At 64.8% G+C, this 56,115-nt stretch carries 53 protein-coding genes (2 of these 53 running past the window's edge); 29 read left to right on the forward strand and 24 right to left on the reverse strand.

From position 1 onward, the window contains the following. From J1C49_RS02810 to murC, 3 genes are all read left to right on the forward strand, one after another. Positions 1-164: the final stretch of a putative peptidoglycan glycosyltransferase FtsW gene (locus J1C49_RS02810; RefSeq protein ID WP_227444280.1), read on the forward strand. 1,039 nt of this gene lie to the left of the window's left edge; the window shows 164 of its 1,203 coding nt (coding positions 1,040-1,203); its start codon lies off the left edge, out of view; the stop codon is at positions 162-164. 195 nt (positions 165-359) lie between these two features. Then, on the forward strand, positions 360-1,502 hold the full coding sequence (locus tag J1C49_RS02815) for a UDP-N-acetylglucosamine--N-acetylmuramyl-(pentapeptide) pyrophosphoryl-undecaprenol N-acetylglucosamine transferase (RefSeq protein ID WP_227444281.1): 1,143 nt from the start codon (positions 360-362) through the stop codon (positions 1,500-1,502). A gap of 13 nt (positions 1,503-1,515) precedes the next feature. After that, the gene (murC, locus tag J1C49_RS02820; RefSeq protein WP_227444404.1) at positions 1,516-2,925 is read left to right on the forward strand and encodes a UDP-N-acetylmuramate--L-alanine ligase; all 1,410 of its coding nucleotides are present in this window, start codon (positions 1,516-1,518) and stop codon (positions 2,923-2,925) included. A gap of 114 nt (positions 2,926-3,039) precedes the next feature. Here the strand turns inward: murC and J1C49_RS02825 are convergent, their stop codons facing one another. After that, a complete protein-coding gene (locus J1C49_RS02825) occupies positions 3,040-3,501 on the reverse strand; it encodes an Lrp/AsnC family transcriptional regulator (RefSeq protein ID WP_227444282.1) in 462 nt (153 codons plus the stop codon). 147 nt (positions 3,502-3,648) lie between these two features. Here J1C49_RS02825 and hppD point away from each other — a divergent pair, with 147 nt between their 5' ends. Beyond that, positions 3,649-4,743, forward strand: coding sequence for a 4-hydroxyphenylpyruvate dioxygenase (gene hppD, locus J1C49_RS02830; protein ID WP_227444283.1), 1,095 nt, complete (start codon positions 3,649-3,651; stop codon positions 4,741-4,743). A 138-nt stretch (positions 4,744-4,881) separates the two neighbouring features. Here the strand turns inward: hppD and lpdA are convergent, their stop codons facing one another. From lpdA to sucC, 11 genes are all read right to left on the reverse strand, one after another. Beyond that, positions 4,882-6,270 carry a dihydrolipoyl dehydrogenase gene (gene lpdA, locus J1C49_RS02835; RefSeq protein WP_227444284.1) on the reverse strand — a complete coding sequence of 463 codons (1,389 nt, stop codon included), beginning with the start codon at positions 6,268-6,270 and terminating at the stop codon, positions 4,882-4,884. A 163-nt stretch (positions 6,271-6,433) separates the two neighbouring features. Next, a complete protein-coding gene (locus J1C49_RS02840; protein ID WP_227444285.1) occupies positions 6,434-6,823 on the reverse strand; it encodes an MAPEG family protein in 390 nt (129 codons plus the stop codon). Further along, positions 6,820-7,650 carry a hypothetical protein gene (locus tag J1C49_RS02845; RefSeq protein ID WP_227444286.1) on the reverse strand — a complete coding sequence of 277 codons (831 nt, stop codon included), beginning with the start codon at positions 7,648-7,650 and terminating at the stop codon, positions 6,820-6,822. Before J1C49_RS02845 ends, J1C49_RS02840 begins: the two co-directional genes overlap by 4 nt. Before the next feature lie 31 nt (positions 7,651-7,681). Continuing rightward, entirely contained in the window at positions 7,682-8,101 is a 420-nt protein-coding gene (locus tag J1C49_RS02850; RefSeq protein WP_227444287.1) for a hypothetical protein, read from the reverse strand. Positions 8,102-8,433: 332 nt separating this feature from the next. Next, positions 8,434-9,951, reverse strand: a complete 1,518-nt coding sequence (gene odhB, locus J1C49_RS02855) for a 2-oxoglutarate dehydrogenase complex dihydrolipoyllysine-residue succinyltransferase (protein ID WP_227444288.1) — start codon at positions 9,949-9,951, stop codon at positions 8,434-8,436. A gap of 317 nt (positions 9,952-10,268) precedes the next feature. Next, positions 10,269-13,241, reverse strand: coding sequence for a 2-oxoglutarate dehydrogenase E1 component (locus J1C49_RS02860; RefSeq protein ID WP_227444289.1), 2,973 nt, complete (start codon positions 13,239-13,241; stop codon positions 10,269-10,271). Positions 13,242-13,317: 76 nt separating this feature from the next. Beyond that, positions 13,318-13,707, reverse strand: a complete 390-nt coding sequence (locus J1C49_RS02865) for a hypothetical protein (protein ID WP_227444290.1) — start codon at positions 13,705-13,707, stop codon at positions 13,318-13,320. Next, on the reverse strand, positions 13,704-14,156 hold the full coding sequence (locus J1C49_RS02870; RefSeq protein WP_227444291.1) for a DUF805 domain-containing protein: 453 nt from the start codon (positions 14,154-14,156) through the stop codon (positions 13,704-13,706). The genes J1C49_RS02865 and J1C49_RS02870 overlap by 4 nt, the downstream gene beginning before the upstream one ends. A gap of 9 nt (positions 14,157-14,165) precedes the next feature. Beyond that, positions 14,166-14,684 (reverse strand): DUF805 domain-containing protein, encoded by a 519-nt coding sequence (locus tag J1C49_RS02875; protein ID WP_227444292.1) that lies wholly within the window; start codon positions 14,682-14,684, stop codon positions 14,166-14,168. A 100-nt stretch (positions 14,685-14,784) separates the two neighbouring features. Continuing rightward, positions 14,785-15,666, reverse strand: a complete 882-nt coding sequence (gene sucD, locus J1C49_RS02880; protein ID WP_227444293.1) for a succinate--CoA ligase subunit alpha — start codon at positions 15,664-15,666, stop codon at positions 14,785-14,787. A gap of 126 nt (positions 15,667-15,792) precedes the next feature. Further along, complete coding sequence (sucC, locus tag J1C49_RS02885) at positions 15,793-16,986, reverse strand: ADP-forming succinate--CoA ligase subunit beta (RefSeq protein ID WP_227444294.1); 1,194 nt, start codon at positions 16,984-16,986, stop codon at positions 15,793-15,795. 685 nt (positions 16,987-17,671) lie between these two features. Here sucC and J1C49_RS02890 point away from each other — a divergent pair. Then, positions 17,672-18,715: a glycosyltransferase family 2 protein gene (locus tag J1C49_RS02890; RefSeq protein ID WP_227444295.1), complete on the forward strand. Its 1,044-nt coding sequence runs from the start codon at positions 17,672-17,674 to the stop codon at positions 18,713-18,715. Between the two features lie 42 nt (positions 18,716-18,757). Here J1C49_RS02890 and mdh read toward each other — a convergent pair whose 3' ends face one another. Continuing rightward, positions 18,758-19,720 (reverse strand): malate dehydrogenase, encoded by a 963-nt coding sequence (mdh, locus tag J1C49_RS02895; protein ID WP_227444296.1) that lies wholly within the window; start codon positions 19,718-19,720, stop codon positions 18,758-18,760. Positions 19,721-19,887: 167 nt separating this feature from the next. Between mdh and J1C49_RS02900 the strand changes: the two genes are divergently transcribed. After that, positions 19,888-20,643: a sulfite exporter TauE/SafE family protein gene (locus J1C49_RS02900; RefSeq protein WP_227444297.1), complete on the forward strand. Its 756-nt coding sequence runs from the start codon at positions 19,888-19,890 to the stop codon at positions 20,641-20,643. A gap of 360 nt (positions 20,644-21,003) precedes the next feature. Here the strand turns inward: J1C49_RS02900 and J1C49_RS02905 are convergent, their stop codons facing one another. Beyond that, on the reverse strand, positions 21,004-21,321 hold the full coding sequence (locus J1C49_RS02905; protein ID WP_370639363.1) for a hypothetical protein: 318 nt from the start codon (positions 21,319-21,321) through the stop codon (positions 21,004-21,006). A gap of 329 nt (positions 21,322-21,650) precedes the next feature. Between J1C49_RS02905 and J1C49_RS02910 the strand changes: the two genes are divergently transcribed. The 14 genes from J1C49_RS02910 (at position 21,651) to J1C49_RS02975 (ending at position 31,113) form a co-directional block, all read left to right on the forward strand. After that, positions 21,651-22,502 (forward strand): CoA ester lyase, encoded by an 852-nt coding sequence (locus tag J1C49_RS02910; RefSeq protein ID WP_227444298.1) that lies wholly within the window; start codon positions 21,651-21,653, stop codon positions 22,500-22,502. Positions 22,503-22,506: 4 nt separating this feature from the next. After that, complete coding sequence (locus tag J1C49_RS02915) at positions 22,507-23,055, forward strand: NnrU family protein (protein ID WP_227444299.1); 549 nt, start codon at positions 22,507-22,509, stop codon at positions 23,053-23,055. A 4-nt stretch (positions 23,056-23,059) separates the two neighbouring features. Next, positions 23,060-23,263 (forward strand): DUF1737 domain-containing protein, encoded by a 204-nt coding sequence (locus J1C49_RS02920; protein WP_227444300.1) that lies wholly within the window; start codon positions 23,060-23,062, stop codon positions 23,261-23,263. Continuing rightward, the gene (locus J1C49_RS02925) at positions 23,263-24,306 is read left to right on the forward strand and encodes a MaoC family dehydratase (protein ID WP_227444301.1); all 1,044 of its coding nucleotides are present in this window, start codon (positions 23,263-23,265) and stop codon (positions 24,304-24,306) included. Before J1C49_RS02920 ends, J1C49_RS02925 begins: the two co-directional genes overlap by 1 nt. Positions 24,307-24,332: 26 nt before the next feature. Further along, positions 24,333-24,875, forward strand: coding sequence for a hypothetical protein (locus J1C49_RS02930; RefSeq protein ID WP_227444302.1), 543 nt, complete (start codon positions 24,333-24,335; stop codon positions 24,873-24,875). A gap of 56 nt (positions 24,876-24,931) precedes the next feature. Next, positions 24,932-25,639: a DUF4344 domain-containing metallopeptidase gene (locus tag J1C49_RS02935; protein ID WP_227444303.1), complete on the forward strand. Its 708-nt coding sequence runs from the start codon at positions 24,932-24,934 to the stop codon at positions 25,637-25,639. 235 nt (positions 25,640-25,874) lie between these two features. After that, a complete protein-coding gene (gene sdhC / locus J1C49_RS02940) occupies positions 25,875-26,258 on the forward strand; it encodes a succinate dehydrogenase, cytochrome b556 subunit (RefSeq protein WP_227444304.1) in 384 nt (127 codons plus the stop codon). A 15-nt stretch (positions 26,259-26,273) separates the two neighbouring features. Then, positions 26,274-26,645: a succinate dehydrogenase, hydrophobic membrane anchor protein gene (sdhD, locus tag J1C49_RS02945; RefSeq protein ID WP_227444305.1), complete on the forward strand. Its 372-nt coding sequence runs from the start codon at positions 26,274-26,276 to the stop codon at positions 26,643-26,645. 19 nt (positions 26,646-26,664) lie between these two features. Then, complete coding sequence (locus J1C49_RS02950; RefSeq protein WP_227444306.1) at positions 26,665-26,994, forward strand: zinc ribbon domain-containing protein; 330 nt, start codon at positions 26,665-26,667, stop codon at positions 26,992-26,994. 10 nt (positions 26,995-27,004) lie between these two features. Further along, entirely contained in the window at positions 27,005-27,337 is a 333-nt protein-coding gene (locus J1C49_RS02955; protein ID WP_227444307.1) for a hypothetical protein, read from the forward strand. 18 nt (positions 27,338-27,355) lie between these two features. Then, positions 27,356-29,158 (forward strand): succinate dehydrogenase flavoprotein subunit, encoded by a 1,803-nt coding sequence (gene sdhA / locus J1C49_RS02960; RefSeq protein WP_227444308.1) that lies wholly within the window; start codon positions 27,356-27,358, stop codon positions 29,156-29,158. Then, a complete protein-coding gene (locus J1C49_RS02965) occupies positions 29,158-30,045 on the forward strand; it encodes a hypothetical protein (protein WP_227444309.1) in 888 nt (295 codons plus the stop codon). The genes sdhA and J1C49_RS02965 overlap by 1 nt, the downstream gene beginning before the upstream one ends. A gap of 22 nt (positions 30,046-30,067) precedes the next feature. Then, the gene (locus J1C49_RS02970; RefSeq protein WP_227444310.1) at positions 30,068-30,847 is read left to right on the forward strand and encodes a succinate dehydrogenase iron-sulfur subunit; all 780 of its coding nucleotides are present in this window, start codon (positions 30,068-30,070) and stop codon (positions 30,845-30,847) included. After that, positions 30,844-31,113, forward strand: a complete 270-nt coding sequence (locus tag J1C49_RS02975; RefSeq protein ID WP_227444311.1) for a hypothetical protein — start codon at positions 30,844-30,846, stop codon at positions 31,111-31,113. The genes J1C49_RS02970 and J1C49_RS02975 overlap by 4 nt, the downstream gene beginning before the upstream one ends. A 68-nt stretch (positions 31,114-31,181) precedes the next feature. Here J1C49_RS02975 and J1C49_RS02980 read toward each other — a convergent pair whose 3' ends face one another. Beyond that, the gene (locus tag J1C49_RS02980; protein ID WP_227444312.1) at positions 31,182-31,988 is read right to left on the reverse strand and encodes an SIMPL domain-containing protein; all 807 of its coding nucleotides are present in this window, start codon (positions 31,986-31,988) and stop codon (positions 31,182-31,184) included. 195 nt (positions 31,989-32,183) lie between these two features. Here J1C49_RS02980 and J1C49_RS02985 point away from each other — a divergent pair, with 195 nt between their 5' ends. Continuing rightward, a complete protein-coding gene (locus J1C49_RS02985) occupies positions 32,184-35,768 on the forward strand; it encodes a hypothetical protein (protein ID WP_227444313.1) in 3,585 nt (1,194 codons plus the stop codon). Positions 35,769-36,625: 857 nt separating this feature from the next. Here the strand turns inward: J1C49_RS02985 and J1C49_RS02990 are convergent. From J1C49_RS02990 to J1C49_RS03000, 3 genes are all read right to left on the reverse strand, one after another. Continuing rightward, positions 36,626-37,918 carry an O-acetylhomoserine aminocarboxypropyltransferase/cysteine synthase family protein gene (locus J1C49_RS02990; protein WP_227444314.1) on the reverse strand — a complete coding sequence of 431 codons (1,293 nt, stop codon included), beginning with the start codon at positions 37,916-37,918 and terminating at the stop codon, positions 36,626-36,628. Positions 37,919-38,442: 524 nt separating this feature from the next. Beyond that, on the reverse strand, positions 38,443-39,609 hold the full coding sequence (locus tag J1C49_RS02995) for a sialidase family protein (protein ID WP_227444315.1): 1,167 nt from the start codon (positions 39,607-39,609) through the stop codon (positions 38,443-38,445). A 534-nt stretch (positions 39,610-40,143) separates the two neighbouring features. Beyond that, a complete protein-coding gene (locus J1C49_RS03000) occupies positions 40,144-41,112 on the reverse strand; it encodes a hypothetical protein (RefSeq protein WP_227444406.1) in 969 nt (322 codons plus the stop codon). Positions 41,113-41,776: 664 nt separating this feature from the next. Between J1C49_RS03000 and J1C49_RS03005 the strand changes: the two genes are divergently transcribed. After that, positions 41,777-42,358, forward strand: a complete 582-nt coding sequence (locus J1C49_RS03005; RefSeq protein WP_227444316.1) for a hypothetical protein — start codon at positions 41,777-41,779, stop codon at positions 42,356-42,358. Positions 42,359-42,496: 138 nt separating this feature from the next. Here the strand turns inward: J1C49_RS03005 and J1C49_RS03010 are convergent, their stop codons facing one another. Then, positions 42,497-43,189, reverse strand: coding sequence for a metal-dependent hydrolase (locus tag J1C49_RS03010; RefSeq protein WP_227444317.1), 693 nt, complete (start codon positions 43,187-43,189; stop codon positions 42,497-42,499). A gap of 728 nt (positions 43,190-43,917) precedes the next feature. Between J1C49_RS03010 and J1C49_RS03015 the strand changes: the two genes are divergently transcribed. From J1C49_RS03015 to J1C49_RS03035, 5 genes are all read left to right on the forward strand, one after another. Then, on the forward strand, positions 43,918-44,568 hold the full coding sequence (locus J1C49_RS03015; protein WP_227444318.1) for a ceramidase domain-containing protein: 651 nt from the start codon (positions 43,918-43,920) through the stop codon (positions 44,566-44,568). Positions 44,569-44,638: 70 nt separating this feature from the next. Next, positions 44,639-44,926, forward strand: coding sequence for an Asp-tRNA(Asn)/Glu-tRNA(Gln) amidotransferase subunit GatC (gatC, locus tag J1C49_RS03020; RefSeq protein WP_227444319.1), 288 nt, complete (start codon positions 44,639-44,641; stop codon positions 44,924-44,926). A gap of 46 nt (positions 44,927-44,972) precedes the next feature. After that, positions 44,973-46,457: an Asp-tRNA(Asn)/Glu-tRNA(Gln) amidotransferase subunit GatA gene (gene gatA, locus J1C49_RS03025; RefSeq protein ID WP_227444320.1), complete on the forward strand. Its 1,485-nt coding sequence runs from the start codon at positions 44,973-44,975 to the stop codon at positions 46,455-46,457. 34 nt (positions 46,458-46,491) lie between these two features. Further along, positions 46,492-47,205: a hypothetical protein gene (locus J1C49_RS03030; RefSeq protein ID WP_227444321.1), complete on the forward strand. Its 714-nt coding sequence runs from the start codon at positions 46,492-46,494 to the stop codon at positions 47,203-47,205. A 17-nt stretch (positions 47,206-47,222) separates the two neighbouring features. Next, on the forward strand, positions 47,223-47,969 hold the full coding sequence (locus J1C49_RS03035) for an N-acetylmuramoyl-L-alanine amidase (RefSeq protein WP_227444407.1): 747 nt from the start codon (positions 47,223-47,225) through the stop codon (positions 47,967-47,969). Between the two features lie 452 nt (positions 47,970-48,421). Here J1C49_RS03035 and J1C49_RS03040 read toward each other — a convergent pair whose 3' ends face one another. Together J1C49_RS03040 and J1C49_RS03045 are read right to left on the reverse strand one after the other, a co-directional pair. Next, the gene (locus tag J1C49_RS03040) at positions 48,422-48,766 is read right to left on the reverse strand and encodes a DUF427 domain-containing protein (RefSeq protein WP_227444322.1); all 345 of its coding nucleotides are present in this window, start codon (positions 48,764-48,766) and stop codon (positions 48,422-48,424) included. Positions 48,767-48,816: 50 nt separating this feature from the next. Then, entirely contained in the window at positions 48,817-50,592 is a 1,776-nt protein-coding gene (locus tag J1C49_RS03045) for an aminopeptidase P family protein (RefSeq protein ID WP_227444323.1), read from the reverse strand. Positions 50,593-50,705: 113 nt separating this feature from the next. Here J1C49_RS03045 and J1C49_RS03050 point away from each other — a divergent pair, with 113 nt between their 5' ends. Then, on the forward strand, positions 50,706-51,416 hold the full coding sequence (locus tag J1C49_RS03050) for a cyclic nucleotide-binding domain-containing protein (protein ID WP_227444324.1): 711 nt from the start codon (positions 50,706-50,708) through the stop codon (positions 51,414-51,416). A gap of 468 nt (positions 51,417-51,884) precedes the next feature. On the opposite strand, the gene cobT is transcribed toward J1C49_RS03050, so the two are convergent. The 3 genes from cobT to cobS form a co-directional block, all read right to left on the reverse strand. After that, the gene (gene cobT, locus J1C49_RS03055) at positions 51,885-53,762 is read right to left on the reverse strand and encodes a cobaltochelatase subunit CobT (RefSeq protein WP_227444325.1); all 1,878 of its coding nucleotides are present in this window, start codon (positions 53,760-53,762) and stop codon (positions 51,885-51,887) included. A 201-nt stretch (positions 53,763-53,963) separates the two neighbouring features. Further along, positions 53,964-54,314 (reverse strand): hypothetical protein, encoded by a 351-nt coding sequence (locus J1C49_RS03060; protein ID WP_227444326.1) that lies wholly within the window; start codon positions 54,312-54,314, stop codon positions 53,964-53,966. A 360-nt stretch (positions 54,315-54,674) separates the two neighbouring features. Next, the gene (gene cobS, locus J1C49_RS03065) at positions 54,675-55,661 is read right to left on the reverse strand and encodes a cobaltochelatase subunit CobS (RefSeq protein WP_227444327.1); all 987 of its coding nucleotides are present in this window, start codon (positions 55,659-55,661) and stop codon (positions 54,675-54,677) included. A 283-nt stretch (positions 55,662-55,944) separates the two neighbouring features. Here cobS and msrB point away from each other — a divergent pair, with 283 nt between their 5' ends. Then, positions 55,945-56,115, forward strand: partial view of a peptide-methionine (R)-S-oxide reductase MsrB gene (gene msrB / locus J1C49_RS03070; protein ID WP_227444328.1) — the 5' end (the start) only. It continues 297 nt past the right edge of the window; 171 of the gene's 468 nt are visible here — the first part of the coding sequence; the start codon lies at positions 55,945-55,947; its stop codon lies beyond the right edge, outside the window.

The following is a 56,115-nucleotide window of genomic DNA, read 5'->3' on the forward strand; positions in this document are numbered from 1 at the left end:
TGCCCTTTGTCAGCTACGGGGGCTCTTCGCTGATTGCCGGTGGCATCGCGGTTGGCATGTTGCTGGCGTTCACGCGGACCCGGCCGCAGGGCGAGATCGGGGAGCTTCTGCGCGGGCGTGTGGCGCGTCCGACCGAGCCCTCCCGGCTTCGGCCGGTGGACTAGGCGCGGCCGCCTGTTCGTGGGTGCGGTGCGACCGAGGAGGCATGGCGCGCGCGGGGGCAGCATGACACGCCCGGAGGCGGGCGGAGGAAGAAGGAGACGACGCTCCGGCGGGATAAAGCCGATCGGCGCGCGGAATGATTGCCGGGGCGGTGCGGCTGGTATACAGCGCCGCCAGTTGGGTGATGAGGACAGGACATGACGCAAGGCAAGCCTTTGGTCGTGATGGCAGCGGGTGGCACCGGCGGGCACATGTTCCCCGCGCAGGCGTTGGCCGAGGTGTTGTTGCGCCGGGGCTGGCGGGTGCGGTTGTCGACCGACGCGCGGGGCGCGCGCTATGTCGGTGGGTTCCCGCATTCGGTGGAGATCGAGGAGGTTGCGTCGGCGACCTTTGCGCGTGGCGGGATCGCGGCAAAGGCGGCGGCTCCGTTCCGTATCGCCGCAGGGATTGCCTCCATGGCGGCGCGATTCCGGCGCGAACGGCCCCGCGCGGTGATCGGCTTTGGCGGCTACCCGTCGATTCCGGCCCTGTCGGCGGCGCATCTGCTCAAGATTCCCAAGATGATCCACGAACAGAACGGCGTTCTGGGTCGGGTGAACACGTTTTTTGCGCCGCGCGTCGACGTGATGGCCTGCGGCACCTGGCCCACCGATCTGCCTGAGGGCGTCGAGGGGGTGTATGTGGGCAACCCGGTGCGCGCGGCGGTGAAGGATCGCGCCGAGGCGCCCTATATCCCGCCGGGGCTTTACCCGATGGAGATCCTTGTCATTGGGGGCAGCCAGGGCGCGCGCATCCTGTCGGACGTGGTGCCGCCGGCGATTGCGAACCTGCCCATGGCGGCGCTGGAGCATCTGCGGATCGCCCACCAGGCCCGCGGCGAGGACCAGGCCCGTGTCGAGCAATACTATGCCGAGCATGGCATCGCGGCAGAGGTGCAGCCCTTCTTTCAGGACCTGCCACGGCGCATGGCCGACAGCCAGCTGGTGATCAGCCGCGCGGGGGCCTCCTCGGTCGCGGATCTGTCTGTGATCGGGCGGCCGTCGATCCTCGTGCCGTATCTGCACGCCATGGACGACCATCAGACCGCCAATGCGCGCGGGCTGACGGAGGCCGGTGCGGCGATCCGCATGCCGGAGAGCAAGCTGACGGTGGAGGCGATGAGCGAGGCGATCCTCGCCATTCTCGACAATCCGCAAGGGGCCGAACAGATGGCGCGGGCCGCGCTGTCGGTGGCACGGCCCGACGCGGCAGAACACCTCGCCGATCTGGTCGAGGGCTTGGGAACACAGGACAGAACCATAACAACAGAGGGCACGGGCGATGAAAGATCTGGCGAATGACAGGGCCATGGCGATGAACGGGGCAACGAAGCTTCCGATCGACGTGGGCGCGATCCACTTTGTGGGCATCGGCGGCATTGGCATGTCGGGCATTGCCGAAGTGCTGTTGAACCACGGCTACCGCGTGCAGGGCTCGGATCTCAAGGCATCGAAGATCACCCAGCGGCTTGAACAGCTGGGCGCGGTCGTCTTCGAGGGCCAGCGCGCGGAGAACCTCGAAGGTGCCGAGGTTGTCGTGATCTCCTCCGCGATCAAGCCGGGCAACCCGGAGCTGGACGAGGCGCGCGCGCGCGGTTTGCCGGTGGTGCGGCGTGCGGAGATGCTGGCCGAACTGATGCGGCTCAAGTCGAACATCGCCGTGGCCGGAACCCATGGCAAGACGACGACGACCACGATGGTGGCGACCCTGCTGACATCGGGCGGCTACGATCCGACGGTGGTGAATGGCGGCATCATCCACGCCTATGGCTCGAACGCGCGGATGGGGCAGGGCGAATGGATGGTGGTGGAGGCCGACGAGAGCGACGGCACGTTCAACCGTCTGCCCGCGACCATTGCCATCGTGACCAATATCGACCCTGAGCACATGGAGCATTGGGGCACGATCGAGAACCTGCGCGCAGGCTTTGACGATTTTGTCTCCAACATCCCGTTTTACGGCCTTGCGGTCTGCTGCACCGATCATCCGGAAGTGCAGGCGCTGGTCGGGCGGATCAGCGACCGGCGGGTGATCACCTATGGCTTCAACGCGCAGGCCGATGTGCGGGCGGTGAACCTGACCTATGAGGGCGGGCGCGCGCATTTCGACGTGCGCTTTGCCTCGGGCGAGGAACTGGTTGGGCTGGTGCTGCCGATGCCGGGGGATCACAACGTCTCGAACGCACTGTCGGCGGTGGCCGTGGCGCGGCATCTGGGCATGACCGGCGACGAGATCCGCACCGCGCTGGAAGGGTTCGAGGGGGTCAACCGCCGCTTCACCCGTGTTGGCGAGGTGAACGGGGTCACGATCATCGACGATTATGGCCATCACCCGGTGGAGATTGCCGCCGTGCTCAAGGCGGCACGGCAGGCCATCGGCGGGCCGGATGCCAAGGGGCGCGTGATCGCGGTGCACCAGCCGCATCGCTACACACGGTTGAGCCACCATTTCGAGGCGTTCTGCACCTGTTTCAACGAGGCGGACGTGGTGGCGATAGCCGAGGTTTTTGCCGCCGGTGAAGAGCCCATCGCCGGGGCGTCGCGCGATGACCTCGTGTCTGGCCTGGTGCAACACGGGCACCGCCATGCACGCGCGATCCATGACGAGGACGATCTGGAGCGGCTGGTTCGAGAGCAGGCGATGCCGGGCGACATGGTGGTCTGTCTCGGGGCCGGCACCATCTCGGCCTGGGCGAACCGTCTGCCGGAGCGCTTGCAAGGCTGATCGGGCAGGGGGGCGCTGCCCCCCGGCTGCGCCTCCCCCCGGAGTATTTCCGGACAGAAGAAACGAAGAGCGCGCGCTTGAACCGGCGGGCGCTTTTTGCCGTTGGGGGCGCGCTCAGCCGATGGGCAGGGGCGCGTCTGGTTTTGTCTGGTCCATCACGATCTGGCTTTGCACCCTTGCGACCGCGGGATGGGCGAGGAGCACTTCGTGGATCAAGCGATTGAGGGCGGTGAGGTCCTCGCAATAGACACGCAGCAGGTAATCCGCTTCGCCGGTCATGGTCCAGGCGGAGACGATTTCGGCGCGGGTGCGCAGCAGCCGGGCGATGGAGGCGCCGTGTTCGGCGGAGTGGCGGTCCAGCCCGACCTGAACGAAGGCCTGCACCGTGAGGCCAAGGCGCAGCGGGTCGAGCCGGGCCCCATAGCCGCGGATCACGCCGGTCTCCTCCAGCCGTTGGCGGCGGCGGCCGGCCTGGCTTGCTGAGAGGTTGAGCGCGGCGCCGAGTTCAGCGCTGGTGGCGGTGCCGTTGCGCTGCAGATGGGCGAGGAGCGCGATATCGGTCGGATCAAAGCTCATGCGGGGATTGTGTGTCTCTGTGTTGTTTTGCGCGTGAATCGTGCGGAATTGGGCTCTTGGCCGTGAACTATGCGCAAAAGCCGCAGGCGGGTAAAGATATATTCCATCCAGATCAACCCGAGACGGACACAACAGAGGAGAGCCGCGATGGGACCGTTTCCGCATGACGCGCCGCAGGCGCAGATCACTGACCACAACCCCGCCGGGACCGACGGGTTCGAATTTGTCGAGTTTGCCCATCCCGATCCGCAAGAACTTCGGGATCTCTTTGCCCGGATGGGCTATGCGCATGTGGCGACGCACAAGACAAAGGCCATCGAACTTTGGCAGCAGGGCGACATCACCTATGTGATCAATGCCGAACCCGGCTCCTTTGCCGCGCGCTTCGTCGAGGAGCACGGGCCGTGTGCGCCGTCCATGGCATGGCGCGTTGTCGATGCGCAGCACGCGTTTGAGCACGCGGTCGCGCAAGGGGCGGAGCCGTACGAAGGTGCCGACAAGACGGTGGATTGGCCGGCAATCAAGGGGATTGGCGGGTCGCTGATCTATTTCACCGACCAATATTACGACACATCACCCTACAATGCCGAGTTCGACTGGATTGCGGAATCAAAGCCGCGCGGTGTGGGATTCTATTACCTCGACCACCTGACGCATAACGTGTTCCGCGGCAACATGGACAAGTGGTTCCGGTTCTACGGCACGCTGTTCAATTTCCGCGAGATCCGGTTCTTTGACATCGAGGGCAAGTTCACCGGGCTTTTGTCGCGGGCGCTGACGTCGCCTTGCGGGCGCATCCGCATTCCGATCAACGAGGATCGCGGCGAGACCGGGCAAATTGTCTCTTATCTCAAGAAATACAAGGGCGAAGGCATCCAGCACATCGCCGTTGGCGCGCGCAACATCTATGACGCAACCGACGCGATTGCGGAGCGCGGCATCCGCTTCATGCCGGCGCCGCCGGAGACCTATTACGATCTGTCCTTCGACCGGGTGCAGGGGCATTCCGAGCCGGTGGAGCGGATGAAGCGGCACGGCATCCTGATCGACGGTGAGGGTGTTGTGGATGGCGGCGAGACGAAGATCCTGCTGCAGATCTTCTCCAAGACGGTGATCGGGCCGATTTTCTTCGAGTTCATCGAGCGCAAGGGCGATGACGGCTTTGGCGAGGGCAATTTCAAGGCGCTGTTCGAGTCGATCGAGGCCGAGCAGATTGCCAACGGGGAGCTCAAGGCGAGCTGAGCCAAGACAGCGGCCAACCGCCCGCATGGCGGTCGGCTCGGGAAGGACAAGGGAGGGGTCGTCGCTCGAAAGGGCGGAGGGCCAACGGGAAAGGGGCGCCAGCGGGCGCCCCTTTGTCGTCTGGCTTGGCCGGAGCGCTCAGGCGTGGATCGCGCCCGAGTTGCAAGCCAGCGCCGCCTCGCGCACCGCTTCCGAATAGGTCGGATGCGCATGGCAGGTCAGCGCGAGATCTTCGGCGGAGGCCCCGAATTCCATCGCCACGCAGATTTCGTGGATCAGGTCACCGGCCATCGGGCCGATGATATGGGCGCCGAGAATGGTGTCGGTTTCCTTGTCCGCGAGGATCTTCACAAACCCGTCCGCGGCAAAGTTTGCCTTGGCGCGGCCATTGCCCATGAAGGAGAACTTGCCGACCTTGTAGGCCCGGCCTTCCTGCTTGAGCGTTTCCTCCGTGGCGCCCACATTGGCCACCTCCGGGTGGGTGTAGATCACGCCGGGGATAACGCCGTAATTCACATGGCCATGTTTGCCCGCGATCACCTCGGCGGCGGCCATGCCTTCGTCTTCGGCCTTGTGCGCCAGCATCGGACCGTCGATGCAATCGCCGATGGCGTAGATGCCGGGCACATTGGTGCGCCATTGCGCATCGGTCTTGATCTGGCCACGCTCGGACATGGCGACCCCCAACGCGTCGAGACCAAGCCCGTCGGTGAAGGGGCGGCGGCCGGTGGCGACAAGCACCGTGTCGGCGTCGATCACGTGTTCGCTGTCATTCTTGCGCAGGGTGAAGGTCACCTTGGCCTTGCCGCGGCTCACATCGACCTTTTGCACGGCGGCGCCAAGGGTAAAGTTCAGCCCCTGTTTCTTGAGGATGCGCTGGAAGGTCTTTGACACTTCGGCATCCATGCCGGGGGTGATGTGGTCGAGGAATTCGATCACCTGCACCTCCGCGCCGAGACGGGCATAGACGGAGCCAAGCTCCAGCCCGATCACGCCTGCGCCGATCACCACCAGTTTCTTGGGGATCTTGCCAAGCTCCAGCGCGCCGGTGGAGGACACGACGGTCTTCTCGTCAATCTCGACGCCCGGCAGGGTCGATACCTCGGAGCCGGAGGCGATGATGATGTTCTTGGTCTCGTAGGTGTCGTCACCCACCTTGACCTTGCCGGCTTCGGGAATGCTGCCCCACCCCTTGAGCCAGTCGACCTTGTTCTTCTTGAACAGGAACTCGATGCCCTTGGTGTTCTGGCCGATCACCTCGTCCTTGTAGGACAGCATCTGGGGCCAGTCGACCGAGGGGCTTTTGCCCTTGAGGCCCATCTTGGCGAAGTTGTGCTCGGCCTCGTGCAGCTGATGCGTGGCGTGCAGCAGCGCCTTGGACGGGATGCAGCCCACGTTGAGGCAGGTGCCGCCAAGCGTCTCGCGGCCTTCGACACAGGCGGTCTTGAGACCAAGCTGCGCGCAACGGATCGCGGCAACATAGCCGCCGGGGCCGGAACCGATCACGATGACATCGTATTGGGACATGGGGGGGACTCCTTTGCGGGTCAGTCTTGAGTGCGAATGGTCAGCGTCATGCTGTGGGACGGGCCGGGGGCGGGGCGATGCCCCCGTCTTTGCAGGCAAAGACAGGCCCGGAGGTTTGGGGCAGGATGCAGCCTGCGCGGGTGCGGGATGACACAGGACATGATCAGAACAGCGCCATGACAAAGAGCAGGTTGGTGGCCAGAAAGCCCACCAACCAGATCACGGAGCGCCATGGCACCCAGTCGAAGAGATAGGCAGGCAGGTAGAGCCCGCGTGCGAGCAGATAGACAAGGCATGCGAGCGTTGTGCGCGCATTGCCCTTGTCGGCAAACGTGATGACAAGCGTGGCAATGGCAAACAGGATCAGACCTTCGAAGCTGTTCTGCATCGCGCGTTGTGCGCGGCCCGCGGTGCCGGTGAGCTGGCGCGGGGTGTCGCGCGAGGAGGCCGCGTATTTCGAACCGACCTGTTTTTGCGCCAGAACGGAGTAGAGCGCAAAATGCACGGTCTGCCAGAGCGCGGCCAGCACGAGGGCGGTGAGTTCGGGTGTCATGCGCCGGCCCCGTTTGTGCTCAGGGTTGCGCCGAACACCGTTGCCTTGAGCTGTCCCTGCGCGCGCAGGACCGCGGCCACGGCGTGCTGGTTGGTGTCGATCTCCATCAGCTGCACGCCATCAATGGCTGCGAGGCGGCGCGCGTGTTGGCGGTCGGTCTCGTGGCGACCGGCATAGACGATGACGGCATCCGCGATCTTCCGGGTGCCTTGCAGGTGGTCGTGCAGATCGTTTTCGGGATCATCGAAATCAAAACCCGTTTCATGCGCCAGCTTGGGACGGTTCCCCGCAAAGACCGCCTGATCCACATAGGTTTGCGGGCCAAAGGCCACCACACGGTCAGCCGTCATTGCATGGCCGAAGAACAGGGCCGCATGACCGCCCGCCGAGGACCCGACAAAAATCCATGGCCGCGGCAAGTCGCCGAAGCGGTCGGCCAGAAGCGCCAGCGTTTCCGCGCGGGACCGGGTCAGGCTCAAGAGGCCCTTCTGATACCAGCAGAGGTGAAAGTCCTTGAGGTAGACCACGTTGCACGCCGTCCCGCGCAACTGGCCATGAAACTCGCGGATTGGCATGGTGAGCCCATGGGACATGCCGCCGAAGGCGAAGACCGTGGCCTCCGCATCCGCGACATGGGTGTATTCGATCGGCGCGAAGCGTGCCTCGGGATGGGTGGTCTCCAGCACCGGCGGGATGTGGCGTAGCAGGATCTGGTGCATCGCCAGCGTGTGGTCGGCCTGCTTGATGATGCGCGCCTGAAGAATGCCGACAGCTGTGTCGGGCGGCGCCAAGTCGGGGCGCGGTTGGCGGCTGGCGGTGGCACTCATGCAAGCACCCCCGCCGGGGCGCGTGGCGCGGTCACCCGACCCTGTTCTTGCGCCGCAGCCGCCAGAGATAAGCGGCGATCACCAGAAGCATGATGACGCTGGCCACGCGATACGTGATGAAAATCACGATCATTGCACCGGGAAGGTCCGGCAAGGTGGGGGCGGCGACAACCGCCTGGCTCCAGCCGATGAGCTTGACCGGCACCAGAAGCAGGGCAATCCAGAGCGCGGCGCCCCGGCGCTTGTAGGCCAGCCACGCCAGCGCCAGAAACAGCAGCGCCGAGATAGCAGAATGCACGGTGACCAGCGTGGAGCGGACGGGACGTATGTCGCCCATCGTGGCGGCGGGATCCAGAAGCCAGATCCCGGAGGCCGCAAAGGCCTGCCACAGGCCGTTGAGCGTGGCGTAAAGAACGATCAGCCAGAGAAGCAGGGGTGTGCGTGTCGACATGAGCAAACTCGATATGGGAGGTTTGCCGGTTCAACGCAGCCCAGGCGGGGATGGTTTCAAGTGTCTGTGCGTGTCTCTGACGCGGGAGTGAGGCCCGATCACCGCACGCCATGCCCCAGCGATGCAGGATGCCCTGTGCGCACACAGCGTCGGAAAACGCTCTGCGGATCGGGGTCTGCGCTCTGCGGGTCGTCGGGGCGATCATGAGAATGGGGCCAGTGGGTGGTGAGAGACGGTGCGCATCACGGACGCGCCTCGCCCGGGAGTATCGGCACGCCCGTCACAGGACAGGCGCGCCACGAAAGGGTCGGGATCGATCCGCCGGGAAGCGATCACAGATCCATCAGCAGGCGGCGCGGATCTTCCAGCGCTTCCTTCACGCGCACAAGGAACGTCACGGCGCCTTTGCCGTCGACGATGCGGTGATCGTAGCTCAGCGCGAGATACATCATCGGGCGGATCTTGATCTCGCCATTGATGACCATCGGCCGATCCTGGATCTTGTGCATCCCGAGGATACCCGATTGCGGCGGGTTCAGGATCGGCGAGGACATCAGCGAACCATAGACACCGCCGTTGGAGATCGTGAACGTACCGCCCTGCATCTCCGCCATCGACAGCTTGCCGTCACGGGCGCGCTTGCCCTTTTCGGCAATCGCCTTCTCGATTTCGGCAAAGCTCATCTTGTCGGCGTCGCGGATGACCGGCACCACAAGACCCTGCGGGGTGCCGGCGGCGATGCCCATATGCACAAAGTTCTTGTAGACGATATCGGTGCCGTCGATCTCTGCGTTGACCTCCGGAACCTCCTTGAGCGCATGGCAGCACGCCTTGGTGAAGAAGGACATGAAGCCGAGCCGCGCGCCGTGCTTCTTCTCGAAGAGGTCCTTGTATTCCTTCCGCAGCGCCATGGTCTCCGTCATGTCCACCTCGTTATAGGTGGTCAGGATCGCGGCGGTGTTCTGGGCGTCCTTGAGGCGGCGCGCGATGGTCTGGCGCAGGCGCGTCATCTTCACCCGCTCTTCGCGGGCCGCATCATCCGCGGGCACGGGCGCGCGCGGTGCTGCTGCCGGTGCGGCCGGAGCCGGCGCCGCGGCGGCAGCCACCGCCTTGGCAACATCGGCCTTCGTGGCGCGGCCATCGCGGCCGGTGCCGGTGACCTGATCGCGATTGATGCCGGCTTCGGCCATGGCTTTCTCAGCGGCGGGGCCGTCCTTTGCGCCGGACGCGGAGGCCGGGGCCGCTGCGGGAGCGGGTGCGGCGGCAGGCGCCGCTGGCGCGGCGGCAGACGCACCGGCGCCCGAAGCGATGATTGCCAGTTTGGCATCCGCCTGCACCGTGTAGCCCTCATTTGCGATGATCTCGGTCAGGGTGCCTGCGGCAGGCGCGGGCACCTCGACAGAGACCTTGTCGGTTTCCAGTTCGCAGAGCATTTCGTCCTGGGCAACGGTGTCGCCGACTTTCTTGAACCATGTGGAGATGGTCGCTTCGGTGACGCTTTCGCCCAGGGTCGGCACCATGACGTCCACGGCGGCACCGCCCGTTTCGGCCTCCGCCTCTGGGGCGGATTGGGCCGCCGGCGCCGCGGCAGCGGCGGGGGCCGCAGCCGCTCCGGCGCCTTCGGAGATATTGGCCAGAAGCGCATCGACTCCGACGGTTTCGCCTTCACCGGCCACGATATCGGAGAGCGTGCCAGCAACGGGCGACGGCACTTCGACGGTCACCTTGTCGGTTTCCAGCTCGCACAGCATTTCGTCCACGGCGACGCTGTCACCGGGCTTCTTGAACCATGTGGCCACTGTCGCTTCGGTCACGGATTCCCCGAGCGTGGGGACGCGCACTTCGGTCATAGTCTCAGTCCTTTTCCGTTGCCCCGCCGCTTGTTTGCCTGGGGTCTTTTTTGTTTGCCCTCCCGCTTCGATGCGTCAGGGCCAGAGAATTGCCTCGCCGCATTCCTGCTTGAGGCTTTGTTGATCACCCCGCCACATCGCTGCGTGAGGGTTTTGTGTGTGCCCGTTTGCATTGCTGCATGCGGGGGTGTTCTGTGCCCGGCTGCGTTGCCGCCTGCTTGTGGTGTCTGTCTGCCTCGACACCGTGCCGCGTGAGGCGGCGTTTGCGGCCCGGGCCGCGCGGCGCAAGGGTGCGGATGCCCCAACGCCGCACGGGCTCAGTCCTTTGTGATCGTCAGGGCCTCGTCGACGAGCGCCATCTGCTGGGCCTTGTGCTGGCTTGCCAGACCGGTGGCGGGGGACGCAGAGGTGGCGCGGCCCACATAGACCGGGCGCTTGTGCGCGGCCCCGATGCGGCCCAGGACCCATTCGAGATTGGGTTCGATGAAGCTCCACGCCCCCTGGTTCTTGGGTTCTTCCTGACACCAGATCATCTCTGCCTGCGGGAAGCGTTCGAGTTCCTTGACCGCCGAGATCGCGGGGAAGGGATAGAATTGTTCGAACCGCAGCAGGTAGATGTCGTCGATCCCACGGGCATCGCGTTCCTCCAGCAAGTCGTAATACACCTTGCCCGAGCACATCACGACGCGCTTGATCTTGTCATCCGCGACCAATGTCGTGTCCGAATTGCCCTTCTGGGCATCGTCCCAGAGCACCCGGTGGAAGCTCGACCCGTCGGTGAAATCCTCCGCGTTGGAGATGCACAGCTTGTGCCGCAGCAGCGACTTGGGCGTCATCAGCATGAGCGGTTTGCGGTAGCTGCGATGCAATTGGCGGCGCAGGATGTGGAAGTAGTTTGCCGGTGTCGAGCAGTTCGCCACGATCCAGTTATCCTGACCGCAGAGCTGCAAGAAGCGTTCCAGCCGCGCAGAGCTGTGCTCCGGTCCCTGTCCCTCGAAGCCGTGCGGCATCAGGCAGACCAGCCCGGACATGCGCAGCCACTTGCTTTCGCCCGAGGAGATGAACTGGTCGAACATGATCTGCGCGCCATTGGCGAAATCGCCGAACTGCGCCTCCCAGAGCACGAGGGCGTTTGGCTCGGCAAGGCTGTAGCCATATTCGAACCCCAGCACCGCGTATTCCGACAGCGCGCTGTCGATCACCTCGTAATGGGCCTGACCCTCCCGGATGTGGTTGAGCGGGTAGTAGCGCTCTTCGGTTTCCTGGTTCACGAAGCCGGAATGGCGTTGGCTGAACGTGCCGCGGGTGCTGTCCTGCCCGGCAAGGCGCACCGGGTAGCCCTCAGTCTGGAGCGAGCCGAAGGCCAGCGCCTCGGCCGTGGCCCAATCAAACCCCGATCCCGTCTCGAACATCTTGGCGCGCGCCTCCACAAGCCGCCCGACGGTCTTGTGCAGCGGGAAGCCGTCGGGCACGCGCGTCAGCGCGGTGCCCACATCGGCCAGCGTTTCGGGGGCGATGGCGGTCTTGCCGCGCTGGTATTTGCCCTGCTTCTGCCGGTCGAGATGCGACCAGCGCCCGTCAAGCCAATCGGCCTTGTTGGGCTTGAAGTTCTTGCCCGCTTCGAATTCCTCGTTGAGATGCGCCTGGAACGCGGCCTTCATGTCCTCGATTTCGCCCTCGGGAATCAGGCCGTCCTTGACCAGCCGTTCCGTATAGAGAGAGAGCGTCGTCTTGTGGCCCTTGATCTTCTTATACATCACCGGGTTGGTGAACATCGGCTCGTCGCCTTCGTTGTGACCAAAGCGGCGGTAGCAGAAGATGTCGATGACCACGTCCTTGCGGAATTTCTGGCGGAACTCCGTGGCGACCTTGGCGGCATGCACCACCGCTTCCGGGTCGTCGCCATTGACGTGGAAGATCGGTGCCTCGACCACCAGCGCGTTGTCGGTGGGGTAGGGCGAGGAGCGCGAGAAGTGGGGCGCGGTGGTAAAGCCGATCTGGTTGTTGACCACGATATGCATGGTGCCGCCGGTCTTGTGACCGCGCAGACCCGAGAGCGCGAAGCACTCCGCCACAACGCCCTGACCGGCAAAGGCAGCATCGCCATGCAGCAGGATCGGCATCACGCTTGTGCGCATGGCATCGTTCTTCTGGTCCTGCTTGGCGCGGACCTTGCCGAGTACCACCGGGTTCACCGCTTCGAGGTGGCTGGGGTTGGCGGTCAGCGACAGGTGCACCGAGTTGCCGTCGAACTCGCGGTCCGACGAGGCGCCGAGGTGATATTTCACATCGCCCGATCCATCCACGTCCTCGGGCTTGAAGCTGCCGCCCTGGAACTCGTTGAAGATCGCCTTGTAGGGTTTGCCCATCACGTTGGCGAGCACGGACAAACGGCCGCGGTGCGGCATGCCGATGACGATTTCCTCGACGCCCAGCGCGCCGCCGCGCTTGATGATCTGCTCCATCGCGGGGATCAGGCTCTCGCCGCCATCAAGGCCGAAGCGCTTGGTGCCCATGTATTTGACATGCAGGAACTTCTCGAACCCTTCGGCCTCGACCATCTTGTTGAGGATCGCGCGACGCCCTTCGCGGGTGAATTTCACCTCCTTGCCGAAACCCTCGATCCGCTCCTTGAGCCAGGCCGATTGTTCGGGGTCGGAAATGTGCATGTATTGCAGCGCAAACGTGCCGCAATAGGTGCGCTTCACGATCGAGACGATCTCGCGCAGCGAGGCAATCTGAAGGCCCAACACGTTGTCGATAAAGATCGGGCGGTCCATGTCGGCCTCTGTGAAGCCGTAGGATTTCGGATCGAGCTCGGGATGATCGGAGTCGTTGCGCATGCCCAGCGGGTCCAGATCGGCGGCGAGATGGCCCCGGATCCGGTAAGCGCGGATCAGCATCAGCGCGCGGATGCTGTCGAGCACGGCGCGCTGGACCTGATCGTCGGTCACGGTCACACCCTTTTCCTCGGCCTTCGCCGCGATCTTCTGGCCCGCGCCTTTCGCCTCGGCGGGCACCATCGGCATCGGCCATTCGCCGGTCAGCGCGGCGGTCATGTCATCGGTGGGCTGCGGCGGCCAATCCTGGCGCGCCCAGCTTGGACCGGTGGCCTCTTTCTTGACGTCCATCTCCGCATCGCCAAGCGCGCGGAAGAACTCCTGCCATGCGGCATCGACCGCATTGGGGTCGTTGGCGTAGCGGGCATACATCTGTTCGAGATATTCCGCGTTGTGCCCCTGCATGAAGGAGGAGGCGTGGAACTGGTCGTTGGGGGATTGGTCGGTCATGGGGACACCTCGTTGGGATTGGGACCGTCTTTATGGAGACCGGGAAGGACGGAGGGGACAGGCGGGATAAGCACGATCATGCTGTCTCTCCAAACAGCATGTCGTGACAGGTCTGAACCGCCGATTTCGAAGCGAGCAGATAGGACTGCGGGTTTTCCGCGAGCGCCGCGTCGCGGGCGGCCTCGGCGCTGGCAATGGCAGGGCGCACATGAACGAGATGCGGGTCGTCGCGGCGGCGCAGCCCGGCCATGTAGTCCTGGATGGTGTCGAACTGTGCCATAAAGGCAGGGTCTTGTGTGCCTTGCGCGTGAAGATGCTGGTGCAGCGCCACCGCGTCGGCATTGCATGCGATGCGCGCGAGAATGTCCGCGTCGTCGGCCTTGCGTGGCCAAAGCGCCAGCACGGTGATGAACACCGCCATGCCAATGGCCCAGATCAGACGGCTCGTGGGGCTGCGCGTGCTCATGACGCTCCTCCCTGCGGGGCCGGTCCGTAAGCATTGGGGCCGGGATCGGAGGGTGCTGCGAGCCACGTGCCGAAGATCGCCGCGGCGAGAAAGGCAATGCCCGTTGCCCCGAGGAAATACCGGTCGTCATCCAGAAGATCGACCCGCACCGCAAGCGCTGCGGCCGCCGACGCGATCCACACCATGAGCCAGGCGGGTAGAACGATCGCCGGCAGCAGAACCCACCAGCCAGTGCGGCCCATGTCATGCAGGCGCCGCACGGTTGCTGCCGTGCCGGGCAAGGCGGAGACCAGCAGGAACGCGCCGCCGAGCATCGGCGCCACAAGGGTCAGCACGATCAGCGCCACCAGAAGAAAGACGGCAAAGGTCCAGAACTCCGGCCGCGCGGTGCGACCGGTGAACCGGGCATAATTGCGATAGCCCGCAAGGATATGTGCGCGCATGTCCATGACGAGAACTCAGGTGACGGGCGGAGGCCCGTAAGGGTTGGGCCCGTCCTCTCCGGGACGTGACAGCCACCAGATCAGCAAAACAAGCAGCACAAGCTGCACGAGCGACAGGATCAGGATCCCGGCACCGCCAAGCAGGACCGCGCCACCCCGCAACGCATCAGGGTCCGCCCCTGCATTTTCCATCTGCGTGAAACCGGCGACACCAAGAAACAGCATGGCAAACCCCACAATATTCACGACGTAGGGCAGCAGAAGATACCAGCCCGGTCGCCCCGTGTCGTGCATGCGGCGCCAGCCCGAGGCCATCACCGGGATCAGGATCGCGAGCGAATAGACCATCGAAAGCGGCTGTGACGCCGCTTCGCCCTCGTCTGGCACGCCAAACAGCGCGCTTTCGATCAGCGAAACAACCAAAGCGCCGATAAATACGGCCAGCATGAACCACCAGTATTCCGGTCGTGCGGCGCGGCCCGAAAAGGTCGCGTATTTCGAGAGATTGGTTTTGACGGCGTCAACGATTTTCATCGCACTCTCCTCCCTGATATCGGGCCTCCCTTGATATCGGGCCTCCCTTGGTATCGGGGGCCGCGTTGCGGTGGCCCCCGAAATCCGTTTCCGGCCCTGCCTAGCCGATGGCTTCAAGCACGGCCTCGCCCAGCGTCGCGGGGCTGTCGGCGACCACGATGCCCGCTTCGCGCATGGCTTCGATCTTGCTCTCCGCGTCACCCTGACCGCCCGCGACGATGGCACCGGCATGGCCCATGCGGCGGCCCGGAGGGGCGGTGCGCCCGGCAATGAAGCCTGCGGTGGGCTTCCAGCGGCCTTTCTTCTTCTCATCGGCGAGGAACTGTGCGGCTTCTTCTTCCGCCGTGCCGCCGATCTCGCCGATCATGATGATGCTCTGCGTCTCGTCATCCGCAAGGAACATTTCCAGCACGTCGATATGCTCGGTGCCCTTGATCGGGTCGCCCCCGATGCCCACGGCGGTGGACTGGCCAAGCCCGCTGTCCGAGGTCTGCTTGACCGCCTCGTAGGTGAGCGTGCCGGAGCGCGAGACCACGCCGACTGAGCCGCGCTTGTGGATATGGCCGGGCATGATGCCGATCTTGCAGGCATCGGGCGTGATGACACCGGGGCAGTTCGGCCCGATCAGGCGGCTGGAGGAGGTCTCCAGCGCGCGCTTGACCTTCATCATGTCGAGCACCGGGATGCCTTCGGTGATGCAGACGATCAGCTCCATCTCCGCGTCGATGGCTTCAAGGATGCTGTCCGCGGCGAAGGGCGGGGGCACGTAGATCACGGAGGCATTGGCCCCGGTCACATGCTTGGCCTCGTGCACGGAGTTGAAGACCGGCAGGTCGAGATGTGTCATCCCGCCTTTGCCCGGTGTGACCCCGCCAACCATCTTGGTGCCGTAGGCGATGGCCTGCTCGGAGTGGAAGGTGCCTTGCGAGCCGGTGAAGCCCTGGCAGATGACTTTGGTGTTTTCGTCGATGAGGACGGCCATTTCGGCGTTCTCCTAAATTCGTGCGGCTTACCCGCGTTGTTTCCTGGTCTGGATGATCCCCGGGCCCAGCCCGGTCACAGCTTGAAAGGTCCGCTGGACCTTTCACCGGCTATGCCGAAACGCTGCTCACCCCTTGACCGCCTTCACGATCTTCTCCGCGCCGTCCTTGAGGTCGTCGGCGGCGATGACGTTGAGGCCGGACCCGGAGATGATCTCCTTGCCCTTCTCGACATTCGTGCCTTCGAGACGCACAACGAGCGGCACCTGAAGGCCAACTTCCTTGACCGCGGCAACAACGCCCTCCGCGATCACATCGCAGCGCATGATGCCGCCGAAGATGTTCACGAGGATGCCTTTGACGTTGGGGTCGGAGGTGATGATCTTGAATGCCTCTGTGACCTTTTCCTTGGTCGCGCCACCGCCCACATCGAGGAAGTTGGCAGGCTCCGCACCATAGAGCTTGATGATGTCCATCGTCGCCATGGCAAGGCCCGCGCCGTTCACCATGCAGCCGATCTCGCCATCGAGCGCGATGTAGTTGAGGTCATACTTGGACGCCTCAAGCTCCTTGCTGTCCTCTTCGGTCACGTCGCGCAGCTCGGAAAGATCCGCGTGGCGGTAAAGCGCGTTGCCGTCAAAGCTCATCTTGGCGTCAAGGCATTTGAGATCGCCGCCATCGGTCACGATCAGTGGGTTGATCTCCAGCATCTCCATGTCTTTTTCGGTGAAAAGCTTGTAGAGCGTGCCCATGAGCGCCACGCATTGCTTCACCTGCTTGCCAGTCAGGCCGAGGTTGAAGGCGATGCGGCGGCCGTGAAAGGCTTGATACCCGGTGGCCGGATCGACCGAGAAGGACAGGATCTTTTCCGGGGTGCTCTCGGCCACTTCCTCGATATCCATGCCGCCTTCTGTGGAGGCGACAAAGCTCACGCGGGAAGTCTGGCGATCCACGAGCAGCGCGAGATACATCTCCGTCTCGATGCCGGAGCCGTCCTCGATATAGATGCGGTTGACCTGCTTGCCCGCGGGGCCGGTCTGCTTGGTCACAAGCGTGCGCCCCAGCATGCGCTTGGCTTCCTGCTCCGCTTCCTCCACGGATTTGGCAAGGCGCACGCCGCCCGCTTCGCCGGCATCGGCTTCCTTGAAGGAGCCCTTGCCGCGGCCACCGGCGTGGATCTGCGCCTTGACGACCCAGAGCGGACCGTCGAGCGCGCCTGCTGCCGTCTTGGCCTCGTCCGATTTGAGCACGACGCGGCCATCGCTGACCGGTGCGCCGTAGCTGCGCAGAAGCGCCTTGGCCTGGTATTCGTGGATATTCATGGGTTCACTGTCCCCCGTTTTTTTGAATGCGGTTGACGCCGACTATGCCGGTCTACCATCGCATACTAAGGGAGAAATTGCCGCAGGGCGGGCAATTCACGGTTTTTCCGACATTTGTGATCACAGCTGTAAATCGTGTGATCACAAACGGTCTTCACTGGTTGCGGAAACAGGCGCGGGTTCGAGAATCAAACGGTTTTCCGAAATTCAGAGGCACCGGTCGAGATGGCGTCAGAAGACCTTTGCATCATCGCAGGCATGCGCCAATCCAAACGCCTTGCCGCAGGCGCATTGCCGGGGACGCCCGGGTTGTTGCGCGGAGGCACGGGCCCGGCCTGGTCCAGTCTGGCCCGGCACCGCGCGCGATGACGTTTCTTCTTGCGATACCGTCAAGAACGCGTCGCCGGTCACCCACCGCCGACCGGGGCTTATGGGGCGCGCCCTAGTGCCGTCCCGCGTCCTCTCCCGAACTCTGCAACCCCGTGGCGGCTGGACATCACGTGCAACCCGTTTCCCGGATGTTGCCGGTCCGGGCGCCCGTCCCGAAGCGGCGCGGCCCAAGCGGCGCGGTCCATGGCGGCGCAGTCCCCGGCGCCGCGGGAGGTGCGATTGTCGGACGTGTGGCCCTTACGGGTGGGGCGCAAGTTCGCTAGAACCACATGCAGGCAGACCCGGAGGCCCGCAAATGCAGCCAAACGCAGCGCCAAGCTGGAGCGTCGTGGCGACGGTGGCCGAACCGCTGCCGCTCCTGATGGCCTTTGTGGCGCATCACGTGTCGCTTGGCGCGCGGGAGGTCATCTTGCATCTCGATACGCCGGACGCGGAGGCCGAGAGGGTGCTTGGCGCCGTGCCCGGATGCGTGATCGTTCCCCCCGGTGATCGCGCGGCGGGGGTGCACATGCCGACGCCGATGCGGCAGGCCCGCAATGCCACGCAAACCTACCGCACGGTGCAGGCCGAGTGGCTGTTGCACATCGATGCGGATGAATTCCTCGTCGATATCGACCATGTGATGCGCGCCCTGCGCAGCGCACCCGCGGAGGTGATGGGTGTTGGGGTCCGGCCATGCGACCGGTTCTGGCTTTCCGAGACGCCGCCCGAGACGATTTTCGACGGTCAATTTCGCACCGTTCCGCACCCGCCGCAGCCTTTTGACGTAGAGGCGGTCTATGGCGACGCGGCGCGCTATCTCGACCTCGGACTGTCTGGAAATGCGGCGGATAAATGCTTCACCCGGACTGGGCAAGCGCTTGATATCGGGGTGCATCGCCCCGCGCGGCCAGATGGCACGCCGGTGCCCATTCACGTCATGTCGCGCGCGACGCTCCTGCATTTCGACGGTCTGACCCCGGCGCATTTCATCGCCAAAATGGCGCGCAAGATCGAGCAGCAGCCGAACTGGAGCGCCTTTCCGGCGCCGGGCCGGCGGGCGCAGCTTGTCGCGCTCTGGCAGGCCGGGAGAGATCAGGCCGTGCGCGATCGGCTCGTGCGGGACACCAAGTGCGTGACGCCGGAGCAGCGCGCGGCGCTGGCGGAGGCAGGGCGGCTCGACGCGCGGTCTTTCGACCCGACGCCCGCGCTCCGCGCGGTTTTCGGCTCTGTCCCGGATCTCAGCGTCGCTGCGTTTGATGCCCGTGCGCTCCCCGCTCGGCGCATCGGCGCGTTCGAGCGACTGCGCAACACGGTGCGCTCCATGCGCCGGCTCAAACGCAAAACGCCGGGCGCGTGAGGCGGCCCGGCGTTTCACAATCATGTGGTCGCGTGATGCGGATCAGGCGAGGCTCTCGTCGATCCCCTTGCAGGCTTCCACCAACCCTTTGACCGCGTTGACGGAATTGTCGAACATCGCCTGTTCGTCCTTGGTCATCTCGATATCGATGACGCGCTCCACGCCACCGGCGCCGATCACCGTCGGCACACCGACATAAAAGCCGTCCAGGCCGAACTGGCCGTCGCAATAGGCCGCGCAGGGCAGCACGCGCTTCTGATCCTTGAGGTAGGATTCCGCCATTTCGATCGCGGAGGTGGCAGGCGCGTAAAAGGCAGAGCCGGTCTTGAGCAGGCCGACAATCTCTGCGCCACCGTCGCGGGTGCGCTGCACGATTGCGTCGAGGTTTTCCTGGCTGGTCCACCCCATCTTGACCAGATCGGGCAGCGGGATGCCGCCCACGGTCGAATAGCGCACCAGCGGCACCATCGTGTCGCCGTGGCCACCCAGAACGAAGGCGGTCACGTCCTTCATGGAGACATCGAACTCAAGGCTGAGGAAGTGGCGGAACCGCGCGCTGTCAAGCACGCCGGCCATGCCGCAGACCTTGTTGTGGGGCAGCCCGGAAAATTCACGCAGCGCCCAGACCATCGCGTCGAGCGGGTTGGTGATGCAGATCACGAAGGCGTCCGGCGCATTGTCACGAATGCCTTCACCCACGGATTTCATCACCTTGAGATTGATGCCCAGAAGGTCGTCGCGGCTCATGCCGGGCTTGCGCGGCACGCCAGCGGTCACGATGCAGACATCGGCGCCAGCGATATCGGCGTAGTCCTGCGTGCCTTTGAGCCGGGCGTCAAACCCTTCCGACGGGCCGGACTCCGCGATGTCGAGCGCCTTGCCCTCGGGCGTGCCTTCGGCGATGTCAAAAAGGACAACGTCGCCAAGCTCTTTCATTGCTGCAAGGTGGGCGAGCGTGCCGCCGATCTGTCCCGCGCCGATCAGGGCGATCTTGGGTCTGGCCATGGATTTTTCTCCGGTCCGTTAGAGCGATTTTTCGGCATGGCGTAAGGAATAACTGGGCCTGACGCAAGAGTGCCGCGCTGCGGCGTGGCGGCGCGGTATGTCTCGCATCTGTCGAATGTTGGGGCTAAGGCTATGGGAGTGGATGATTTTTAGAGACAGGACGGGACATGGAGATACTGAGCTGGACTGTCTTTGCCATTGCCGTGCCTGCGGTGATCTTTGCCGGGATTTCCAAAGGAGGCTTCGGGTCGGGGGTGGCTTTTGCCAGCGCCTCGATTCTGGCGCTGGTGCTTGAACCGCGGCTGGCGCTGGGGTTGATGCTGCCGCTGTTGATGCTGATCGATGTCTCCTCGCTGCCGTCCTACTGGAAGCTCTGGGATTGGCCGGCCGCGCGGGCCCTGCTGATCGGCGCGGTGCCCGGCACGCTGATCGGCGCGGTGTTTTTTGCGGTGGCGGATGCGGATCTGATCCGGCTCCTGATCGGGCTTGTGGCTGTCGGGTTCGTGCTGTGGCAACTGGCTCGGTCGCTGGGTCTGATCAAGCTCGGCACGCGCCGGGTTGGCCCGCTGGGCGGGGCCGTGGCCGGTGTGGGGCTGGGGTTTACCAGCTTCATCAGCCACGCCGGCGGCCCGGTTGCGGCGGTTTATCTGTTGGGTCAGGGGCTGAGCAAAACCGCCTACCAGGCCACCACGGTTCTGGTGTTCTGGGCGGTCAACCTGATGAAGGTGGGCATTTACGGCGGCATGGGCGTCTTCACCCGTGAGACGCTGCTGCTTGGATTGGGTCTCGCGCCCTTCGCCCTGATCGGCACTTGGCTGGGCATCAAGGCGCATCACCGCGTATCGGAACGCCTGTTCTTCGGGATCACCTACGTGGCGCTGACGCTGACCGGGAGCAAGCTGATCTGGGATGCGCTCACCTGATCCAAGCGCCGGGTGTGACCCTGACCGGGACCCGCGCCGGGGAGCGGGTTGGCACCGGATTGAAGATCCAAACCAGGCTCCGCGCTCGCTCCTGACGCCCACCATTGGGCTTGTTTCTGAAGCCGATGCTCCGGGATTGTCTCCCGCGCTCCGGGGACAGGTCGGGTTGACGCAAGAGCGTGTTGCAGAGCGATTCCCGCGGTGTCGCGCGGCTGGATCGTTGTTGGCTGACGCAGCACCGTTTGCAATTTCGCGGCGCAGGGCCCGGTGCCCGGGCCTGTCTGTTGCGCGATGCGCGCGTCATGCAGAAACCGGCAGATCGGCTCTTCCACCGGGCCATCCGGCCCGGTGTCATCGCTGTCAGGCGGGATCGCCCTGCGCGGGCAAGGCTTCGGCCAGTTCTTCGAAGGCCTGGCCGCTCGCCACGAGGCAGGTCATCCCGTTGACCAGTGTCACCGTGATGGTCCAGGAGCCGGATTCGTCCGAAGCGAACACTTCCATCACGGCATTGTTGTGGCCCAGCCCCATGGATTGACGGGTCTCGCCATATTTCTCGGCAAGACGCTCGACCACCACCGCGCGCGGGGCGCAGTTGCCTTGCTGTGCATGTGCCAGTGTCGCGGCACCGAACACCAGCCCGGTCGCCAACATGATTGCAGTCAATTTATCCTTGTTCATCGTCTAGCCCTTTTCGGTGCTGCGTCCGGGCGTGTGCGACTTCGCCGCCGCCCCGACTTGGTGAGCCCCCTCCGACGGCCACCCCCGGCCCTGATCCGGTTTGCCCTCCCTCTGCCGCTTTGCGATCTGTGACCAGTCTCGGAGCCGAGCAACCAACAAAAGGTTAACCCGGCGTGCGTTGCCTCCAATGCTCCCTATTATCCTGAGGTTTTGCGCGATGCGTGACCAAGTTCAGGCAAAAAATTCTGCACTGCGGCAAATCAGGCCTTGAACAGAGCGCAAAAAAATGGCCCTTTCCGCGCAATAATGTTTCGCAAAGGACAATCGTCATGGACATGCGCGCGCGCCCCTACCGTTCCGTTCTCTACATTCCGGGCTCCAGGGAGCGGGCGCTCGAAAAGGCGCGCGGTCTCCCGGTGGATGCGGTGATTTTCGATCTCGAAGATGCCGTCTCCCCATCCGAGAAGGTCTCCGCCCGCGCCACGTTGAGCGCCGCATTGACGCAGAGTTACGGGCAGCGGACCCGCATCGTGCGCATCAACGGGCTGGACACCGAATGGGGCGCCGAGGACGCCCGCGCTGCGGATACCATGCAGTGCGACGCCGTGCTGCTTCCGAAGGTCGAGACAACCGCCCAGCTCGATGCGCTGGCGGCGATCACCGACAAGCCGCTCTGGGCGATGATGGAAACACCGCTCGGTATGCTCAACGCGGCCGGGATTGCCGCGCATCCACGGCTCGCCGGCATGGTGATGGGGACCAACGATCTCGCAAAGGAGCTGCAAAGCCGGTTCCGTCCGGACCGTTTGCCGATGATGCCGGGGCTCGGCCTCTGCCTGCTCGCGGCCAAGGCGCATGGCGTGGTGATTGTCGACGGGGTTTACAATGCGTTCAAGGACGCCGAAGGGCTCGAACGCGAATGCGCCCAGGGCCGGGACATGGGGTTTGACGGCAAGACATTGATCCATCCCGCGCAGGTCGAAATCGCCAATGCAGCCTTTGCGCCGTCCGAGGAGGAAATCGACCTGGCGCGCCGCCAGATCGAGGCATTCTCGGCCGCGGAGGCCGCAGGGCAGGGGGTCGCCGTGGTCGATGGCAAGATCGTTGAAAACCTGCACGTGGACACGGCCCGTGAAACTCTGGCAAAAGCGGAAGCAATTGCCGCTTTAGCCAAGGAGTAACTCCATGTTTTTCATATTGACCGCCGGTCTCGCGCTGTGGATCGTTGCGCATCTGTTCAAACGGATCGCGCCCGATGCGCGCGCGCAGATGGGCGATCGCGGCCGCGGTCTCGTCACGGTGCTGATCATCGTCTCGCTCGGGCTGATGATCTGGGGCTACCGCGGGGCGGAGTTCATCCCGGTTTACACACCGCCGCTCTGGACGGTGCATCTCAACAACCTGTTGATGCTTGTGGCGGTCTTTGTGTTCGGCATGTCGGCCACCACCGGCCGGCTGCGGGGCAAGATGCGCCACCCGCAACTGACGGCTGTCAAGATCTGGGCGGTGGCCCACCTTCTGGTCAATGGCGATCTGGCCTCGGTCCTGCTGTTCGGCACGCTGCTCGCCTGGGCCGTTGCCGAGGTTGTTATAATCAACAAATCCGAAGAGTGGGTTCGCCCCGAACCGGGTGAGGCCAGGAAGGACGTCGTGCTCGTCATCATCACCCTTGTCGCCTTTGGCGCCATGACGGGCATTCACGCCTGGCTCGGTGTCTGGCCTTTCCCTGGATAAGATCATGAAACTCTACCGCCTGCTTACAGAGGACGATACGTCCGCTTTCTGCCACAAGGTTTCGGCCGCACTTGCCAAGGGGTGGGAGCTCTACGGCGATCCGACCTATGCTTATGATCATGCCAATGGCGTCATGCGCTGCGGTCAGGCGGTCACCAAGGAGGTCCCCGGGGATTATGCGCCGGACATGAAGCTGGGGGATCAGTGATGACAACCGCACAGAGCAAGACCAACGCCGGACGCTTCTTCGAGGATTACCGCATCGGTCAGGTGATCGATCACGCGGTGCCCCGGACTGTATCGGGGGGGGAACGCGCGCTTTACCATGCGCTCTATCCCGCACGTCACGCGCTCTATTCCTCCGATGCGTTTGCGCAAGACTGCGGTTTGCCGGCATCGCCGATCGACGATCTCGCCGCGTTCCACGTGGTCTTTGGCAAGACGGTGCCGGATGTGTCGCTCAACGCGGTGGCCAATCTCGGTTATGCCGAGGGTCGCTGGCTCAAGCCGGTCTGGCCTGGTGACACGCTGCGCTCCACGTCCGAAGTGATCGGACTGAAGCAGAACTCGAACGGCAAGACCGGCGTGGTCTATGTGCGCACCCGCGGACTCGACCAGAACGGCAACACGGCGATGGAATATTGCCGCTGGGTCATGGTGCGCAAGCGAGACCCTGACGCTCCGGCGCCCGAGACCGTGGTGCCGGCATTGCGCGAGTCGCTCGATGTGGCGGATCTGGTGATCCCGCAGGGCCTCGATTTCACCGGCTACGATTTCGATCTGGCCGGGGAGCCGCACCGCTGGGGCGACTACACAATCGGCGAAAAGATAGATCATGTCGACGGCGTGACCTTGTCGGAAGCCGAGCACATGATGGCCACCCGCCTCTGGCAAAACACGGCCAAGGTCCATTTCGATGCCACAAACCGCGCTGATGGCAAGCGGCTGATTTATGGCGGCCACGTGATTTCCATGGCCCGCGCGCTGAGCTTCAACGGTCTGGCCAACGCCCAGATGATCGTCGGGCTGAATGCCGGGGCCCACGCAAACCCGGCCTTTGCGGGGGATACGGTGCGGGCGTGGTCCGAGGTGCTCGACAAGGCCGAAACCGATGCACCCGGCGTCGGGGCGATCCGCTTGCGGCTCGTCGCGACAAAAGGCGGCACGCCGCTGTCATTGCGCGGGGATGACGGGAAATACTTGCCGGAGGTCTTGCTCGATCTCGATTACTGGGCCTTGATGCCGCAGTAAAACGTTTTTCGGAGTATAAGAGAAAAATGAAATTCTTGAAGGAAGGGGCCGCATTTGCGACGGGGCTCGTGGCGATGGCTGTTTCTGGCACAGTGCTTTTCGACTGGGCAACCAATACGAGCATCAAGACAATTGATGACGTTGTTGCCAGTCTCAATGGGATAGCCGAAGCGGTTTCGCAAAGTGAGTTTGACTCAGCGTCAGATCAGGAACTGGAAGAAAGCCTTGCGGCGCTCGGCGCGGTCTCGCAGGCATTGGTCGAAGCTGCCCCGAATAGTGGCGAAAGCGGCTCTTACCTGCGTGTCTTTTCGGGCGTTTTCGATCTGCCGCCCGGCAGTGCGGTGGATCTAGATGCCCCTGACGGCAGTTTTGCGTCGCTCGGGTTTCATCGCTTCAAAAGAGGAAGCGAGACATGGGCCGGCACCTATTTCAATGGGAAGGAAGTCGGTCTTCTGCCAGGACAAATTCTCGAGTTTCCCGAAGAAGATCCTGTCTGTCAGGTCATGTATGTTGGACCGGTAGACGACGCTCTCAGCGGCGCACGGTTTCGCTTCCGGTGTCGCAGTTGAAGCCGGGATGCACTTCTAGCCTCCGCACCTTATTGCTCAGCACTACGCTGTGCCTCATGGCACAGGACTCCCGGGCGGAAAGCCCGGCGCAGACAGACCGCGAGGCCTTCCTCCGGGCCAACATCCTGTCGATCCTCTATCACGAGCTTGGCCATGCGGTGATCGATCTCGAAGGCCTGCCGGTCTTCGGCAAGGAGGAGGACGCCGCGGATGTGGCCTCCGTCCTTCTGGTCGAGCTTCTGCACAGCCCCGAAGACGCGCTGCAGATCGCGAGAGCCAGTGCCGAGGGCTACAAGGGCGAAGACATCCTGCGCGCGAAGGCCGGAGACGAGATTGCGCTCTGGGGTGAACACAGCCCCGACATGCAAAGGCTCTACAACCTGGTGTGTCTGCATTACGGTGCCGACCCTGACGGTCGCGCGGCGTTTGCCGAGGCTTTTGCGTTGCCGGAAGAGCGCGCGTCGCTCTGCGAGGAAGCGTTCGACCTTGCGTGGGACAGCTGGACGCCGGTGTTCGACGCGATGCAGGCCCGGACGGATGGCGCGCCGATCACCTTGCATACGGACCGCGACGGCCCGATCGCGGACCTTCTTGCCAAGGAGGTCGCGTTGCTCAATGCGGCCTATGCATGGCCTGAGCCGCTGGCCATGCATTATGAACGCTGCGAAGAGGTCAATGCGTTTTACGATGCGGATCTGCGCGCTGTGATCTTCTGTGTCGAGTATGTTGATCATCTCGACAGCCTGTATGACGTCGTGAACTGACCCGGGGTGGGGAGTTGTCCGCGGGCACAGCGCCGAGCGGCGTGAACCGCGGCGATTCTCATGTTACCGTTCACAGGAGATCGGTTTGTGATCACACGCCATAAAGTGTGATCACAAACTTTCGAATTTCTGCTTGATTGCGCCAAAAAACCGCGCCCTGCGGCTCTCTGTGCCCGTGACTTGGATGGGAAAAGCTTTACAAAACAGGCCCAAGGATAACGAAGGGACGCAGAACATGGCCGACGTCAATCGTGGGAACCGACCGCTTTCGCCGCATTTGCAGGTGTATCGGCCGCAGCTTAACTCAGTCACATCCATCCTCACCCGCATCACCGGCAACGCGCTGCTGATCGGGTCGTTGATGATCGTGTGGTGGTTTCTCGCCGCTGCAACCTCAGAGGAGTATTTCGCCGTCGCCAATGGGTTCGTGACCTCGTGGTTCGGCGATCTGGTGATGTTCGGGTCTGTCTGGGCTTTGTGGTATCACACGCTTGCGGGCGTGCGTCACCTGATCTGGGACAACGCCAAGATGCTGGATCTCGACAGCGCCGAGAAGCTCGGCTGGGCGGTTGTGATCGGCTCGGTTGTGCTCACCATCCTCACCGTCATCGCGATATAAGCGGGAGTAGAACACATGGCATTCCTGACAGACCGCAAGCGCGCAATGGGCTGGGGCTCGGCCAAGGCCGGGACCGAGCATTTCTGGTCGATGAAAAAATCCTCCGTCGCGCTGCTGATCCTCATCCCGTTCTTTGTCTTTACCTTTGGCGCGGCGCTCGGCGGCACCTACGAAGAGATCCTCGCCTATTACAGCCGCCCGTTCCCGGCGATCGTCGCGGCATTGACCATCGTGGTCGGGTTCAAGCATTTCAACGACGGGTTCCAGACACTGGTCGAGGACTACGTGCATGGCACGATGGAAAAGGTGCTGATCCTTCTGATGACCTGCGTGAGCTACGGTGCGGCAGGCGTCGGTCTCTTTGCCATCGCACGGCTGGCGCTCTGATCGATCTAGGATTTGTCTAATGGCCATTATTTCTTGCCCATCTTGTGGGAACGATGTGTCGGAGAAGGCTTTCGACTGTCCGAAGTGTGGACATCCTTTAAGAAAACCAAAACGCGGATTTTTCGGGGTGCTTATCAAATGGACCTTTATCCTATTCAATATTTTGATGTTGGTTTGGTTGGTCGGTGGAACTGGAGCAGCCGTTGATACGCAGGCCGGATTATCTGGAGCAGAACTTGCCGGAGCACAAATAGGCACCGGGATTGGAGTTGCACTGATCCTTTCCATTTGGGTGATCGGTGACATAATTCTTGGGCTTTTGGTCCTTTTTACGCGGCCCAAAAAGTGAAGCAGAGACGATGAAGCCAACACTCTCTTTGACCGCATTCATTCTCGTACTAAGCCATGTTCCTTCGTTCACGGCGGCTCAGTCCTTTGACAGTATGCAGAAGGCTCAGGAATTGGGTTCTTTGCTTGCTTCAGAAGAGTTCTGCCAGCTGCACTATAATCAAGATGCGATCGAAGTGTGGATAGACGGTAATACTGATGGGTCGGATATGGGATTTCCGAGTAAACTCCGCATGATGACTGATGGTGCCTCGTTCGACCTTCAGAGCATGAGCGAAAGCAGCAAAACCGCACACTGCCGAAGTATAGAGCGCACAGCTCGTCACTTTGGTTTTGTGGAATAAGGTAAGGAAAGCAATCGAATGGCTGCATATGAATACGAAAGCCACGACTACGACGTGGTTGTGGTGGGCGCGGGCGGCGCCGGTCTGCGCGCGACGCTGGGCATGGCCGAGCAGGGGTTGCGCACCGCTTGCGTGACCAAGGTTTTCCCGACCCGCTCGCACACCGTCGCCGCACAGGGCGGCATCGCCGCGTCGCTGTCCAACATGGGCCCCGACAACTGGCAGTGGCACATGTATGACACCGTCAAGGGCTCCGACTGGCTCGGCGATACAGACGCGATGGAATATCTCGCCCGCGAGGCCCCAAAGGCGGTCTACGAGCTTGAGCATTACGGCGTGCCGTTCAGCCGCACCGAAGAGGGAAAGATCTACCAGCGCCCCTTTGGCGGCCACACAACCGAGTTTGGCGAGGGCCCCCCGGTGCAACGCACCTGTGCCGCCGCCGACCGCACCGGCCACGCCATCCTGCACACGCTCTATGGCCAGTCGCTCAAGAACAACGCCGAATTCTACATCGAGTATTTCGCCATCGACCTGCTGATGGAGGATGGTGAATGCAAAGGCGTGCTCTGCTGGAAACTCGATGACGGCACGATGCATGTGTTCAACGCCAAGATGGTCGTGCTCGCGACCGGCGGTTACGGGCGCGCCTATTTCTCGGCCACCTCCGCGCATACCTGCACCGGCGACGGCGGCGGCATGGTGGCGCGCGCGGGCCTGCCGCTCCAGGACATGGAATTTGTGCAGTTCCACCCCACGGGCATCTACGGCTCGGGCTGCCTCATCACCGAAGGCGCGCGCGGCGAGGGCGGCTATCTCACAAATTCCGAGGGCGAGCGGTTCATGGAACGCTACGCGCCCAACTACAAGGATCTCGCGCCGCGCGATTATGTCTCGCGCTGCATGACGATGGAAATCCGCGAAGGCCGTGGTGTTGGCACGGGTGGGGATCACATCCACCTGAACCTCTCGCACCTGCCCAAAGAGGCGCTGGCCGAGCGTCTGCCGGGTATCTCGGAAAGCGCGCGCATCTTCGCCGGTGTCGATGTCACCAAGGAACCGATCCCGGTCCTGCCCACGGTGCACTACAACATGGGCGGCATCCCGACGAACTACTGGGGCGAGGTGCTCAACCCCTCCGAGGAAGACCCCAACGCCATCGTGCCGGGCCTTATGGCCGTGGGCGAGGCGGGCTGTGCCTCCGTGCACGGCGCGAACCGTCTGGGCTCCAACTCGCTCATCGACCTCGTGGTCTTTGGCCGGGCAGCAGCGATCCGCGCGGGCAAGGTGGTCGATCCCTCTACCGCCGTGCCCACCGCACCCGTCTCCGAGATCGACAAGGCGTTTGACCGCTTCGACACGGTGCGCCATGCCGATGGCGCGTTGCCGACTGCGGAGCTGCGGCTGGAGATGCAAAAGACCATGCAGGAAGACGCCGCCGTGTTCCGCACCTCCGAGACATTGGCGCAGGGTGTCAAGCGGATGACCGCCGTGGCCGAAAAGATGCGCGACATCAAGGTGACAGACCGCAGCCTGGTGTGGAATTCCGACCTGATGGAAACGCTGGAGCTGACCAACCTGATGCCCAATGCGCTTGCCACCATCGTCTCTGCCGAGGCGCGCAAGGAAAGCCGTGGCGCGCACGCGCATGAGGATTTCACCACGCGCGATGATGACAATTGGCGCGTCCATACGGTTGCGCGCGTCGATGACGCCGCCGTGCAGCTGACGCACCGTCCGGTCATCAAGGATCCGCTGACCGAGGAGTCGCAGGGCGGCATCTCGCTCAAGAAGATCGCGCCGAAAGAGCGCACGTTCTGATGGCGACCAAGGCGCAGCAGGCAACCAAGACAGTGTTCGTGCATGTCGGATTTCCGAAAACCGGCACCTCGACCTTTCAGGCCATGCTGCGCCATAATGCCGGGCGGCTTGCTGCCAGTGGCCTTGCCGTCGTGACAGACTCGCCCGAGCTGGTGGATTTTTCAAAGCAGGCGGGCCGCATCGGCAACCCGCGCCGCAACGCGCTTGCCACCCGTCTGCACCTGCGACGCTCTGCACGGTCTCTCGCGGACAGCGTGGCCCGGCTCAGGGAGCCGCGTGTCCTTATCTCGCACGAAAACCTGCCGGGTTGGCGCGTGAAGAACCTCTACAACACGCCGTTTCACAAAGGCCCCGTGAAGGCGATCTCCGCCGTCGAAAGCGCCTTTGGCGAGTGCCGCCTCACATGGATGCTGATGACCCGGGAGGCGGCGGCGCACCAACGCTCTGCCTACAAGTTCTTCTCAAGGCGGAAGGGCACGGCCGAGAGGTTCGAGGATTGGGTCGCCGCGATGGGACCGGCGGAAAATCTCGACCGGATGGTGGAGGACGCACGCGCCTATTGGGGCGAGAGGCTCATGGTCTTTCGCATGGAAGACGAAATTGCCTCCGGTGATCGTTGGGGGCATGGCATGCTCCGGGCGATCGGGGTGCCCCAAGACGTGCTCGATACGCTGGAAGACGTGCCCGACGAAAAAGTCGGCCTTCCGCCCAGCTTGCTGCCCTTTGCCCATCGTATCAATGCGTTGGGCCTCGAAAAGCCACTGCGTCAGGCGCTCGTTGAAATGCTGCCTGAAGTGCGCGATGCCGTTCTGGAAGAACATCACCGCGCATCATCGAAAGACACAAATCCGCCCGCGTCTCCACACGCCGAGAGACGCCCGCAATGATCGTTTAGCGAAAGGCTCCGACATGGTTCAATTCACACTGCCCAAGAATTCCACCGTGCGCACCGGCAAGACCTGGCCGAAGCCGCAAGGCGCGAACAACATCCGCAAGTTCCAGATCTATCGCTGGAACCCGGATGACGGGGAAAACCCGCGGGTCGACACCTATTGGGTCGATATGGACAGCTGCGGGCCGATGGTTCTTGACGCGCTGATCAAGATCAAGACGGAAATCGACCCGACGCTGACCTTCCGCCGCTCCTGCCGGGAGGGGATCTGTGGGTCCTGCGCGATGAATATCGACGGGATCAACACGCTGGCCTGCATCTACGGTCTCGACGAGATCAAGGGCGATATCAAGATCTACCCGCTGCCGCACATGCCGGTGGTCAAGGATCTCATTCCCGATCTCACCCACTTCTACGCTCAGCATGCGAGCATCATGCCCTGGCTGGAAACCAAGACCAACCGGCCCGCAAAAGAGTGGCGCCAATCCATTGAGGACCGCAAGAAGCTCGACGGGCTCTATGAATGCGTGATGTGCGCGTCCTGCTCCACGTCCTGCCCGTCCTACTGGTGGAACGGCGATCGCTACCTCGGACCGGCGGCGCTGCTGCATGCGTATCGCTGGATCATCGACAGCCGCGATGAGGCAACGGGCGAGCGTCTCGACGAGCTCGAGGATCCGTTCAAGCTCTATCGCTGCCACACGATCATGAACTGCGCGCGGACCTGCCCGAAAGGTCTCAACCCCGCGCTCGCGATTGCCGAGATCAAGAAGATGATGGTGGATCGCGCCGTTTGACGGAAAAATGGAACAATCCGGACGAGCTTGAAACGCTCCTCAAGACCTGTTCGGCGCGGATGCATTACGTCAACCGCGTCGCAGGCGGCGAGAGCAAATACTTCTGGTGGTATGCAGAGCTGATCCGTGCGGCGTCCAAACTGGCCCAAAATCTCGACGATCCCGATATCCGGGCTGATTTCGGAGATGGCTACAAACAAGGCCGCGTCGCGGATCCGAAGGCGGAGATCCTCGCACTGCTGGCGCAGCAAATGCGAGATCGCTGAGGCGCGAGAAAGCCGGGCCCGGGCCCGTGCTGCGGGCTGCCGGGCATGGCGAGAGATGACGCGCGTGGTTATCGCGGGTCGGCGATGGCAAAAACCACGGTGACCGCCGCATAGGCCTCGATCTCGCCAGCCTCGATAGGCACGCTCGACGCCGCGTCGGCGATAAACGCGCGTTCGGCCATTCTTGGCTGCGGCTCGCCCGAGGCCGGAATATCCGAGATTTGCACCACCGGACCAAGCGGCACGTCTGCGGCATCGGCATAGAGCTTGGCTCGAGCCAGCGCGTCGGCGACCGCAAGCCGCCGCGCCTTGTTTTCGAGTGGTGAGGGGTCCTGCAGGCCAAAGTGAAGCCCTTGCAGGCGGTTGGCGCCCTGATCCAGCACGTCCGCCAGCACGCGGCCGACCAGATCGAGGTCGCGCAGCCGCACTGTCAGCGTATTGCGCGCCTCGAATCCAATCGATACCGGCGCGCCACGATCCTGATCGAAGCGTTCGCGCTCGGTCAGCATCAGGTTGGCGGTTTGCATGTCCCTCCCGGCGACCCCGAGCGCTTCAAGCTGGGCGATGATGCTGCGCAAGGCGGCAGAGGTTGCATCCATCGCCGCAACGGCATCCTTGTCCACATGCACCGCGCCCAGCGTGATCGTGGCCATGTCCGGACTGGCCGAGACCCGTGCCTCGCCGCGCACGGAGATCGTGCCCGCAGCGGCCGTTTCGGCGTGGACGGGATCGGACAGGAGCGCCAGCGCAAGCCCGGTTGCCAGCGCCGCGCGCGAGACCTGCGCCTGTGCCATGCGGGCGGTCTCGCGCAGTCTCGCAAACACCCCGTGGCACCGGGATTGGCGGTTGATTTGCAGCATAGCCGATGTCGCCATGAGGGCACTCCCCGGTTGATCCGTGCGCGCCGGCTTGCACCGGCCGACGCAGATCCTATCTTTGCCTGAAGGGGCATGCGCAGCAAGTCCTTGTCCGACGCGGTTTTCTTTGCGTCGGCAGCAACTTGCCCTTACACTGGCAGCAAGGGGGCACCGGACTCCCCTCTGACGCGGCAGACTGCTAACAAGGCGCTCATGAAGCTGAATTTCGCACTCTCCCTGTCTTTCGACGGCATCCAGTTCCTGCGGCGTATGCCGAAAGGCTGGGCCATTCTTGACGAGATCACCCTCGACCCCGAGAGTCTCGACGAGGGCATGCAGCGCCTGAAGAGCCGCGCCACCGGGCTGCATCCAAATGCCAATCGGCTGGGCCTCATCATTCCAAACGCCCAGATTCGCTACCTGTCGATTCCGGCCCCGGCGTCGGATGCCCCCGAGGTGGTCACGCAGGCGGTCGAAGCCGCGCTTGACGGCGCGACACCCTATGCCGTGTCGGAGCTTGTGCACGACCACGAGATTGCCGGCGGCACGATGCATGTGGCCGCTGTGGCGCGTGAAACGCTGGAAGAGGCGGAAGGCTTTGCCAAGGCGCACGGGTTCCTGCCGCAAGCCCATCTGGCCATCGCGCCGGACAACGCGTTTCAGGGTGCCGTGTTCTTCGGTGCGGCCGAAGACTGGAGCGGAAAGCCGCCCGAGCGGCCACGCAGCGCCATTGTGGCCATTCCTGCGGACGAGGCGGCGCTGACGCCGACCAAGCTGGCTCTGGAGCAGGCCGCGCGATCGGATGCCGCGGACCAGACCGCCGAGGATAGCGCGGACCCTGCTGATCTGGAGGCTACTGGCCCGGAGCCGCAAACCGAAGCGCAGACGCCCGAGGCGCCAACGACCGCGGTTCCAGACGCGGAACCGCGCGGATTTACGGAGGCCGAGGGGTCTCTCTCTGAGCCGAGCCAGACTTCCGGGTCGGATATCGCGGTGCAGGACCCGCCCGGGGCGAGCCCTGATCGGTCGGACACGGGCGCCACCGCTGTCGGCGCCGGGACCGGAGAGCAGGAAGAGGTGTCGGGCCTTGATGATGCGTCCGGCGCGGATGCGTCATCGAAGGCACAGCGCGGGGACTCCGCAGCCGGGCCGGCACACACAGGTGAGCCGACGTCCGCAGATTTCCGGCCTGCCGAAACCGAGCCCGCCGCAACGGAACCACCCGCAACCGAAGCCCCCGCAACCGAAGCCCCCGCAATCACAGCCGATGAATCCGAAGCCCCCGCAACCGAAGCCCCGGCAATCACAGCCGATGAATCCGACCCCAAAGCATCCAAGCCCGAAGAAGCCCGGATAGCGGGGTCAGCCTTGTCCGAGGGCGCGCCCGTCTCGGGGTCGGAACAGAAAGACAAAGGCGATCTCCCGGCGCCGCCGGCCGTCGATCTGGCAGCCGCGCGCACGAGTGGCGGGAAAACCGATGAGACCCTCGCCAAAGAGGCGTTCTCCGCTCTCGAAGAGGCACGCGGCCCCAAGGACGCGCCAAATTCTGAGCGCGATGGCAGCGCGCTCTTCGTGGCAGAGACCGGTGCCCCGGAAACCGATCTCGAAGAAACGGACATCAGTTTCGAGGATGTCTACGAAGCGGTGCCAGACCCGCTGTCGGCCCCAGTGTCCCCACCCGAGGACGGTTCGGCCAAAACACAGGGTGATGACGCGGATAATGACGCAAGGACTGAGGCAAAAGACGCGGAGGAGGGGACAGAGGCCGAGCAGGCGATAAAGCCGACCTTCTCCACCATTCGCGCAACCCGCGAGCCGGGTCGCGATCGGGCAATCCCCCGCGCGCCCCGGCCGTTCCGGCTTGGCGCAAAGCCAGACGAAACCGCCGACAAGGGCACGGAAACAACCGCAGGCGTGACCAGTGGCGGGATCGAACCCGCAGCCCCCAAGGCACGGAAATCCTTGCTGGAACGCTCCGGTGGGCTGTTCAGCAGAGGGGGCACGTCACAAGCCAAGGCAGACCCGCGCGCCGAAGCGCCGCCTCCGCCGGACCGTGTGCCCGTATCGCCTCCGCACCCGGCGCATGCGCTGCGTCAGAAGGTGGCGCAGGCCCGCAATCTGGGCCGCCGCACCGGGCCGGAGGAAGATAAAACCGGGGCTCAACGGAGCGCGCCAAAAGACGGACCCACCGTTGCGAAACCGATCGTGGCAACGCCGAAAGCCCCGACGGTCAAAACGCCCTTGGCAACCGCGGCAGGGGGCGACACCAAGCAACCGGATGCCCTGATTGCAAAGGCGTCCCTGCGTCCGGGCGCGGCTGATGACTCCTCAAGCGCGGCACCGAGCCTCACGGCAACCGGTGGGGCCGCCGCGATCGCAAGCTTCGTGGACGATCCGGACAATGAGCGCGAGCGCATGACGGTCTTTGGTGCGCGGGGCCGGGATCGGGTGGGGGGCAAACCGCGTTTCCTCGGGTTGATGCTGACAGCCGGGTTGCTTCTGTTTCTTGCCGGCGTCGCGGCTTGGGCCTCGGTATTCCTCGACAACGGTCTTGCGCGGTTCTTCCGCTCAGAGCCCGAAGTTGAAGCGGTGGCGCAACTGCCGGACGTGCGTGAGACGGCCCCCGTGGCGCTGAGCAGTCCAGAGGAGACGCCCGAGGACGCCACGCTTGACGCTGTGACCGAGGCAGATGGGTCCGGTGCCGCCGAAGAAGCAGAAGACACGTTGATTGCCGCGCTTGACGAGGCGGCCGACGCAATGCCCAATGCCCGGCCCGGCCTTGATGCCCGGCCCGGGCTTGCGGAGCCGGTCCAACGCGAAGCGCTGTCGCCCGAGCAGGCCGCGGCCACCTATGCCGCGACGGGGATCTGGCAACGCGCTCCCGCTGCGCCGCTGAACCTGCCGACAGGCGGTGTCGATGATGTCTATGTCGCGTCGATCGATCCGGATGTGCAGCAGTTTGACGCCGTCGCTCTGCCCCAAGCGGTTGAAATTGCGCCGGAAGCAGGGCTTGAGGACCCCGGGTTGCCTCCGCCTGCCGGGATGCTGTTCGATTTCGACGCCCGCGGTCTTGTGCGCGCCACGCCGGAGGGCGCTTTGTCGCCGGAAGGCTTGCGGATCTACACGGGGCGTCCGCCAGTGACCCCGCCATTGCGCCAGCCGCAAGCCACGCCGGATCCGGATGGCGAAGACGGGGCGGATGCCGGGGCTTTGGGCGATCCGGCGCTGCGCGACAAGCGGCCCGAGGCGCGCCCGTCCGATCTCGTCGAGCAGTATGAACGCGCCGAATTGCAGGGCATCTCGCGGAGCGAACTTGCGGCTTTCCGTCCGGTCATGCGCCCGGTGACGGCGCAGGAAGAAGCCGCGCGCAACGCACCGCAGGCAACCGAACAGGCGGTGGTCGCGTCGCTGCCTCCGGTCACCCGGCCCCGCAACATGCAGGCCATCGTCGAGCGCGCCCGCGCGCGCGCGGAAGCCAACCCGGCTCCGGTACAAACAGCCTCTGCTGTGACTGCCGCCGCCGCGCCGCGCGTGGTTCAGCCGCGTTTGCCAAGCAGCGCATCGGTTGCGCGGTCCGCGACGGTGCGCAATGCCATCAACCTGAACCGGATCAGCCTGATCGGCGTCTATGGCACGCAATCCAATCGCCGGGCGTTGGTGCGGATGCCGAACGGCCGGTATGTGAAGGTCAAGGTGGGCGATACGCTCGACGGGGGGCGGGTGCAGTCCATCAACACCTCCGAGCTGCGCTACCGCAAGGGCAGCAGAAGCCTGTCCCTCAAGATGCCGCGCGGATAGCGCCATTGTGGGCCTGACGCCCCGCTGGGCTCGGGGTAAAACCGCGCTGCACAATCCATGCACATGTCATGCACATCGCATGCGCATGAATGCGCAAAGGCGCGTGGGATGGTTCGGGCGTTTGAACCGTCTGACCGCGCGTTGAATGCCGGTGAAAGCCCCTGCGGACCGGTCAACGCGAAAGCGCCTTGACCGGGAGATGTGCGGCCCGTTGGGCTGTTTGGCACCTCCCGACAATTTAGCCGTGGCGGTCTGGGCGCTGGGCGCTGGGCGCGATCGTCTGTGTGGTCACAGGGTGGCGTCTCTATCTGGCGGGCGCTTGCGCCGCGCTGCGGTGGTCGGGCGGATCGCCGCCCGGGGGCGGGACTTGGTCGTGAGATCCCCGACCTGATGCGGCGATTGGGGGCGTGCTGCAAAGAGTGGGGTGGCCTCCCGCGCGCGAGGTGATCCTGTGATACCCTCCACCGCGGATATGGTGCGGGACAATCCCGTTGACGGCGCCGTGATGGCAGGGCGCCCCCGGGGCGCTCCTGTGATCCGAGGCAGGTGCTCCAACGCGCTTGTGGTCGGGTTGACACCTGGATGGATAGGGCGGGATGGGGCAGAGCCGGGGGGCGCAGCCGGGCGGCGCGGACTCCTGTGTCAGTCCTGCGATCTGACCGATGGCGCGAGCAGCGGTCAGACGAAGACCGTGCTGCCGGCCCCGATGCAGTTCGCTCACGTCCCGCTGCGATGTCCACAAAGACGCGGCACGGGGCGCAGGTTTGGACACGTGGGCGCGCGCCAGTCATTGGTTGACCGGCGCACGCGGTTTTGGCTGCAAGACGCCGGCCCGGCGCCTTGCGAGAGGACCCCAATCAGGCCGAGGCTTTGGCCAGCGCCTGATCGAGATCGGCGATCAGGTCCTTGGCATCCTCGATCCCGATGGAGATCCGCACGACGTCCGGCGCGGCTCCGGCCGCTTCCTGCTGCTCTGGCGTCAATTGACGGTGGGTGGTGGATGCCGAGTGAATCACGAGGCTGCGCGTGTCGCCAAGGTTGGCCACGTGGCTGAAGATTTCGAGGCTGTCGACAAATTTCACGCAAGCCTCGTAGCCGCCCTTGAGCTTCACGGTGAACAGACCGCCGGCGCCTTTCGGGCAGATCGTCTTGACACGACCGTGATAGGGCGAGGAGGGCAGGCCCGCATAGGTGACCCCGGCCACCGCGTCATGCCCTTCGAGCCAGCCGGCCACCTCGACCGCGTTCTGCACATGGCGCTCCATGCGCAGCGACAGGGTTTCGATGCCCATCAGCGTGTAATGCGCGGCCTGCGGGTTGAGCGTCATGCCCAGATCGCGCAGCCCGATGGCAATGCCGTGGAAGGTGAACGCCAGCGGGCCGAAGGTCTCGGCGAACTTCAGGCCGTGATAGGCGGGCTCCGGCTCGCTCAGCGAGGGGAATTTGCCGGAGGCTGCCCAGTCGAACGTGCCGCTGTCCACCACGACGCCGCCGGTTACGGTGCCGTTGCCGGTGAGGTATTTCGTCAGCGAATGCACCACCAGCGTCGCGCCATGCTCGATCGGGCGGCAGAGGTAGGGCGTGGCGGAGGTATTGTCGACGATCAGCGGCAGACCGGCGGCGTCGGCAACCTTGGCGATCGCCTTGAGATCGGTGATGTAGCCGCCGGGGTTGGCGATGGATTCACAGAATACCGCGCGCGTGTCGTCATCGATGGCCGCCGCGACCGCATCGGTGTCGTCGAAATCGACAAACTTGGCGGACCAGCCAAAGCGCTTGATCGTCTGCGAGAACTGCGTGACCGTGCCACCGTAGAGACGGGTGGAGACCACCACGTTCTTGCCCGGCCCCATCAGCGGGAACAGCGCCATGATCTGCGCCGCGTGGCCCGAGGAACAGCAAACCGCGCCGGCGCCGCCTTCGAGGGTGGCAACCCGTTCCTGAAGCACGGCGACGGTCGGGTTGGTCAGGCGGGAGTAGATGTAGCCCACTTCCTGAAGGTTGAAGAGCGCCGCGGCGTGCTCTGCGTCCCGGAACACATAGGCCGTGGTCTGGTAGATCGGCGTCTGACGGGCGCCGGTTGCCGGGTCGGGGCGGCTTCCCGCGTGGATCTGTAGCGTGTCAAAGCCAAAAGACGGAGCGTCGGACATGGGTGTCTCCCTGGTTCTGTGGTTTTTTCTATGGGTAGACCCAACCGTCTCCCGCGACAACCGGATCACTGGTGCCGCGCGTGAAAAGGCGGATGTTCTGCGCAGGCGGGTTAATTCGGAACGGCGCAGGGCCTGTGTCGCACCCTTGGGTGACAGCGTTCCCGCAATGGGAGGCTTGATGACCGGGGGCGCCTTGGGCAGGCCGTGGGCACGCGGGGCGCGGCGCATGACCGGGGGCGCCTTGGGCAGGCCGTGGACGCGTGGGGCGGGGCGCATGACCGGGGGTGCCTTGGGCAGGCCGTGGGCACGCGGGGCGGGGCGCATGACCGGGGGTGCCTTGGGCGGGCCGTGGGCACGCGGGGCGGGGCGCATGACCGGGGGTGCCTTGGGCGGGCCGTGGACACGTAGGGCGCGGCGCGTCCGGATGCGCCATGCCGCGATTGCGCGGCGGGTCATGGGGGGAGGGCGTGCAAACGGCATCCGCGCGACGCCGTGGCATCGCGCGCAAAGATCCGCGCCAACGGTCAGGCGGTGATCGCCTCCACGCAAAGCACGGTTGGCAGATGTCGGGCAATCTCCATGAAGCTGTCACCCTCGTCCAGCGTGGCAAAGATCGATCCGGTATTGGTGCCGAAATAGAGCCCCGCGGCCTGGTGGGCATCCACGCTCATCGATTGCCGCAGCACCGTGAAGAAACACGCCTCCTGCGGCAGGCCCCGGCGGCAGGCCTCCCAGCTGTCGCCGCCATCGCGGGACCGCCAGACCGCCGCGCGCGCATCGGGCGGATACCGCCCGGCGCTGTCGCCGTTCAGCGGCAAGGTCCAGATCGTGTGCGGCTTGCCCGGGTGTACCGCGATGGGAAACCCGAAGGTCGATGGCAGCCCGTCGGTGATGTCGTCCCAGCTGCGCCCGTCATCGCGGGAGCGATAGGTGCCGTGGTGGTTTTGTTGATAGAGCGTCGTGCCATCGCCCGTGCGCACCATGTTGTGCACGCAATGCCCGGTCTGCCCGTCGCTTGGGGCGGCCGGGTGGGGCGGGTGCGACGCACACCGCTCGGCGTTGGAAAGCCGGTTGCGCCGGGTCCATGTGCTGCCGCCATCCTCGGTGGCAAAGACCCCCGCGGCGGAGATCGCAATCCAGAGCCGGGCGGGATCGGCCGGGTCGGGCACGATCGTGTGCAGCGTCATGCCCGCCGCGCCGGGGTTCCAACTGTCGCGGCTTTCGTGGTTGCTCAGCCCGGTGACCTCGGACCAAGTCTGTCCGTCATCCCGGCTTTCGAACAGGGTTGCGGGCTTGGCGCCGGCATAAAGCGTGTCGCCCGCGCGCGCCACGGACCACAACGCGTCGACCTGACCGGTGAAGGGCGCGGGCGGTTGTGGCTCGACGCCGAACAGTGCGGCAGCGTCGGGGTCGTTGCGGATCCAGGCGTCCATCTCGCCATCCGCCAGCTTTTGGCTCGCGAAGCTGGCGCCGCCATCGGTGGATCGCCAGACACCCGCGCCGTGCCACTCATTGCCTCCCACGGCCCAGATCCGCCCGGTGTGCGCATCACCGGTTGCGTGGTTGATCGTCCATCCGTCGCAATGCGGCCCGGAGACATGCCAATGTGTGCGGTCCGCGCCGCCGGTGACCAGAAACAGCCCCTTGGTTGTCCCCACAAGAAGGGTGACCGCGCCGGGGTCGCTGGGCATCGTTTTTGGTTCTGGCTGCGCCTGTGTGCCGGCGTCTGACGTAACGTCGATGGGGGCGTGATCTTCCATGGGCCACCTTCCGGTTTTGCTCCCATCCTAGCATGAATTTGGGTCTCATCCTAGCATGGCGGCGGCGTCATCGGTGGGCTTGACGGTGCGCGCAGGGGGGCAGGCCAGAGTGGTCGGGCCTGTGTGGGCCGGTCCGTTTCGGCGGTCAGGTTTGGTCAGCCTTGTGTGGCGCGGCACCCGTGTTCGGAGGGGTGAGCTTTGCCGCATGGGGGTGCTGGTCAGGGGGCCTTACGGGCCTCCTTAAGTCGCGCAGCATCTGTGTTCCGGCATATGTGGGCGGGCATGTGCAGGCAAGCCCGTGTGGCCGGGCCTGTCCGGGCAACCTTGTCCGGTAAGGCACGGATGTTCGGGCGCGCGTGTTCATCCGCGTGAGGTCGGGCCCGGGCTGGCGAGGCTTATGTGGTGCGGCACCGGTGCTCCGGCATGTGTAGGCGGGCCCGCGGGGGCAGGCACGATTGGGCGAGGTCACCGCATCCAGTAGCCGGCTTTCCGAAGCTGGTTGCGGAGCGTCTTTTCCCGCTTGGGTAAGGCCGCGCGGTCGAATAGCGCGCGCGCCTTGTGACCGCGCCCGTGATAGATCATGTGCCGAAACGGCGCGTAGCGCTTGAGCTGTTTCTTGACCCGGTTTGGCGCGGCCAGCGCTTCAAGCAGCGCAACGGTGCTGTCGGCTTCGCGCGCATAGAGCAGCGGCAGGCTGCGATAGTGGCAGCTCACCGTGCCATCGAGCAGCCCGCTCGGCAAGGTGTCGCGCCCGCCGCCAAGCCCGTGGATCACCAGCGGCAGCGCGATCTGATCAAGCCACGGCTGTGTCGCCTGACCGGCCAGTTGGGCGGGGGGCGCATCGCGGATGCGCAGCGCGGTTGCGAGAAACCGCGCGCCGAACAGCCGCGGGCAGCGATAGAAGAAAAAGCCCGCGTTGAAATAGAGATAGCGGCGCCAGTAACCTTCGGGCTGACCCCGGTCGAGACTGGTTTCGAAATCGAGCCCTTCCTGATCGTAGAGCGCGCGCCAGATTTCGGTGTAGCCCGGCCCGTAGAGCGTGATCTTGGGCCAGGTGTCTTCGCAGTTCAGCGACGCGGTGGGGCGGTCGAAATCGAAGGGCACCGCCGCGAGGTCGGAGAGGATCAGCGTATCGGTGTCGAAGAAGACGAAGGGCTCTCCTTCGGGCAGGGCGGCCAGCGCTTCGATCTTGTTGCCGATAGGGTAGGTCGCGCCGAAATGCCGGCTTTCAAAGGGCACGATCCGTGCGCCGAACCCCGTCAGAAGATCCCGGATCGCTGCGTCCGCGATGCGCGGATCCTTTGGCCAGAGCGGACCGGGTTGCGGCTCCGCCACCCAAAGCCGGAAGCGCCCCGCGCGGTTGAACCGCGCGAATGAGGCCGCAAAAAGCACGGCCTCAAAGGCAAGCCGCCCGTCCTGCGCGACGATGAGCACGTTGACCGGTGCGTTGCGTGCGGAGGGTGGCGTTGCGGCGGCGGTGTCCGTGTGCGGGGGGAGCGCGGCTGAAGCGCTTGCGTCGCGTGGCCCGTCAGCGGGGCTGCGCGGGCGGCTCCCGGCGGGGTGCGCTCCGACGGCAGCGGTTGTTGCGGCGGGCGCCCCGGTGGCAGCGGTTTCGTCGGGGTCCGCCGCTTGGGCGTTCATCCCTGTGGTATCGGTTTCCGCTGCGTCGGTTCCGGTGGTCTTGGTTCGGGTGGCGCCGGTCTTTGTCGGGTCGGCTCCGGCGGCGTTGGTCCAAGTAGCGCCGGTCTCTGTCGGGCCGGCCCGGGTGGCGCCCAGCCCGGTGCCTTCGGTCGCAACTTGGGAATCCCCTTTTTCCGTGGTCCCGGCGACGATCCCGGTTGCATGCATCCCGGTTGCATGGGGCCGGACGCGGTGGCCGCTCGCAAAGGTGCTCCCGGCGGCCTTCGTCCCGCCGCGATCGGGATAGCCCGGGCGCGCGGTGCTGTTCCGGTGCGCGGGCAGGTCGGGAGATGCCGACTTCCGGGGCTGGGTCATTCGTGCCATCCTGCGACTGATCCGACCGTGCAGCCATGCTGCGTCATGGGCAGAGACAGGGTTAGGCCGAAAAAGCTGTGAATTTGTAAAGAAGGGGTTTGAAATGATCGATATTCTTCTGATCGGGATTGCCGTGGCGCTTGGCGGCGGCGGGAGCGCCCCGGAGGCGGGCAGTGTCGTGGGCGCCGCGGACGCGGGCGACTCGGCAAGCGTTGCAGTGGCGCCCGTCGCCGAGGCGCCGGCGCAGCGACCGCAGGCCGTTGGGGCGGCGGAGGCGTCAGGCGGGCAGGCGCGCGCGCGCTCCGCCTTTACCGCCGAGCCACAGGAACCCACGGGGCGTTTCACCACCGCTGTCGAGGTCAAGCCGATCCTGCAGGCAACCCAGGCCAATTGGGTGGCGGTGCGCGACTGGGACGGTCAGGACCTGCTTTACATGACCCATATCCTTGCGTGGCGCTGTGGTCTCAAGGCGGCGCATGTGGGAATCAATGGCGCGGCGCCGGAGGCGTGGCCGCTGCCGCCCTGCCTTGAAGAGACAAACGCCCCCAATGCGATCCCGCAGGATGCGGTGATCTATCAGCGCTTCCCGGCGGGGTCGATCGAGCGGGTGGTGGTGGAATTGACCTATGACGACCTGTCCACCGGCCGCGCGGAGTTCGAGCGCAAGATGATCCAGATGCCCTGACGGCGCCGACCGATCGCGCCACGCGCCGCGATGCGCGACGCGGCAGAGAGGCCCCGTGGGGCGAAGCGGCATGGCCCGGCAACGGGCCGTGGTTCTGGCGCGGGATCCTGACGTCAGCGCGGGCCACGGCCCTCTGCGCTAGAGTTGGATGGGCTTCATCACGTCCGGCTCGATGACGTCCACCCCGGGCAGTCCCGCCTTCAGTCCCTCCGCCGATTGTTCCAGAAGCGGGAAGGTCTTGTAGTGGCACGGGATGACGGTCTTGAAATCGAAATAGCGGCGCGCGGCATAGGCAGCCTGTGCCATGTCCATGGTGTAGTGACCGCCCGCCGACAGGATGCCGATATCGGGTTTGAAATAGTCGCCCATCCAATCCATGTCCGCCATGATCCCGGTATCGCCGGAGACATAGATCATATGGCCCTCGCCGCTGATCATGAATCCCGCCTCGGTGCCTGTGTAGACCGGCTTGTCATCCATCACGTAGCTTGAGCTGTGCGAGGCAGGCACCATTGTCACGCTGACCCCGTCGAAATGCACCGTGCCGCCCATGTTGAAGCCGGCACCCTCCGCCGCGCCTTGCGCGGTCAGGATCCCGACCAACTCGGGAATGGCATAGACCGGTGCGCCGGTGGACTTGGAAATCGGTGCGATTTCCGTCGCATGGTCGAAATGCCCATGGGTCACGAGAATGCGTGTCGCCCCTGCGGTCGCGGCCTCGGCGTCATGGCCTTTCATCATTGGATTGGCGGTGATCCAGGGATCGACCAAGAGCACCTCCTTGCCGATTTCGATTCGAAATGATCCGTGCCCAAGCCAGATGATTTGCATGATGTCCTCCGCGGTTTGGTCTTGGCCGACAGTCTAACGGGCGGGCGCGCGGCGTCCAGAGCGGCGCGCGGAGGGCAGGGCAGGATGGCCTGCGCGACGGGTTGACGGGGATCACGCTGGTCTGGGTCCGGGGCAATTGCGGCAGGCTGGCCGGTCCCGGAGTTCTGTTGGGTCGCGGGCGCAGGGCTGGTCGGAGTGGCAGGGTCTGACGGGAAGGAAGGCCGGTCCCGGTGCCCCGTAAGGATCGCTGTGGCAACGCCGGTCGCGGAGGTGAGGCCGGTCGCAAGGGCAGGGTTTGTTGGGGGGGCTGGCCGGTCCCGGAGTTCCGTTGGGTCGGGAGGGCAGGGCCGGTAGGACTGGCAGGGCCAGGGGGGAGGCTGGCCGGTCCGGGAGCCCCATTCGGTTGCGAGAGCAGAGCTGGTCGGAGTGGCAGGGTCTGATAGGAGGGAAGGCCGGTTGCGAGGGCAAGGCCGGTCGGGGAGGAAGGCCGGTCGCAGAGTTCCGGAAGGCTCGCTGTGGCAAGGCCCGTCGCGGGCGCATGGCCTGTTGCAGCGGCATGGCGGATCGCCGGGCGGGGTGTGTCGCGCGGGCAAGGCCCGCCGCGGGGGAAGGATTGAACGCCGTGGCGTTGCCGGTCAGGGTGCTGACGGCGTAGCAGTCGGTGGCGTCATATGCCCGCGCCGGAGCGGCCGCCATAGATGCAGCCGCGTGGACAAGAGACCATACCGATGGATTGGACAAGACCGATTGATGGCTATTGCGAACGGCTGGGCCCGGGATTGTGGGCCGAACCGGTCAACGCGATCACCAACCTCGCCTTCGGGATCGTGGCCCTGTGGCTCTGGCGGCGGACCGACGGTCTGGGGCGGGTGCTCTGTGTCTGTCTGGGTGCGATCGGGCTTGGCTCCACGCTGTTTCACACGGTGGCGCAGCCCTGGGCCGCCTTGCTTGACGTGGTGCCGATCCTTGGCTTCGTGCTGATCTATGTCTTTGCCGCGACGCGCGACTTCTGGGGCGTGTCACCGGGGCGTGCCCTTGGCATCACGCTGCTGTTTTTTCCCTACGCGGCGCTCACGGGATGGGGCTTTGCCCGGATCGAGGCGCTGGGCGGATCGGCGGTCTATGCGCCGGTGCCGCTTCTGATCGCGCTCTACGCGCTGGCCTTGCGTCAGCGCGCGCCGGAGGTGGCGCGGGGTCTGGCTATCGGGGCGGGGCTTTTGGTCCTGTCGCTGACGGCGCGGACGCTCGATGCCCCGCTTTGTCCGCTGTTGCCCCTTGGCACGCATTTCCTGTGGCATCTGCTCAATGCGGTCATGCTGGGCTGGATGATTCACGTCTGGACGCAAGCCCGCCTTGCGACGCGCGCGCACCCAATGTAGACGCGAGGCCAATATTGCCGGTGGCCGCCTGCGCCCCGGAGAGCTTCATCGCCCAAGAGGACCGAGACCCATGTCCATTGATACCAGCACCGCTGCCCGCGTGGCCAAGCTTGCACGCATCAAGGTTGAAGACGATGCGCTGCCCGGGCTTGCGGAAGACTTCAACCGCATCCTCGGCTTCATCGAGGAACTCAACGAGGTCGATGTCGAGGGCGTCGAGCCGATGGTGTCGGTGGAGCCGATGCGGCTCAAGCGCCGCGTGGACGGTGTGACCGATGGCAACCAGCAGGACAAGATCCTGTCCAACGCCCCCGACGCGCGCGAGGGCTTCTTTGCCGTGCCGAAAGTGGTCGAGTGAGCCAGCGAAACAGACAGACGGGCCGCCGTTTGAGAGGGATGACGAGATGAGCGATCTGACGAAACTGACCATTGCAGAGGCACGCGACGCGCTGCGCAAGGGCGAGACCACGAGCGCGGCGCTGACCGAGGCCTGCCTTGCGGCCATCGAGGGCGCGGGTGCGCTCAATGCCTTTGTCCATCACACGCCCGAGATCGCCCGTGCGCAGGCGCAGGCGGCGGACGCGCGGATCAAGGCGGGCGATGCGCCGGCGCTCTGTGGCATTCCGCTCGGGATCAAGGACCTGTTCTGCACCAAGGGTGTGCCCTCGCAGGCGGCGTCTCGGATCCTCGAAGGCTTCAAGCCGGAATATGAAAGCACGGTGTCGAGCCAGCTTTTCGAGCGTGGCGCGGTGATGCTTGGCAAGCTCAACATGGACGAGTTCGCCATGGGCTCATCCAACGAGACCTCGGTTTACGGCAATGCGGTCAACCCGTGGAAACGCGGCAATGACGAGGCGGAACTGACGCCGGGCGGCTCCTCCGGCGGCTCCGCGGCAGCCGTGGCGGCGGATCTGTGCCTTGGCGCGACGGGCACCGATACCGGCGGCTCGATCCGGCAGCCGGCGGCCTTTACCGGGATCACCGGGATCAAGCCGACCTATGGCCGTTGCTCGCGCTGGGGCATCGTGGCGTTTGCTTCTTCGCTCGATCAGGCGGGTCCGATGACCAAGGACGTGCGCGACGCCGCGATCATGCTTGAGGCGATGTGCGGACATGACCCCAAGGATTCGACCTCCGCGGACCTGCCCGTGCCCGATTTCGAGGCGATGCTGACGGGGGACATCCGGGGCAAGACCATCGGCATTCCGCGCGAATACCGTATGGAGGGCATGCCGGAAGAGATCGAGACGCTCTGGGCCGAGGGGCGCAAGATGCTGGAGGATGCCGGTGCAAAGATCGTCGATATCTCGCTGCCGCACACCAAATACGCGCTGCCGACCTATTACGTGATCGCGCCCGCAGAAGCGTCCTCGAACCTCGCGCGCTACGACGGCGTGCGCTATGGCCACCGCGCGACGCTGGCGCAGGGCGACGGCATCACCGAGATGTATGAAAAGACCCGCGCAGAGGGCTTTGGTAACGAAGTGAAACGCCGCGTGATGATCGGCACCTACGTGCTGTCGGCGGGCTTCTATGACGCCTATTACAACCGCGCCCGCAAGGTGCGCACCCTGATCAAGCGCGACTTCGAAGAGGTCTTTGCACAGGGGGTTGATGCGATTCTGACGCCCGCAACGCCGTCTTCGGCCTTCCCGCTGGGGATGGAGATGGACGATCCGGTGCAGATGTATCTCAACGACGTCTTTACCGTCACCGTGAATCTTGCCGGTTTGCCCGGCATCGCGGTTCCGACCGGAACCGACAAGCATGGGTTGCCGATGGGTTTGCAGCTCATTGGACGACCTTGGGAAGAGGGCGATCTGCTGAACACCGCCTATGCGCTTGAGCAGGCGGCGGGTTTTGTTTCCAAGCCCGCAAAATGGTGGTAAATCCCCTGAAAACGGCGAGTGAGCAGGTAAAGTGATGCGCGTAATTCTGAGTGGTTTGGCCCTGATGGGGTTGGTGGCCTGTGAGCCACAGATTCCCGACAGCGCAGCCGGCGTGCCCGATCCCGGCCGCGGCGTTGGATTTGGCGATTACGACGCCTACCAGCAGCAGCGCGCGGCGCGCGATGCGCAGCTCGAAGGACGCACCACGGTGCAGCCGCCCGCAGCGGTGCAGGGCTCGACGCTCGATGCCGCAGGGCAACAGGTGGACCCGGCGCGCACGGCCGCGCTCAACTCCGGGGTGACGCCGCTGGAGGCCAGCCCCGGCAACCCGGCACCGCGCGTCGTCAACAATGCGGCCGGGATTTCCGGTGAAAATGATTTCGACAGCGTCGCCGGACAGCGCGATATCGAGGCCGATGCGCGGCTGATCGCGCAGAACCGCGCCCAATACCAGTTGGTCACGCCGACGGACCTGCCGCAGCGTCCGGGCAATACAGGGCCCAACATCGTGGCCTACGCGTTGCAGACAACGAACCCGGTCGGCACGCCGCTGTACCGGCGCAGCGGTCTCAATCAGGAAAACAAGTTCCGGCGGGCCTGTGCGCAATACACCTCCTCCGATCTCGCGCAGGAAGACTTCCTCGCGCGTGGCGGCCCGGAACGCGACCGGCTCGGGATGGATCCGGATGGCGACGGCTTTGCCTGTTCGTGGGATCCGACGCCCTTCCGCAAGGTGCGTGGCGGCTGATCCGGCCAATGCCGGACATGGATGAGCGCGCAGCCGGGCCGCCATGCGACGCGGCCGATGCACTGTGGTGCCCGTCGGAGAACCACGGGCCCCGGCGCTGCGGCGCCAGGCCGGATATTGTCCTTTTGCATTACACGGCGATGACCGACGCGGTTGCCGCGCGGGACTGGCTCTGCACGGGCGAGTCGCAGGTCTCTGCGCATTACGTACTGGCCGAGGATGGGCGGCTTTGGCAGCTTGTCCGCGAAGAGCACCGCGCCTGGCATGCGGGGGCAGGCGCATGGGGCGGCATCGATGACGTGAACTCCGCCTCCATCGGCATCGAGATTGCCAATGACGGCTTCTCGCCCTTTTCCGAGCCGCAGATGGCGCGTCTGGAGCGGCTGATTGCAGAAATCATGGCGCGCTGGTCGATCCCGCCGGAGCGGGTGCTGGGCCATTCGGACGTGGCGCTGGGCCGCAAGATCGATCCGGGGCGCCGGTTCGACTGGGCGCGGTTGGCCCGGCGCGGGCTGGCGATCCGGCCACAGCCTCAAGCGATCGAAGCACAGGCCCGCATCATGGCCGACGCGCAGCCGGCAGACGGGTTCCTGAGCGATGCGGCGCGCTTTGGCTATGTCGCAAGCGCGGATCAGCAGGACGTGGTTCTGGAGGCGTTGCGCCACCGGTTCCGGCCCTGGGCCTTCGGTCCGATGGACGCCACGGACCGCGCCATCATGCGCATATGCGCGGCAAGTTGGCCGGTGTCCGCCGCCAAGCGTTGACGCCGGTGATCCTCGGCCCGTGCCGCCTCGACAGGCGCGCATCGGTGGGGCGGTGTGGCGCGCAGGCGGGCTTTCCGAGAAGACGGGGGCTTACATGCAGTATCGGGGTCGGCGCGCCCGGACGGCAGGGGCGCTGTGGCGGTGACGGTCGCGCGCGGGATCTCTGCGGGTGCAGTTCCCGGAGAGCGGCGATGCTCGGAACACGCCGCCGGGTTGCAGGGCCGATGCGGCGATGGGCGGAGTGGGACGCATGCCAACAAGGCCAGTCCCCCACGAACCGAAGGGTCGCCGTGGAGCCAGCCCGCCCCCGAACCAAGGGATCAGTCCCCGCTGCGCGGGACCGCGGAGACGCGCGGTCTTGAGGCAAGATCGCGTCTGGTGGTGCAGCGGAACGGCGTGACGTGCCGCCGGTCCGAAATCGCGGGGGGCTGTTGTGCCGGGCGGGGAGGCGATCAGACCTGTTCTACGAGCACGCCATCCTGCGCATAGAATGCAAGGTGATCCTTGATCTCGGCCACCGCATCCTTGGGGGCTTCATAAGACCAGACGGCGTTCTTGTAGGTCTGGCTCTTCGACATGATCGAGAAATAGGAGGCGTCGCCCTTGTGCGGGCAATGGGTGCTGTGATCGGTCCGTTCCAGAAACGCCATGGCGATGTCCGTGCGCGGAAAATAGATCACAAACGGGGCGCTGCCTTCGGTCAATTCGAGCGCATTCGAGGATTCGCCCAGCACGGCGCCTCCGGCACGCACAACCCAGGTTCCTTCTGCAGGGCGGATGCGAATGTGATCGGCCATTTGGTCGTCTCCTCGGGGGTCATTTGTCAGGATTTTATCGGTCTGGGTGATTAGATAGCCCGACAGGCATCGGATAGCCAGTGCCGCGTCGCGGCATCGAGTGCCGGCCCGATTTCGCCAAGCACGCGGGCGTGATACGCGTTCAGCCACGCCTTTTCGGAAGGCTCCAGAAGGTCCGGCGCGATCAGGCGCGTGTCGATGGGCACAAGCGTCAGCGTCTCGAATTCGAGCAGGGTTTCGAGGGTCTGACCCGGCTGTGGCTCCGCCTCGCGCACGGCAATGAGATTCTCGATCCGGATGCCAAAGGCGCCTTCGCGGTAGAAACCGGGTTCGTTGGACAGGATCATCCCGGGTTCCAGCGGCACCGTGCCGGTGCGGGCGATACGGGCAGGGCCTTCATGCACCGACAGGTAGGCGCCCACGCCATGGCCGGTGCCGTGCCCGTAGTCGAGCCCGGCCTGCCACAGCGCGGCGCGCGCAAACGGGTCGATATCGCGCCCGGCAAGCCCGGCGGGAAAACGCAGCCGCGAGACCGCGATCATCCCCTTGAGCACTCGGGTGAAGGCTGCCTTTTCCTCCGCGCTTGCAGCGCCAATGGCGAGAGTGCGGGTGATGTCGGTTGTGCCGTCCTGATACTGGCCTCCGGAATCGAGCAATAGCAGGCTGTCGCCGGCCAGGGGCCTGTCCGTGCTTTCGGTGACGCGGTAATGCACGATGGCGCCGTTCGGGCCGCTCCCCGAGATGGTTTCGAAAGAGATGTCGCGCAGGGCATTGGTGGCGCGGCGCTCTTCCTCGAGCCGCCGGGCGACCGCGATCTCTGTCAGATCGCCGGGGGCCTGCGCGTCCAGCCAGGCAAGGAAGCGGGCCATCGCCACGGCATCGCGGTGATGCGCATCGCGCGCGCCCTGCAATTCGGCCGCGTTCTTGCGCGCCTTGGGCAGGAGGCAGGGATCCGGCCTGTGCAGGATCTCGGTTTCGCCAAGCGCGTCGGTCACAGCCACGGGGCAGGAGGCGGGGTCGAGCGCGACGGGACCATCGAGCGCCGCGAGGGCCTGTTCAAAACGCTCGGGCAATTGCACGCGCACGGTCTCGCCAAGATGGGCGCCGAGCGCGGTGAGCTTGCGCGGATCCATGAAGAGATCCACATGACCCGCCGCATGCAGCAGCACGAAGCCATGCGCGACCGGGTTGCGCGGAATATCCGAGCCGCGGATGTTCAGCAGCCAGGCAATGGAATCGGGCAGGGTGAGCACGCAAGTCTGCGCGGGCCCAAGCGCTTTTGAGAGGCGCGCGATCTTGTCCGGGTGGGCTTCGCCGGCGAGATTTTCGGGCTGTGCCATGACGGCGCCAAGGGGCGGGGCGGGTTGATCGTCCCAGATCGCATCCACCAGATTGGCAACCGGACAAAGCGTTGCGCCTTTCAGCCGGGCCTCGAGCGCGGATTTCTGGTCGACGGTCAGCAGCCACGGGTCAAAGCCGATCTTGCCCGTGGACAGGCTGTCATTGATCCAGTCCGCAAGGCCGGTTTCGGGCCAGTTCACGGGCTCGAAAGGGGCGGCCACCTGGCTGCGGACCTGAAGCCGGTAACGGCTGTCGACAAACACGCCCGCGCGGTCTTCAAGCACCACGGCCCAGCCGGCCGAGCCGGTAAAGCCGGTGAGCCAGGCGAGCCGGTCATCGCGTGCGGCGACATATTCGCCCTGATGCACATCGGCCCGAGGGACAAGAAAGCCCTCGACCCCGGCGCGCGCCATCGCGTCTCGCAGGGCGGAGAGCCGTGGCGGGCCTTGCTCGGGGCTGGCGCTCTCGTCGAAAGTCTGAAACATTTCCTGTCCTTACATCCCTCGCGTGGCATGCCGGCGCAGGCCTCGCGCATTTTGGAGTTGGTGCCGGGGCACGCTTTGGTCTAATCGTGACGTATTGATGCGAAAGGTTTGTGATGGGTGCAAGTTGGATCAGCGCGGATCTTCTCGTCCTGATTGCGGCGGGGTGCCATGCTCTGGGTTATCTTGCGCTGAATCAGGTCGTGTTGCGGCTGTTTCTGCTGGCGGGGACGGGGTTTTACGTCTGGTATTACTGGGCCGCCGCGGAGGCGCCGCTCTGGGCGGCAATCAACACCTCCCTGGTGCTTGGCGCGGCGAACCTGATCGGCTTGTCGACCCTGTTGATCGGGCGTTCCATGGTTGCGGTGCCGCGGGCGCATCGCGACATCTATGCCCAGTTCCATGACATGCCGCCGGGAGATTTCCGCGCGCTTGTGCGCTGTGCCACGCGACTGCGGCTGACCGATGCGCGCAAGGTCACGACCGAAGGCGTGGCGGTGAGCCAGCTCTATTACCTCATCGAGGGGCGCGCGCGCATCGAGAAACGCGGCACGCAGTTCACCATGCCTGCGGGGATCTTCATTGGCGAGGTGGCCTACCTGACGCGGCGCGCGTCGTCGGCCAGCACGTGGATCGAGGAAGGCTCCGAAGTGCTTGTGTGGGATGTGGTGGCCTTGCGGCGACATGCGGCGCGACGGACCCGGTTCAAGCTGGCGCTGGAGGCGATGATTTCCAAGGATCTGGCGACAAAGGTGGCCTTTGCCGTGGCGCCGTCCGATCGTGAAAAGGCGGAAGAGGAAGCCCGCGCGATGGTTCAGTATCGCTGAGCGAGCCTGCGCCGCGCGCCCCCCGGTATCGCAGCGTCGTGAAGCGGCCCGGGCTTGTCAGGATCGTGGGATGGCTCTTGTTGGGCGCGCAATCCGCAAGAGACCCTGGAGGCCAGCGGCTTGGACCACAGGACGGCGGGGGGCAGCCCCCTAGACAGCAGGACAGCTCGGGGGCCAGCCCACCAGACCGCAGGATGGCTGGGGGGCCAGCCCCCCAGACCACAGGACAGCTGGGGGGCCAGCCCCCCAGACCACAGGAGAGCTGGGGGGCCAGCCCCCCAGACCCCCCGGAGTATTTCCGGACAGAAGAAAACCAAAGCCGCTCTTTGGCGTCTGTGCGCGCCTGGTGTTGCGAAACGCGGCGCGTGGTTGCGGGCGGTCGGGCGGTGCCCGGTGTCGGGCGGTTGTCATCGCCCGGTCCGGCGCTGATGCGGGACCGGGCGCGCGCGCGCCGTCCGGTCGGCGCGATCAACCTGCGCGCTTCATCCCGGCGAAGCGCGCCCGCGCCCGCGGGTCTGTGTCAAACAGGGCGGCGAGTTGTTCGGTCATCGCGCCGGCGAGCTGTTCCACATCGGTGATGGTCACGGCCCGCTCGTAATAGCGGGTGACGTCATGGCCGATGCCGATGGCCAGAAGTTCCACCGCGCGGCGCCGTTCGACCATCGCGATCACATCGCGCAGATGTTTTTCGAGGTAATTTGCCGGGTTCACCGAGAGGGTCGAATCGTCCACCGGCGCGCCGTCGGAGATCACCATCAGGATCTTGCGCGCCTCGTGCCGGGCCACCATGCGCCGATGCGCCCATTCCAACGCCTCGCCGTCGATGTTTTCCTTCAGCAGCCCTTCTTTCATCATTAGGCCGAGATTGTCGCGCGTGCGCCGCCACGGCGCATCGGCATGTTTGTAGACGATATGACGCAGATCGTTGAGACGACCGGGCTGCTGTTCGCGGCCCGCATTCAGCCACGCTTCGCGGCTTTGTCCGCCTTTCCACGCGCGCGTGGTGAAGCCGAGGATCTCGACCTTGACCGAGCAGCGCTCCAGCGTGCGCGCCAGAACATCCGCGCAGATCGCCGCGATGGAGATCGGACGCCCGCGCATGGAGCCGGAATTGTCCAGCAGCAGCGTCACAACGGTGTCGCGGAACTCGGTGTCTTTCTCGACCTTGAAGCTGAGCGGCGTGGTCGGGTTCGCCACCACGCGCGCCAGACGCCCTGCGTCGAGAATGCCTTCCTCGCGGTCAAACTCCCAGGACCGGTTCTGCTGCGCCTGAAGGCGGCGTTGCAGCTTGTTGGCCAGTCGGCTTACCGCCCCTTTGAGCGGTTCGAGCTGCTGGTCGAGATAGGCGCGCAGACGTTCCAGCTCGATCGGCTCGGCGAGCTCTTCGGCGGCGATTTCCTCGTCAAAATCCTGCGTGTAGACTGCGTAATCGGGGTCGGCCTCGGAAATTGGAGCCGGGGGCGGCGGGTCGAGCGGGGCCTCGCCTTCCGGCATTTCGACCTCCTCGCCCATTTCCTGATCGGCGGCGTCGTCCATGGAGACCTGCGCCTGGCTCGGGTCGGCGGTGTCTTCCTGCGATTGTTCCGGGCTGGCGTCGGCATCTTCGGACTCGTCGTCATCCTGACCGGTGCTGTCGGGCTCCTGATCGTCGGCGCTGTCTTCCTCGCCCTGGTCGTCGCTGTCATCGTCGAAATCGTCAGGATCGTCGCCAAGCTGATCGCCATAGCCGAAATCGGAAATCACCTGGCGGGCGAATTTGGCAAAGGCGGCCTGATCGGAGAGCGTGTCTTCCAGCGCGCCGAGGGTTTCCGAGGCGTGGTCTTCCATGAAGCCGCGCCACAGATCCATGACATTGGCCGCATCCGCAGGCAGGTCGCGCCCGGTGGCGAGATGCCGGATCAGGTAGCCCGCGGCCACCGAAAGCGGCGCGTCGGACGAGTCGCGAACCTGGCCGTAGCCGCGCCGTGCGGCTTCATGGCCGATCTTGGCGTCGATATTGCCCGCCGTGCCCGGCATGTCGCGCGCGCCCATCGCCTCGCAGCGGGCGGTTTCCATCGCCTCGTAGAGCTCGCGTGCCATGTCGCCCTGAGGCACGTAGCGGGCATGGGTCGCGCCATCGTGATAGCGCCGGTAGAGCGCCAGCGCATCGGCGGTGCCGCGCGCTAGCATCACCTCGTCACGCGTCATGCGGCGCGAGATTTGCGGCAGGCGCATCGCATCGCCGGAGACCCCCGAGGGATCGACGGTGTAGCTTACCGACAGGTCCGGGTCATCCGCCATCACCTTGGTGGCTTCGGCGAGCGCTTTCTTGAAAGGATCGGCGGGGTTGTCGGAGGGTTTCGACATGGTGCCTCGGGGCGTTGATTGGGGCTTGGGGATGTCTAGCCTGTCCGGATCGGGAAAGCCAGTCGAAGCGCGGCTGGCCCGTGCCACATTCCGAGCGCGTGATGACGGGCCGGATCAGACCGGTTTTCGCGCCCCGATGCCCATGACTGGCGACGCCATGCCCCGGCTGTGGGTCAGCGTGACGGGCCGGACAGGGCGGTGTCAGACCGGGGCCATCGCATCGCAGACCGCCAGCAGGCGCTGCGCATTTTGCCGCGCCTGCGCGGCTCGGGCCGGGTCGGATTCGATCTGGGCCACCCGCAGCAACCGTTTATGCGCGATCTGTGTCTCGGCACGGGTCATGGCCTGCGCGGCCAACCCGTATCCCGCCGCGCGCGCATCGAGATCCACGGCGATGAGCAGATCCACATAGAAGGCCTGTCGCGCGGTGAGCCCGTCCGTGGCGTTGTCATGCGTTACGCCGCCGTGGCGTTTGGCATGCGACAGCTCGGCGGTGTAGCGCCCGATACAGCCGGAGAACAACGTCGCGCGATCCACCGCGTCAAAGGGCACGGCGCGGGCCGGGGGAGGGAGCAGGCTCGCGCAAAGGGCCAGGAAAAGCGTCGCGAGGCGCCAACGGAGCGGAACAGATAGCAAGCAGTTCATTTGCGTCAAAATGGCGCATAATCTCAGGTTTCAAGGGGTAATCCCGTGAGCGCGGCGCGGAGAGTTTTGGCAAATCGAGACAAATTGAGCGGAAATTTCGAGCACCCTGTGAACGCCTGTTCCGGTCTCGGTGATCTGCCGGAACCAGTCTTGCCTAGCATGGGGGCTGATCAGACCGCGCGCGCTCACAGCGCTGTCTCGGGACACCAAAAAACGGGCGCGCCCTGTGGCACGCCCGCTCTTCCGGGTCGATCAGCGTGGGTCGGTTCAGCCCAGCGACAGGCTCGCGGCGCTCTCCGGGAGCTCGTCATCGAAGCAGCGCTGATAGAACTCGGCGACGGTCTGGCGCTCCAGCTCGTCGCATTTGTTGAGGAAGGACACGCGGAAGGCATAGCCCACATCGCGGAAGATCTCCGCGTTCTGCGCCCAGGCGATCACGGTCCGCGGCGACATCACGGTGCTGAGCTCGCCATTCATGAAGGCGCGGCGCGAAAAATCGGCGACGGTCACCATCTGGCGGATCGTCTTGCGGCCCTTCTCGTTGTTGTAATGCGGGCATTTCGCCAGCACGATCGCGGTTTCCGCGTCGATCGACAGGTAGTTCAGCGTAGCGACCAGAGACCAGCGGTCCATCTGGCCCTGGTTGATCTGCTGGGTGCCGTGATACAGGCCGGTCGTGTCGCCAAGGCCCACCGTGTTGGCAGTGGCAAAAATCCGGAAATACTTGTGCGGCGTCAGCACCTTGTTCTGATCGAGCAGGGTCAACTTGCCGTCGGTTTCCAGCACCCGCTGGATCACGAACATCACATCCGCGCGGCCCGCGTCATATTCGTCGAACACGATGGCGCAGGGGTTGCGCAGGGCCCAAGGAAGAATGCCTTCCTGGAACTCGGTGACCTGCACGCCATCCTTGAGCTTGATCGCATCCTTGCCGATCAGATCGATGCGGCTGATATGGCTGTCGAGGTTGACGCGCACCGCCGGCCAGTTGAGCCGTGCGGCCACCTGTTCGATATGGGTCGATTTGCCGGTGCCGTGGTAGCCCTGGATCATGACCCGGCGGTTGTTGCGGAACCCCGCCAGAATCGCCAGCGTCGTGTCCGGGTCGAATTTGTAGGTCGAATCGAGCTCGGGCACGCGGTCGGTGCGCTCGGCAAACCCGTGCACAACCATGTCACTGTCGATTCCAAACACCTCGCGAACCGACATTTCCTCGGTCGGTTTCGCGTTGAGATCGATCGTGCCGTCCGCCATGGTCTCTGTGTCCTTCTCATCGGGGCTCGCTTCTGCGCTACGTGCAACATATCGCGGCAAGGAGCAAGGGAAAGCGGGGCATTCGGTTGCATCTCGCGCCCGCATCGGCGCGGCCCGCGCACTCGGGCGGCACGGCCTGTCCCGACCGGGCGGGGTGCGGCGGGTCCTGCGGGCGCGGCGGCGGCGTCTCTCCCGGTCGTGTCACGCCAAGGTGTTCGCGCCGCCCTTGTCGGGTGGCGGCTGGACGCGCATCTTGTCTGGTACGATGATCAGGGAGGATCTCATGAACCGACGCAATTTCATCGCCACCACCGCCGCGCTGTTCGGGATCGGTGCGCAAGCGCGGGCCGCCGAAGGCAGTTTCGAGGTCACACGCAGCCGCGCCGAGTGGAAAGCCATGCTCACCGCCCAGGAATTTTCCGTCATGCGCGAAGAGGGCACGGAGCGCGCCTTC

The sequence above is a fragment of the Cognatishimia sp. F0-27 genome (assembly GCF_020667845.1).
GTDB lineage: Bacteria > Pseudomonadota > Alphaproteobacteria > Rhodobacterales > Rhodobacteraceae > JAFMPQ01.

What these genes read in the sequence shown, in the direction of transcription:
- J1C49_RS02815 (WP_227444281.1), top strand. Translation starts at nt 360, where the DNA reads ATGACGCAAGGCAAGCCTTTGGTCGTGATGGCAGCGGGTGGCACCGGC.
- murC (WP_227444404.1), top strand. Translation starts at nt 1,516, where the DNA reads ATGAACGGGGCAACGAAGCTTCCGATCGACGTGGGCGCGATCCACTTT.
- J1C49_RS02825 (WP_227444282.1), bottom strand. Translation starts at nt 3,501, where the DNA reads ATGAGCTTTGATCCGACCGATATCGCGCTCCTCGCCCATCTGCAGCGC.
- hppD (WP_227444283.1), top strand. Translation starts at nt 3,649, where the DNA reads ATGGGACCGTTTCCGCATGACGCGCCGCAGGCGCAGATCACTGACCAC.
- lpdA (WP_227444284.1), bottom strand. Translation starts at nt 6,270, where the DNA reads ATGTCCCAATACGATGTCATCGTGATCGGTTCCGGCCCCGGCGGCTAT.
- J1C49_RS02840 (WP_227444285.1), bottom strand. Translation starts at nt 6,823, where the DNA reads ATGACACCCGAACTCACCGCCCTCGTGCTGGCCGCGCTCTGGCAGACC.
- J1C49_RS02845 (WP_227444286.1), bottom strand. Translation starts at nt 7,650, where the DNA reads ATGAGTGCCACCGCCAGCCGCCAACCGCGCCCCGACTTGGCGCCGCCC.
- J1C49_RS02850 (WP_227444287.1), bottom strand. Translation starts at nt 8,101, where the DNA reads ATGTCGACACGCACACCCCTGCTTCTCTGGCTGATCGTTCTTTACGCC.
- odhB (WP_227444288.1), bottom strand. Translation starts at nt 9,951, where the DNA reads ATGACCGAAGTGCGCGTCCCCACGCTCGGGGAATCCGTGACCGAAGCG.
- J1C49_RS02860 (WP_227444289.1), bottom strand. Translation starts at nt 13,241, where the DNA reads ATGACCGACCAATCCCCCAACGACCAGTTCCACGCCTCCTCCTTCATG.
- J1C49_RS02865 (WP_227444290.1), bottom strand. Translation starts at nt 13,707, where the DNA reads ATGAGCACGCGCAGCCCCACGAGCCGTCTGATCTGGGCCATTGGCATG.
- J1C49_RS02870 (WP_227444291.1), bottom strand. Translation starts at nt 14,156, where the DNA reads ATGGACATGCGCGCACATATCCTTGCGGGCTATCGCAATTATGCCCGG.
- J1C49_RS02875 (WP_227444292.1), bottom strand. Translation starts at nt 14,684, where the DNA reads ATGAAAATCGTTGACGCCGTCAAAACCAATCTCTCGAAATACGCGACC.
- sucD (WP_227444293.1), bottom strand. Translation starts at nt 15,666, where the DNA reads ATGGCCGTCCTCATCGACGAAAACACCAAAGTCATCTGCCAGGGCTTC.
- sucC (WP_227444294.1), bottom strand. Translation starts at nt 16,986, where the DNA reads ATGAATATCCACGAATACCAGGCCAAGGCGCTTCTGCGCAGCTACGGC.
- J1C49_RS02890 (WP_227444295.1), top strand. Translation starts at nt 17,672, where the DNA reads ATGCAGCCAAACGCAGCGCCAAGCTGGAGCGTCGTGGCGACGGTGGCC.
- mdh (WP_227444296.1), bottom strand. Translation starts at nt 19,720, where the DNA reads ATGGCCAGACCCAAGATCGCCCTGATCGGCGCGGGACAGATCGGCGGC.
- J1C49_RS02900 (WP_227444297.1), top strand. Translation starts at nt 19,888, where the DNA reads ATGGAGATACTGAGCTGGACTGTCTTTGCCATTGCCGTGCCTGCGGTG.
- J1C49_RS02905 (WP_370639363.1), bottom strand. Translation starts at nt 21,321, where the DNA reads ATGAACAAGGATAAATTGACTGCAATCATGTTGGCGACCGGGCTGGTG.
- J1C49_RS02910 (WP_227444298.1), top strand. Translation starts at nt 21,651, where the DNA reads ATGGACATGCGCGCGCGCCCCTACCGTTCCGTTCTCTACATTCCGGGC.
- J1C49_RS02915 (WP_227444299.1), top strand. Translation starts at nt 22,507, where the DNA reads ATGTTTTTCATATTGACCGCCGGTCTCGCGCTGTGGATCGTTGCGCAT.
- J1C49_RS02920 (WP_227444300.1), top strand. Translation starts at nt 23,060, where the DNA reads ATGAAACTCTACCGCCTGCTTACAGAGGACGATACGTCCGCTTTCTGC.
- J1C49_RS02925 (WP_227444301.1), top strand. Translation starts at nt 23,263, where the DNA reads ATGACAACCGCACAGAGCAAGACCAACGCCGGACGCTTCTTCGAGGAT.
- J1C49_RS02930 (WP_227444302.1), top strand. Translation starts at nt 24,333, where the DNA reads ATGAAATTCTTGAAGGAAGGGGCCGCATTTGCGACGGGGCTCGTGGCG.
- J1C49_RS02935 (WP_227444303.1), top strand. Translation starts at nt 24,932, where the DNA reads ATGGCACAGGACTCCCGGGCGGAAAGCCCGGCGCAGACAGACCGCGAG.
- sdhC (WP_227444304.1), top strand. Translation starts at nt 25,875, where the DNA reads ATGGCCGACGTCAATCGTGGGAACCGACCGCTTTCGCCGCATTTGCAG.
- sdhD (WP_227444305.1), top strand. Translation starts at nt 26,274, where the DNA reads ATGGCATTCCTGACAGACCGCAAGCGCGCAATGGGCTGGGGCTCGGCC.
- J1C49_RS02950 (WP_227444306.1), top strand. Translation starts at nt 26,665, where the DNA reads ATGGCCATTATTTCTTGCCCATCTTGTGGGAACGATGTGTCGGAGAAG.
- J1C49_RS02955 (WP_227444307.1), top strand. Translation starts at nt 27,005, where the DNA reads ATGAAGCCAACACTCTCTTTGACCGCATTCATTCTCGTACTAAGCCAT.
- sdhA (WP_227444308.1), top strand. Translation starts at nt 27,356, where the DNA reads ATGGCTGCATATGAATACGAAAGCCACGACTACGACGTGGTTGTGGTG.
- J1C49_RS02965 (WP_227444309.1), top strand. Translation starts at nt 29,158, where the DNA reads ATGGCGACCAAGGCGCAGCAGGCAACCAAGACAGTGTTCGTGCATGTC.
- J1C49_RS02970 (WP_227444310.1), top strand. Translation starts at nt 30,068, where the DNA reads ATGGTTCAATTCACACTGCCCAAGAATTCCACCGTGCGCACCGGCAAG.
- J1C49_RS02980 (WP_227444312.1), bottom strand. Translation starts at nt 31,988, where the DNA reads ATGGCGACATCGGCTATGCTGCAAATCAACCGCCAATCCCGGTGCCAC.
- J1C49_RS02985 (WP_227444313.1), top strand. Translation starts at nt 32,184, where the DNA reads ATGAAGCTGAATTTCGCACTCTCCCTGTCTTTCGACGGCATCCAGTTC.
- J1C49_RS02990 (WP_227444314.1), bottom strand. Translation starts at nt 37,918, where the DNA reads ATGTCCGACGCTCCGTCTTTTGGCTTTGACACGCTACAGATCCACGCG.
- J1C49_RS02995 (WP_227444315.1), bottom strand. Translation starts at nt 39,609, where the DNA reads ATGCCCAGCGACCCCGGCGCGGTCACCCTTCTTGTGGGGACAACCAAG.
- J1C49_RS03005 (WP_227444316.1), top strand. Translation starts at nt 41,777, where the DNA reads ATGATCGATATTCTTCTGATCGGGATTGCCGTGGCGCTTGGCGGCGGC.
- J1C49_RS03010 (WP_227444317.1), bottom strand. Translation starts at nt 43,189, where the DNA reads ATGCAAATCATCTGGCTTGGGCACGGATCATTTCGAATCGAAATCGGC.
- J1C49_RS03015 (WP_227444318.1), top strand. Translation starts at nt 43,918, where the DNA reads ATGGATTGGACAAGACCGATTGATGGCTATTGCGAACGGCTGGGCCCG.
- gatC (WP_227444319.1), top strand. Translation starts at nt 44,639, where the DNA reads ATGTCCATTGATACCAGCACCGCTGCCCGCGTGGCCAAGCTTGCACGC.
- gatA (WP_227444320.1), top strand. Translation starts at nt 44,973, where the DNA reads ATGAGCGATCTGACGAAACTGACCATTGCAGAGGCACGCGACGCGCTG.
- J1C49_RS03030 (WP_227444321.1), top strand. Translation starts at nt 46,492, where the DNA reads ATGCGCGTAATTCTGAGTGGTTTGGCCCTGATGGGGTTGGTGGCCTGT.
- J1C49_RS03035 (WP_227444407.1), top strand. Translation starts at nt 47,223, where the DNA reads ATGGATGAGCGCGCAGCCGGGCCGCCATGCGACGCGGCCGATGCACTG.
- J1C49_RS03040 (WP_227444322.1), bottom strand. Translation starts at nt 48,766, where the DNA reads ATGGCCGATCACATTCGCATCCGCCCTGCAGAAGGAACCTGGGTTGTG.
- J1C49_RS03045 (WP_227444323.1), bottom strand. Translation starts at nt 50,592, where the DNA reads ATGTTTCAGACTTTCGACGAGAGCGCCAGCCCCGAGCAAGGCCCGCCA.
- J1C49_RS03050 (WP_227444324.1), top strand. Translation starts at nt 50,706, where the DNA reads ATGGGTGCAAGTTGGATCAGCGCGGATCTTCTCGTCCTGATTGCGGCG.
- cobT (WP_227444325.1), bottom strand. Translation starts at nt 53,762, where the DNA reads ATGTCGAAACCCTCCGACAACCCCGCCGATCCTTTCAAGAAAGCGCTC.
- cobS (WP_227444327.1), bottom strand. Translation starts at nt 55,661, where the DNA reads ATGGCGGACGGCACGATCGATCTCAACGCGAAACCGACCGAGGAAATG.